Source organism: Streptococcus dentiloxodontae, assembly GCF_053206925.1.
This window is the reverse complement of record NZ_JBRUHR010000004.1, coordinates 57,672-103,653: the sequence shown is the minus strand read 5'-3', so window position 1 is coordinate 103,653 and position 45,982 is coordinate 57,672. Positions and strand designations below refer to the sequence as shown.

Below are 45,982 nucleotides of genomic sequence, written 5' to 3'. Positions count from 1 at the left end.
AACAAACAAGATTTTGATATTTTTGTCTTTCAATCCGATTAAATCTGTGGTATTCTTAAGGTGTTCCATATGAATCTTTCTAATGATGGTTTTGTCGCTTTTCATTATAAGTCATATGGGACTTTTTGTGTATACACTCAAAAAGCCCTATAATATCTGAATGAGATTTACCCACTACAGATATTATAGAGCCTAAAATATGTAAAAACTCTGCCGGAATGGGTGGGGTTTTTGTATGCTTTTTGCTATAATAAGAAAGAATGAGCAAAGCATCAGCTTATGAATTATTGAAAGGAATAAAACCGACTAGAAAAACAAAGAGATATTTACAGTCTCAGAATTTTAATATTTTATTGGCTCATCTAGTCGGAGTTGGTATTTTATTTATGCAACGTTCTATGTATGCTGGCCGTGTGCGCAGCGAGCACATTGGATCTGAAATTACCTTGAAAGGCTGGGTTAGCCGCCGTCGGGACTTGGGAGGTTTGATTTTTATTGATCTCCGCGACCGTGAAGGAATTATGCAGTTAGTTATTAATCCTGAAGAAGTTTCGGCGAGTGTGATGGAAACAGCAGAGAGTCTTCGTAATGAGTTTGTTATTGAAGTGACTGGAAAAGTCGTTGCGCGTGAGCAAGTCAACGATAACCTGCCCACAGGTGCTGTTGAACTTAAGGTAACAAGCCTAGCTGTATTAAATACGGCTAAGACAACCCCATTTGAAATTAAAGATGGTGTTGAAGTGAGTGACGAGACACGATTGCGTTATCGCTATCTTGACCTTCGCAGACCAGAATTATTCAAGAATTTTAAATTGCGTGCACAAGTGACACACGTTATTCGTAATTATTTAGACGAGTTAGAATTTATTGATGTTGAAACACCAATGCTGACTAGGTCAACACCTGAAGGGGCACGTGATTACTTAGTTCCAAGCCGTATTAGCCAAGGGCATTTTTATGCTTTGCCTCAAAGTCCGCAAATTACGAAACAGCTGCTGATGAATGCTGGTTTTGACCGCTATTACCAGATTGTTAAATGTTTTCGTGATGAGGACTTGCGTGGAGACCGTCAACCTGAGTTTACACAGGTTGACTTGGAGACGACTTTCCTATCGGATAGAGAGATCCAAGACATTACAGAAGGTATGATCGCCAAAGTTATGAGAGCAACCAAGGGGATTGAGCTTACTTTGCCGTTTCCGCGCATGACTTATGATGAGGCAATGAATTTGTACGGTTCTGATAAGCCTGACACACGTTTTGAGATGCTTTTACAAGACTTGACAGATATTGTAAAGTCCACTGACTTTAAAGTTTTTTCTGAAGCACCTGCTGTTAAAGCTATTGTTGTTAAAAACAGTGCTGATCGTTACTCACGAAAAAATCTTGATAAGTTGACAGATTATGTCAAGCAATTTGGAGCAAAAGGACTTGCATGGGTTAAATTTACAGAGGATTCTCTCACAGGACCTGTCGCTAAATTTCTTGCATCTATTGAGAGTGAGTTGACAGATTCTTTGCAGCTTGAAGACAATGATTTGGTCCTTTTTGTTGCTGACACACTCGATGTTGTTAATAATTCGTTAGGAGCTCTTCGTAGTCATATTGCTAAAGAACTTGACATCATTGACAAGGAAAAATTCAATTTCCTCTGGGTGATTGACTGGCCAATGTTTGAATGGTCTGAAGACGAAAATCGCTATATGTCAGCTCATCATCCGTTTACTTTGCCAACGAAAGAAAGTGCAGATGAATTAGAAGGGGACTTATCTAAGGTTCGTGCTGTTGCTTATGACATCGTTCTTAATGGCTATGAACTTGGAGGCGGCAGTCTCCGTATTAATCAAAAGAACATGCAAGAACGTATGTTAAGAGCGCTTGGTTTCTCTAATGAGGCAGCTTATGAACAGTTTGGTTTCCTACTTGAAGCTATGGACTATGGTTTTCCACCGCATGGTGGTCTTGCAATCGGTCTTGACCGTTTTGTTATGTTGCTTGCTGGAAAAGATAATATTCGTGAGGTTATTGCTTTTCCTAAAAATAACAAGGCAGCAGATCCAATGACTCAGGCGCCTAGTCCAGTTGCGGCTGCACAATTAGATGAGTTAGCCTTGAAGGTTGAAACGACTGAGACTAAAGAAATATAAGAATTATCAGGACTTTCGTATTAATAATGAACGGCAGCCTAAGATAGCTGCACATTTCTGAAAACGATATAATGAAAAAGAAAACATCACTTAGGAAAAAAGTTAAATTTCAGACAAAACGCTGGGCTCAGAAGCGAGGATTATGGGCTGCAGTACGCTCTATTTCCAAAGAGAAATATGCTGAAAAAATTTCTGCCTCTTTGGTTTATGGCTTTTTATCAGCTGTGGCTGTTAATTTTTTCTTCCAGCCAGGACATGTTTATTCCAGTGGGGCAACTGGTTTGGCACAGGTTATGTCCGCTCTGAGTGAGCGCTTCCTTGGTTTTGAAATTCCAATTTCACTGACTTTTTATGCTATCAATCTCCCTTTGTTGCTTTTGGCTTGGTACAAGATAGGCCATAAATTTACCATCTTTACTTTTATTACAGTAACGATGTCCTCTCTTTTTATTCAGATAGTGCCTCGTGTGACTTTGACAGAAGATCCGTTAGTTAATGCTATTTTTGGTGGTTTGATTATAGGTTCAGGAATTGGATATGGACTGCGTTCTCGAATTTCCAGCGGCGGAACTGATATTGTAAGTCTGACTATTCGTAAGAAAACTGGTCGGGATGTGGGAAGAATTTCTCTCATTGTAAATGGTATTATCATGATTTTTGCGGGGATGCTTTTTGGATGGCAATATGCTCTTTATTCTATGATAACCATATTTGTGTCCAGCCGTATGACAGATGCTATTTTTACGAAGCAAAAGAAACTGCAGGCAATGATTGTTACGGGAGAACCTGACCGTGTTATTGAGATGGTTCATCGAAAACTGCACCGAGGTGTTACTTGCATTCATGATGCAGAAGGTACTTATAATCATGAAAAAAAGGCAGTGCTGTTAACGATTATCACTCGTGAAGAGCTTAATGACTTCAAGCATTACATGCGCAGAGCCGATTCAGAAGCTTTTGTCTCTATTGCCGAGAATGTAACTATTCTAGGGCGTTTTGTGGACAGCGATGAGGCTTAAGAAATTTGGCTGTAATGGCTTTTACTTCTTAATAATCATACTATCCTACGATAGATTGATACGATAGTTTGTAAGTTTTGAAAAGTTATTGCGAAAAATTTTGCTTTCTTTTAAACTAGATGTGGGTAAAAAACATGGGTTGCCGTAACTGGCAACTTCTATTTAAGATTAAAATGTAAGCGTTTACCTTAAAGGGTGATTAAAAGGAGGTGTTAAAATGAAAAAAATCATTGGTGCTTTAGTAATGCTTACGGCGATTTTACTATTAGGAGGGTGTGCAGTGTCATCTACTTCGGGTACAAAAATTAGTAAAGTTTCTATTGATGTTGAGGGCTACGAGTTTGGCCCTGCAGTTCCTAAACTCATTATACAGTTAAATAATGATGTTTCTAAAGTGACAACAGATAACCTAAAAGTAAAGACAGCGGGAGTTGACCGAACCGTGACATCGGCTTATTTGTCAACCAAAAATGGAAAGAAGACCAGTAAGAAGTCTAAATACATCACGATAGAAACGCCTATTGGTTTTGACAGCACAGCTAATGCGGGAGTGGCTACACCTTTTAGTTATAACATGAGCACTTTCCAGAATAATTGGGTAGAAACTTATGATGTTTCTATTAAGGGCTTGGAAGTGTCCAGTGGTCAGAAATCCCTAACTCTGAAAACAGATAATAATGTGATAGCCAACCGTTATTCTGCAGATTTAAGTGCTTTCACTGTTCGTGATTCTTATTCAGGTACTTATCGAAATGATTTCACCAAGCAAGATGAAAATATTACTTTAAATTATGCGGCATATGAACCTAAAAAATTGGCAGATGGAGCTAAGAATCCTTTGATTATATGGCTTCATGGCCAAGGTGAAGGCGGAACAGACACCGATATTACTTTGCTTGGGAATGAAGTGACTGCCTTAGCTCGTGATGCTATTCAAAGTCATTTTACAGCAGGGGAACAAACTGGAGCTTATGTTTTGGCCGTTCAGGCAAAAACGTATTGGATGGACGAAGGAGACGGAACAAATGGAGCAGGTTCAGGTGTTTCACGTTATACACAAGCATTGATGGATGTTATTAAAGCGTATGTTAAGAGCAATCCTGATGTAGATACAAGCCGTATTTACCTTGCCGGCGGTTCTAACGGTGGTTATATGACCCTTAACATGGCTGTCAATTATCCCGATTACTTTGCTGCTTTAGTTCCACAGGCTGCTGCTTATGCTTATTACAACTATGAGCGTCAGGATGATGGCTCTTACATTCAGGTTGATGATAATACTAAATTATCTGGAAAATCACCTGTTCGCACAGATGATGTCTATTTTACCGAGGATAAAATTGCTGCTTTGAGTACTATACCTATTTGGTTTATTCATGCAGCTAATGATACAGTAGTTGATCCTAACAGCTATGCTTTGCCTGTTTATAAGGCTTTGATTGATAGCGGTGCCAGCAATAAATGGTTTTCTTATTATGAGAGTGTGGAAGGTTCTGATGTTCCTAGGACGTCTTATCTAGGACATTGGTCGTGGATTTATTTTTTCAATGACCAAGTTTCAGGAGTTCAGGACGTAGCAGCTATTCAAAACGTCAGTGACCTATCAGGTTTCAGTCCAAGCAATGCAACAAAAGGAGGAACAAGTATAGCCACAGTAGACGGTGTGAACTATAGCAATCTTTTTGATTGGCTTAATGCTCAGCAGAAAAAATAGGAGAAGTAAGAGATGAAATGGAAAACATTTATAAGTTTAAGCTTTATTGCAGTAGTAGTTTTAATAATGACTGCGTGTTCTAAACAAGGCAATCATAATACTAAAAATAAGCAAACATCTGATAAATACCGAACGGTCATTACCACAGACGGTGAGGTTGATGATATGAACTCCATGATTCGGACGCTTTACTATGCTAATGAGATGGATATTGAAGGGATTGTCCTGACCAGTTCAACCTATCATTATGCCGGTGATGAGAAAAAAGATATTGCTCCTTACCGTTGGACGGGTACAGACTGGATTTATAACATGTTAGATGCTTATGAAAAGGTTCAGCCCAATTTGACAAAACATGCAGAAGGTTTTCCGACTGCTGATGATTTGCGTAAGGTGACAAAAGTTGGCAATATCAGCAATGTCGGAGAAATGGATGAGGTAACGGAAGGTTCCGAGTTTTTGAAGAATCTTTTTTTGGACGATGATGACAGACCGCTCTATGTACAGACGTGGGGAGGCACCAATACAACAGCACGCGCACTTAAATCTATTGAAGAACAATATAAAGATACTGATGATTGGAAAAAAATTCAGCAGAAGATTTATGATAAACTAGTTCTTTATATCATTTTAGATCAAGATGACAGTTATGCTAATTATATTGCAACGAATTGGCCGAATATAACCGTCATTAATGACCAATCCAACTTTTGGTATTTCGCTTACATGTGGCAGAAAAATGATGAAGCACTGACAAAAACTCTTAAAGCTGATTGGCAGAAAGAAAATATTTTAGAGGGTCATGGACCGCTTCTGGATATGTATGCTTCAATGGGAGATGGTAATATCATTGATGGAGAATTAGCCGAAGAACAGCGTGGCTCGAGTGATTATCTGGCTAACAATCCTACGTATCAGCAGTATGACTTTATTTCTGAAGGGGATTCGCCATCTTATTTTTACCTTTTTCAAAATGGTTTAAATAATGTTGACCACCCTGAGTATGGAGGTTGGGGAGGCCGTTTTGGTCAAATTTCTGATAAACTATATCAAAACACCCAATTAGATTATAATCCCTATACGAAACAATTTGAGTCTCAATACACATTGACGCGCTGGATTGATGATATTAATAATGATTTTGCAGCGAGAGCTGACTGGGGAATTGCGAGTGATTACGATGATGCAAACCACAAACCTGAAGCTAGTGTGGTTGAAGGAACGACCCTTTCTGCTAAAGCAGGAGAAAAAGTTAGTTTAACGGCAAAAGGAGATGATCCTGATGGAGATAAACTGACTTATTCGTGGTGGCGCTATTTTGAAGCTGACTCTTATAAAGAATATAAGGGAACAAGTACGGCAACTGAGTCTATTGATCCAAAAGAGGGGTTAAGTTTGGGCTGGACCAGAAAACTTGATGATGGTGAAGTGGTGGATCCCGTCAGCTTGACTGGAGCTAATAGCAAGACTGTTAGCTTTACAATTCCAAAGGATGCCAAATCAGGCGATACTTTCCATATGATTTTAGAAGTAACTGATAATGGGGCACATCATCTCAAAGCCTATCAACGAGTGATTATTAGCGTGAAATAGACAAAAAAAGAATAAAGGCTTATAGGACATCTTTAGACTAAAGTCAAAAAATAATCAAGCTTGCCCCTACAGACTTTTAAGCGTTTGTCCAGCAGACCTGTTTCGCTTGACAATAAAAGGCTTTGTCCCGTAAAATAACATTATGTTAACCTTTTTAATTCCTTCGGCTAAAGAAATGAAAGTTTCAGATGAAACGTTTCCCCATTTTTTATCAGAGAAAAGCTCGGCTATTCTTCAGGAAATGCTGAATTTATCAACAAAAGAATTGGCTCAGGCTTATAAAATTAAGCCAGAATCTGCGAAGAAAGAAGCTAAGCGCTGGCAGGAGATGACCGACGGAGCGCCAGCTTATCCAGCAATCAGGCTTTTCAATGGTCTTATGTATCGTAATATCAAGCGGGATAATCTGTCAAAAGCGGAGCAACATTATCTAGCTAATCAGGTACTCATTGCATCATCTTTTTATGGTATCATTTCAGCTTTTGAAGCCATAGCAGAGCATCGTCATGATTTTCACACTCGGATTAAAGTTGATGGTCGATCACTTAAGTTTTATTGGCGGGATACTTATGATCAGGTTGTCAGTCATAAAGATAGTATTATTTCGCTGCTTTCTAATGAGTTTGAAGAGGTGTTTTCAAAATCTGTTCGTGATAGTTTTGTTCGGGTTAAATTTATGGAAAATAAAGCCGGCAAGCTCCAAACGCATTCGACTATATCTAAAAAAGCGCGTGGTCAGTTTTTAACAGTTGCGCTTGAAAATCAAATTGAAACGGTTGAAGCCTTAAAAGCGATTAGTTTTAATGGCTTTCATTATCAAAAAGATTTGTCAGCAGCACATCAGTTAGTATTTGTCAAAACTATTTAGAGCAGTAAAAAAGTCTGGGTTTTACCCAGACTTTTTTAAATCATACCCTTACGATCAATTTGTTCATAAGCAGCTTTTCCGTCATTAAGTTTATCCCAAATGTGCACGTGTCCTTCTGCTAGAGACTTTTTAACATCAATAATACGTTGATTAGAAGAACCGCGAAATTGGAGCATGAGATTTTTCTTGGTGATATCAAAACGGCCATCAACCAATATATCTACTAAATTGAGTAATTCTAGCTTATCATCGGTTTCCTGCATCATTTCTTCCCAAGTATAACCCGTCCAAGACCAAATATCTTTATCAGGAAGTTCACGCCGAATGCGCTTAATCAAAGGGATGAGAATACCAGTATTCAGAAAGGGCTCTCCGCCTAGCAGAGTCAGCCCCTGCACATAAGGCTGAGCTAAATCTGACATGATTTGCTCTTCCAGCTCTTGCGTATAGGGAATACCAGCTTTAAATGACCAAGTAGCAGCATTATAGCAGCCTTTACAATGAAATTTGCAGCCTGATACATAAAGTGAGTTGCGAACGCCCTCACCATCTACAAAGTTAAAGGCTTTATAGTCAATGATACGCCCTTGACTAAGTTCCTCAGATTTCCATTCCTCAGGCTTGGGAGTGTTCCAGTTTTCATTTTCCATCTTCATCTCCTTTCCAGTCAGTTAACTCTATCCAGTAACGTTCAACTCCTGCTCTTATATCTTCTAGCCTACCGCCGTTGGCTTTGATAACCGATCGGCTGGCAGCATTATCTGTGCGGCAGGTCAGGAGTGCTCTGTCAATATTTTTAAGTTTAGCCTCTTTAAGTCCATAGCAAAGCAACATTTTGGCATAGCCTTTACCACGTTCACTAGGTCTAATAGCATAACCAATATGTCCGCCAATTTCAAGTAGTTCCCCATTCAACCGAAGGCGCAGGTTAAGAAAACCAATAGCTCTGTCTCCTTCAAAAGCAACAAACTGGATGGATGGAACATGGCCTTCTGGAAGACTGATTCCTATTTCGTTTGCTAGATTTGCGCTGAGCCAATCATCATAATCAAAGCACCCGCTGTTCCAAAAACCGTCCTCACCATCGTGAGATGAGTTTGATGTTTCAAACTCATTTATCATATCAAGTATGGCAGCTTTGTCTTTTGCAGTTGGGCGGCGCAGCTCCATAGCCCTTCTCCTTCCATGATTGAAAAAGGAGCGTTTGACACTCCTTGGATATAAACTAGTTACTTTTAGATTGTGTTAATCTGAACTTGTTGGATTTATTCTTTTCTTTGCTGCTTTTTGTAACAGTGCTTGAGCCCGTGCTTTTTTATCATTTCCGCTGAGGACGCCTTTTGATTGTTTTTCATGGAATCGCTCAACTTGTTGCAGGCCTTTATAGTCTAGTTGGTACTTGCCCATAATAATGTTTAGAGAGGCAGCGTATTACTTTATTAAGGTTACTAATAGCTGCCTTAAGCCACTCTATTTCCCCTTTCTGCAATTTTATGATGCTTTATGTTTTAAATAAAATCGAACCAGCTCTTCTACGATATCATCAGGTTGGTGATGACGCATTTGGTTTCTGGCATTTTTATGTCTAGGAATATAGGCTGGATCCCCACTTAAGATGTAACCTACAATTTGATTAACGGGATTATAACCGATCTCACTAAGTGAGTCGGATACTTTTGTCAAATCCTGACTAAGTTCTTCTTTGTCTTCTAAATCGAAAAATACAGTATCTTGAGCCATAGCATCTCCTTTTCTTTCATAGTTGTTTGAGGAAACTGAACAGGCTGGTCAATTTACTGTCGTTCCCATTATGAAGGGGGATGGCAAAGAGAGTGGGACAAACCACGATGATTGCTGCGCAATCACCCACAGAAGAGTGTAATCGTGAAGATTACGTATAAAAAATTGGAAAATCGTCATGAAATGACAATTTCGATTTTGTTGTCCTACCTCCGCACAGTTTGTTAGGGATTGATATGAACTAACGTTCATGGGATTAGATAATCTCCAACAGTTCCCCAAACTGTTGGAGCTATCACTTGCGTAATTGAACACGAGCTACGAGCTGTGTCAAAAAGATAGTTTCTCCTAGAGTCTTGTGACTCTAGGAGAAACTCCTATTTTGCCTTTACTCGTAAACGCTCTTTGTATCTTGTCTAGCAAGGGATAAGGACTTCCAATAAGCAGTGGTTCATTGGTGCTAAAGCACCTAATGAACTGTGCAGGGGTAAGACTAAGTTGGCCTAGCCAACAAGTCTTTCTCCCAACCACTGCGTCAAACATTTGATGTTGCACAGATTGAAGGAGTTTGAGACTTTTGTCCCAAACTCTTGTTTTATTGTGAATTTGGCCGTCCTTCAAAAGCAATGGTTGAACCGTTCATATGTTTTACGCGAGCAGAAATTTCCTTGTGACGTCCATTGACCATTGGCCGAGCTTGCGGATTGCCAAGATAACCGCAGGTGCGTTTGACAACATCTACCGTTTTAGGATCGGTATTACCACAGTTTGGACACATAAAACCACGCTCTGTAGGAGTAAAGTCCCCTTCAAACTCACATTTATAACATTTATCAATTGGTGTATTAGTACCAAGATATCCGACACGGGTGTAGGCGTAATCCCAAACAGCTTCAAGAGCTTTTGGATTTTGCTGTAAAACAGGGTATTCACAGTAATGAATAAAGCCACCGCTGGCTCCCGCTTCTGGATAAACCTTTTCAAAATCTAGTTTTTCAAATGGTGTTGGATTTTTGCGGACATCATAGTGGAAAGAATTGGTATAGTATTCCTTGTCTGTAATATCTGAAACAAGGCCGAATTTCTCGGTATCCAAGCGGCAGAAGCGATCCGTTAAACTTTCAGATGGTGTTGAATAAACGGAAAAATGATAATCATATTCTTCTGCCCAATCTTCACAAGCTTTTTTCATTTGACTCACAATAGAAATTGTAAAATCCTTGGCTTCCTGATTGTGCTCCCACTCATTGCCATAAAAAACGGTAGCAACTTCATAGAGTCCAATGTAACCGAGCGATACAGTGGCTCTGCGATTTTTGAAAAGCTCGTCAACATTGTCATACTTACCTAAACGCTGTCCGAAAGCCCCGTATTGGTAAAGAATTGGCGCGTTAGCGGGTGTAGCTTCTTTACAGCGTTCTACCCGATAAACTAAGGCATCCTTAGCAATAGTCATTCGTTCGCCAAAGATTTCCCAGAATTTGTTAATATCCCCTTTAGATTCCATTGCAATGCGCGGAAGATTAACAGTGACCACACCAAGATTCATTCGACCGGAATTTACCTCAACACCGTTAGCATCTTTCCACCCTTGCAAGAAACTGCGGCAGCCCATAGGAGCCTTGAAAGAACCTGTCAAATCAATAATTTTATCGTAGGACAAAACATCAGGATACATGCGCTTGGTAGCACACTCAAGCGCTAGCTCTTTGATATCATAATTTGGAGTTCCCGGCTCAAGATTCAAGCCGCTCTTTAGCGTAAAGATAAGTTTTGGGAAAATAGCAGTGCGTTGTTCTGCACCAAGCCCTAGCAGGCGCACTTGGAGGATAGCTCTTTGAATTTCACGTTCAAACCAACTTGTACCAAGTCCAAAACCAAGTGACGTAAACGGAGTTTGGCCATTGGAAGTAAAAAGGGTATTGATTTCATACTCTAAACTTTGCATAGCATCATAGATGTCTTTTTGCGTTTTAGTACGAGCATAGGCTTCGTGTTTGTCTTCTGTTACCCATTCTCTGGCATCTTTTAGGTGTTTTTGATAATTAAGCTCCGCATATGGTGCCAAAAATTCATCAATACGATCTGCCGTACAGCCTCCGTACTGACTCGAAGCAACATTGGCAATAATTTGCGAGATTTGGGCTGTCGCTGTTTGAATGGATTTCGGACTTTCAACCTCAGCATTTCCAATTTTAAATCCGTTAGCAAGCATGCCTTTAAAGTCAATTAGGCAGCAGTTGGTCATTGGAGTGTATGGGCTGTAGTCGAGGTCATGATAATGAATATCCCCTTTTTGATGTGCATTGGCAACATGGGGCGGCAAAATTTTAAGACCGATAGACTTACCAACGATACCTGCTGTCAAGTCACGCTGAGTATTATAAAGATCACTGTCTTTGTTGGCATTCTCATGAACAACAGCTTGATCTTTATTAACTAATTTATTGATAGTGAAATTAATATCGGTAGCCTTTGAGCGTTCAAAATCACGCTGTGTACGGTAATTGATATACTGCTCTGCAATGGCATATTCTCCTGTTTGCAGCAGCTCATGTTCAACAATACTTTGAATTTCGTAAATTTTGATATTATCAGAAAAACGGTTGGAAATTTCAGCTACAATTTTGTTGGCAATTCCTTCCAGTTTAGCTTCTAATAATGGCGAAATTGTCGAAACATTCTCGCTTGCTTTTAGTAAAGCATCATAAATTTTATCTGTGTCAAAAGCAACTAAACGACCATCGCGTTTAATAACTTTGATAGCTGGCTGTGTTACAGTTTTTTCTTTTTCTAGTGTTATCATATCAAATCACCTCGGACTCCATTATAGCACTAGTCAGAAAAAAATCAATATCTTGTGGTATATTTTTTTTACAACCACAAGATATTGATTTTTGATTTATTTCAAATGGTAAATAATGAAATCAGACACACCATCTACAGATACAGCTTCATAATAGTTAGATAAATCAGCAGAGACTTGATCTGATATTTTTTTGTCTTTTCGGACAATGATATAATTAGCAGAATTTTGAAGAAGAGTATCTTCTAATTTTTTAGAATTTGAAGATTCAGCAGTATTGATATCAGGAAGAGCAAACTGAGATACAGGCAGCCGTCCGCTTTTTGCATAAATTTTTGCCGTAGAGTCAAAAACATAAATAGAGTCATTAGAGCTGGTATTTTCTGAAATGTAGTCCGCAACAACAGTTCGTTCATTGTTAGTCTTCAAATTATATAGATACATCACAATGGGTTCTGCGAAAGCAAGAGACAATACGACAATAGGAAGAAAAAGACTGCGGCTTAGATAGAAGCTAAAAACTTGAAAAGATGAATCACCAGATTTTCTGCGACGATGTGAGCGTCCGGAATTAACTTGTGTAACCACATCACTTAAATAAAGGGCTGTTAAAATCAAACCGTAAGGAAGCAAGTGCAGACTGGTAAAGACATTATAGCTTTGAGAAGCTATAATGTAAATAGCTGTCACCAGAAGACTTAGCATTAAAACCGTTTTTATAGCTTTATCCTGAGCATTGCTTCCAACCTGTTTAGCAAACCCAATTAGTCCAAGAAGAAGGCCTGAACCAAAAATAATAACCACTTGATAAAGAATTGTTAGAAGAAGATTCTGGTTGGATAAGGCAAAATGACCGAAGTAATAACCAAGAACTTGTTTGATATAGGTTGACGTAATTTCGAGATTAATAATGAAATAAACGGCAACATAAAGAATAAGAATATTTCCAAAGATAATACAAAGCACCTGATAAAAACCGCGAGCAAAATGACGGTTAATCAAGTTGTAAACAAAAACAGCGATTAAGGAAAGCACCCAAAAAATTAAGCTGCGTGCCTCAATTAAAGAGGCTACCGTCCCTGCAAGACCATAAAAGATAAACATTTCATCTCGAGTAACTCCCGCAAAGTAACGGGTTAAGAACCAGATTCCAGCCAGGATAAACGGGAAGGCAAATTGAACAGGGTAAAGTCCGCCAAAACCGAGCGTACCATTTAAAACAAAAAAGATTAAATTTATAGCAGCTGCAACTTCTTTTTTACCTGTTAGGTGTGTTACCGTTTTGTAAAGGTAAATACCAGAAACATAATAAGCTAAAAACTGCAAAGGTAAAAGCCACAGTGTACTGCCTAAATAATAAGCCAAGGCTATCAACACATAGTAGAGAAAGCCTCCCGTTGCAAAAATATTTGTGTAAGGTAGAGCTCCTTTAGAAAATATCAGCCCCGTATAAAGATTTTGAGACTGCAATCCATTTGCAAAGTCCGTAAAAAGGGGAACAGAAATGCTAAAAATAGTCAATATTAGACTAAAGAAAATAATAGACAAACGGTGTCTAAAATCAACCGAAATAGCTGTCTCTGGATTTCTATTTTGCTCTTTGAAATTAGATTGATTTTCTTTATCTGAGCGGCGATGGCGGGAACGACTGTATTTTTTACGATTGTCTTGATGTAAAATACTGTCCTCGTGTGTTTGACTCACAGTAAAACTCCTTTGTTTAGGAAGATTCATCTCTTCGGGAATAGCCCTTTAAAATGTCTTATTCCAGTATATCAGATATTATGATTTAGTCAATTTTTCACTGATTTTTGCATAAATAACTAACTCTCGAAAAGAGTGCAACTGTTTTTGATTAAATTGCTCAAGAAAATACCGCTCCTCTTTGGTTAGTGATAGGTTATCCATAAAAATTCTCCTTTTTTATGGATAATTCGAAAATAATAACATAAAAAATACGGGTTTCTTTTGAAAATCCGCATTTTCACCTCTTGAAAAATTCTAAACAATTATGTCAGCAAGGTAGACTGTTTGAATATTAAACTATCACTGGTCGTATTAACGACTGTATTTATTCTTCATCAAGGAAGCTATTAAAAACTTCTTCAATCATATTCCACTCTGCATCGGCATCTTCAGGAATTGGCTGTAAGTCGCCCTCAGTTCCTTCCTCATTTTCAGTAAAGGAATAGGCCTGAATTTCGATTTCACCATTGTCATCCTCTGTCGCTCCGGCAGGAACCAAAAGAACATAGTTTTTACCAAACTCTTCACGTCCATCAATAGTTAAAAGGATTTCAAAAAGTGTTTCATTTCCCTGTTCATCAACAAGTGTGATGACCTCATGTTCGTGATTGTGTGCCATTAGTTTCTCCTTAGAAATTTTTATCTAAATAATTTTGTAAAATCAGCTGTGCTGCTAACTTATCAATAACCTTTTTACGTTTACTGCGGCTGATATCAGCCTGTTCGACTAGCATACGCTCTGCTTGCACCGTTGTTAACCGTTCATCCTGATAATCTACAGGAATGTTAAAAAGCTCAGTGATTTTACTCCCGTAGGCCTTGCTGGCTTCTACGCGGGGACCTTCCGTGTTATTCATATTTTTAGGAAGACCGACGACGCATTTATCTACCTTATATTTTTTGATAAGCTCTTCTAGGCGTTCAAATCCAAACTCTCCAGCTTCTTCATTAATCGGAATGATTTCAACGCCTTGAGCAGTAAAACCTAGGGGATCGCTGATAGCAATGCCAACTGTTTTTGAGCCAACATCAAGTCCCATTATACGCATTAGAGATCAATCCCATTTCCTTGAAGATAGTAGCGAACGAGTTCCTCAACGATTTCGTCGCGTTCATACTTACGAATTTGATTGCGGGCATCGTTGTAACGAGGTACATAAGCAGGGTCACCACTTAAGACATAACCAACAATTTGATTAATTGGATTGTAGCCTTTTTATCCAATGAGCGATAGACATTTGTCAATGTATCACTGATTTCCTTTTTATTACTGTCATCAAGATTGAAACGAACAGTTTCTTCTGTAAATCCCATACTGGCACCTTCTTTCTGTAGATTTTTACCTATTGACTAACTATTATACCATATTTTTCAATAAAAGTACTCTTAAGCTTCTTATTCTTTGGGAAATAGCAGAGTTTGTCTAAGGAATGTAAAAAATTCGGGAGACGATAGTTTCAAATGCGATAATAAAAAGACCAGAAACAAGTTCCAGTCTAATTTCGTCATTAAACGCGTTCAACTTTGCCTGATTTCAGAGCACGAGCTGAAGCCCAAACTTTTTTGGGTTTACCATCAATCAAAACAGTAACTTTTTGAAGATTTGGTTTAACGGCACGTTTGGTTTTGTTCATCGCGTGTGAACGGTTGTTTCCAGAAACAGTCTTACGACCTGTAAAGTAACACACTTTAGCCATTTCGTATTTTCCTCCTGCATAGAATTTATTACGGATGTGCTAGCACCACATACCAAAGCATTCTATCACAAAAAAAGGGCTTTGACAAGAAGAACTTTTGAAGATTTCTGTTTTGATAAGAGACATAAATCTATTATAATAGACAGTAATTTAACTATCGGAGAAAATTATGCAAGATAATCTAGCTTTGCGCATGCGTCCTAAGACTATTGATCACGTTATCGGCCAGCAGCATTTGGTGGGAGAAGGGAAAATTATTCGGCGAATGGTTGAAGCTAATATGCTGTCATCTATGATTTTATTCGGTCCTCCAGGAATTGGAAAGACCTCAATAGCATCAGCAATTGCAGGAACAACCAAGTATGCTTTCCGTACGTTCAATGCTACTGTTGATACAAAAAAGCGATTGCAGGAAATCGCTGAGGAAGCCAAGTTTTCAGGTGGGTTGGTCCTGCTTTTAGATGAAATTCATCGTTTGGATAAGACAAAACAGGATTTTCTTTTGCCTTTGCTTGAAAATGGCAATATCATTATGATTGGAGCAACGACGGAAAATCCCTTTTTCTCAGTAACCCCAGCTATACGCAGCCGTGTTCAAATTTTTGAATTAGAGCCACTGACCAGAGAAGATATTAAATCTGCTATTTATCATGCCATCAAAGATAAGGAAAATGGTTTTGATTTTGATATTTCCTTGGAAGAAAAAGCAGCAGATTTTATTGCAGCAGCTACTAACGGGGATTTACGATCGGCTTATAATTCTTTAGAGTTAGCTATCATGTCAACTCCTGAAAATGAAAAAGGTCAGCGGCATATTACTTTGGATACTGTTGAAAATAGTTTGCAGCGCAGCTATATTACCATGGATAAGGATGGGGATGGTCATTATGATGTTTTATCAGCCCTCCAAAAATCAATACGCGGTTCGGATGTCAATGCTAGCCTGCATTATGCAGCACGTCTGATCGCAGCAGGAGACTTATCTAGTTTAGCACGGCGTTTAACAGTAATTGCTTATGAAGATATTGGCTTGGCCAATCCAGAAGCGCAGATTCATACGGTGACTGCTTTGGAAGCGGCGCAGCGTATAGGTTTTCCTGAGGCACGTATTTTAATTGCAAATGTTGTGATTGATTTAGCTCTTTCTCCCAAATCTAATTCTGCCATTATGGCAATAGATGAGGCTCTGTCTGATCTTAAACGGTCTGGTAATTTGCCAGTTCCGCGTCATCTGAGAGATGGCCACTATTCTGGCAGTAAGGAGTTGGGAAATGCCCAAGATTACAAATATCCGCATGCTTATCCGGAGAAATGGGTTAAACAGCAGTATCTGCCTGATAAATTACTTGGGAAGAACTATTTTGAAGCCAATGAAACTGGGAAATATGAGCGTGCTTTGGGTGCAAATAAAGATAAAATTGATAAACTCTCTCGTTAATGATATCCACTGACAAAAAGTGTTTTTCCCTCTTGCAATAATTTCCAAAAGTGGTATTATAGAAACATACATTTGCTGTGGTATACGAGTTCACATCTAAGTGTTGACCGACTAATTTTTGTATTTTCGGGAGACAAAAGAATTCCGACAGTATGCAAGCTGGCTCACCCAGAAGCAACTTCAGTTGGAATCGCGTCACCCACCTGCTCTTAGACGTCGCGGGTTCAATACAAAACGTGAATCACCGGTACCAATACAGCTTTCGCCTCCTTAGCTCAGCTGGCAGAGCAGCGGACTCTTAATCCGTGGGTCACAGGTTCGATCCCTGTAGGGGGCATACAGCTGAAAAAGAGTTTTTAAAATAATAAAAAGCCCTCGCGAAATAGGGCTTTTTGTGTGATAATTAAATTGCTTTACTAAGAAAATAAAAAGAAGAAAAATAGATAAGTAAGTAATGGAATAATATATTTTCTTGGATGTTTCCAGAGTTCTTTTTTAATATTCCAATGGTTAATTGTTATATATTTTTCTAAAAACAAATAGCTTGCAGCTTCCAGTATGGTGTAGGTCCACACCCATATTAAGATATAAAGATTATGTGTAGAGTATATATAGAGAGATGCTACTAGTGTATTTGTTATAAAGAAATAAGAGATTAAACACTGTAAGTACATATTATAAACAATGAAAGAATTTGGAAGTGACTGCAAATGTGTTTTCATTTGTGGTGTACCTGAAATGAGTGTCGTTAGTGGTGTATTCATCGAGGCTACGGTGAATAACATAGGAAATTTTAAAATTGTGGGTAGATCTTGGAAAAATAAAAGACCAATGAAAAAAATCGAGGCAACCGTATTAAAATAAAAATATCTTTCTTTTGCTACAGCAGTAAAGAAATAATTTCCAAAATTTACTTTGTGATTTTTAATTGAAAGATCATCTAAATAAAAACGACTATCATTTTTTAGAACTATAATCCATTCTAAAATGAGCAAAAATATCAGTAAGTAGAAGGATTTTGTGATTGGAATCGCAAATAAAAATATAAGAATTAGTAGTGTTACTAAGAACTTCTTTCTTTTTTTATTTGTTTCTGTCCAATGTCTGGTGAGTCTAAAACTACTGATGATGACTAAAAGTGAATACAGAATAAGTAATAGTATGTTTGTCCAATTTGTTTCTTTAAAAAGAATAACCACTAGCAATATTCTTTCCATTAGGTTTGAAAGGAATGCTACGGATAGAAATTGGGAATAAAAGACTTTAAGCGAAATTGGAAGCTGATAATATCCCTCAACCCTTGCAGGTTTAAAATAGGAGAAGAATAGTTGACATGAACTGATGAAAGTGATCAATAAAACTGAAAGTAGTGATATCGTCAAATTGTGACTATATGACAACGAATTTCGTATCATGAATACGACGAATAAGGAGATAACGAAAAGATATATTCTTTGTTTAGAAAATATATCCCTACAGATTGCTTGCCATACCATTTCTAATTCCTTTCAGATTTCACAGATTCTAACCATTCCGTCAGGTTCCCTTGAAATAGAGTTACATTTCCATTTTCTAATATATAAAGACTATCACATACACGTACTACGCTTTCGGCAAAATGAGTGCTCATAATGATGCTGCCGTATGATTTATAGGATGTAATTTTTTTATACAAATACTCAGTTGACTCAAAATCCAGTCCATCAAACGGCTCATCCAATATCAATAGGGGTCTTCTGAGATATAGTCCAGTTATCAAAAAAACTTTTTTCTTATTTCCAGTTGATAGTTCTCGAATCTCCTTTTTACGATATTCTTCAAATTTAAAACCCTTCACAAGTTCAGATAGCCTCGTATCATCTATAGAAAGTTTATAGAGCCTGCAGACCATTTGGATATACTTATCAAATGTCCAATTCAAAAAGCACTCGCTTTCGGTGAAAACTGTATATTTACTGAGTTGATAGGTTTTATTATTTAAATTAGAAGGTTTTCCTAAAAAACTAAAATGGTCCAAGCTATAATTATTTTTGTTAAACACACTACTAATCGTTTTTAGTAAAGTCGTTTTTCCTGAACCATTTTTCCCAACCAGTCCATAAATGGTGTTCTCGTTTATCTTTAAATCGATTCCTTTAATGACTGGTTGTCCTTTGGTATAGGAAACCTCTAAATCTTGGATAGTTAATAAGGAACCCATTTACTTCACCCCTTTATAGACATAAAATCCTCCAACAATTAAAAAAATGATTGCATAGGCGAACTCTTTTCTCAGACAGAAGACAATTGCACCGATTAAAAAACATAATCCAATTAATATTCTTACTTTATTGTTCATTTTGTATTCTCCTTTCAATAAATGAAGCCAAAATATACATACATAAGAGTAGGAAAGTACATATGATCAAAAATACATTTTTAATTGTTAAATAGTATAACACTATCAAAATAAAAAGCAATGTTACTAAAAGTTACTCTTTTCTCACTAATTCGTTTAGCAAGATAAACCATAATCAGTGTAATAAAAAGAGTGAGTCAATCTATTATTTTTGAGAGTAAGTATACCAAGACACAAATGAATACACTGAATGACTATATATGATAAGCCTAGGAACCTTTGTCCCAGCCTCTATCAATCATTTAGGGTAAAAACAGCTTTCGAAGCACTTATACATGAGTTTTAATAAAAGCTGTTTTGCCAGTTTATCATAAATTATCAGATTATTTTGTAAATTCTGCGATAGTGATTGAAAAAAGCTTGGCATTTTTGCTATAATAAATTGTAAGACAAACTTGCAGGTGAAACTCCTGCCCCTTGTTGTGTAAGAAAGGATGAGGGCTTTGCCGCTAAGCTTAGCCTATATCAAAATATGACATCAGTAGTAGTTGTTGGAACCCAATGGGGCGACGAAGGTAAGGGGAAAATTACGGATTTTCTCAGTCAAGATGCAGAAGTTATCGCACGTTACCAAGGCGGAGACAATGCAGGACACACTATTGTGATTGATGGAAAGAAATTTAAGCTGCATCTGATTCCGTCAGGTATTTTCTTCCCAGAAAAAATTTCGGTTATCGGTAATGGTGTGGTCATTAACCCTAAATCTTTGGTCAAGGAATTAGATTATCTTCACGCAGAAGGCATTGGTACGGATAGTCTGCGTATTTCGGATCGTGCTCATATTATATTGCCTTACCATATTAAACTTGATCAGCTGCAAGAAGCTGCCAAAGGCGATAATAAGATTGGAACGACCAATAAAGGAATTGGTCCGGCTTATATGGATAAAGCTGCGCGTGTTGGCATCCGCATTGCTGATCTCTTAGACAGAGATATTTTTGCAGAGCGTTTGAGAGCTAATTTGGCCGAAAAAAACCGTCTTTTTGAAAAAATGTATGAGTGTAATTCTCTCGTCTTTGAAGATATTTTTGAAGAATATTATGAATATGGTCAGCAAATCAAAGATTATGTAACAGACACCTCGGTTATTCTCAACGATGCTTTAGACAGCGGTAAGCGTGTTCTTTTTGAAGGGGCACAAGGTGTTATGCTGGATATCGACCAAGGAACATACCCATTTGTAACCTCATCAAATCCAGTTGCGGGTGGTGTGACCATTGGTTCGGGTGTTGGGCCAAGCAAGATTAACAAGGTTGTTGGTGTCTGTAAGGCTTATACTAGTCGTGTTGGTGATGGGCCATTTCCAACGGAACTCTTTGACGAAGTTGGTGATCGCATTCGTGAAGTTGGTCACGAATATGGGACAACGACAGGCCGTCCGCGTCGTGTCGGCTGGTTTGACTCAGTTGTTATGCGCCACAGCCGCCGTGTGTCAGGTATCACAAACCTGAGCCTCAATTCGATTGATGTTCTATCGGGGCTTGATACGGTTAAGATCTGTGTGGCTTATGATTTAGATGGCGAGCGTATTAATCACTACCCAGCTAGTCTTGAGCAGCTCAAGCGCTGCAAACCAATCTATGAAGAGCTTCCAGGATGGTCAGAAGACATTACTGGTGTTCGTAGCCTAGATGACCTCCCAGAAAATGCGCGTAACTATGTTCGTCGCGTTGGCGAGCTCGTGGGTGTTCGTATTTCAACCTTCTCAGTGGGTCCTGATCGTGATCAAACCAATATTTTGGAATCTGTTTGGGCGAATATCTAATTTAAGTTTATTGAAAGAAAAATTTTAGCTTAGATTAAGCTGGCTTGGCTATACTATAACCATTCCTAAATAACTTTTCTTTTTCATAAATCTCCTAAAAGGCACCTAACTCAGTGAGTTGGGTGTTTTGTTTTATCAGAACTTGTCCGCTTGACTTTCTATTTTGAAGCTTTTTCTGTATAATGGTTACGACCTATTTAGGAAAGGAACTTTTATGAAGAAAGTCTGCTTTGTTTGTCTCGGTAATATTTGCCGCAGTCCAATGGCTGAGTTTGTCATGAAGGATTTGCTTGATGAGCAGCCCGTTTTGGTTGAGAGCAGAGCGACCTCTTTCTGGGAGCATGGCAATCCTATCCATAGAGGAAGTCAGGCTGTCTTTAGGCGGCACAACATTCCTTACAATTATAAAAAATCATCACAGCAGTTAGTTTTAGCAGATTTTGATTATTTTGATTATATTATTGGAATGGATGAATCTAATGTTGATGATTTATTGGCTTTGTCAGCTGGACATTTCGATGATAAAATTAAACTCTTTATAGAGGGAGGTGTACCAGACCCTTGGTATACCGGTGATTTTGAAGAAACATACCGCTTGGTAACAGCAGGCTGTCAGCAGTGGTTGGATCGTATTTTGAAAGATGCCTAATAGTAAAAAATTATGAAAAATATAAAATTGGATCGTATCTTTTTTGAGAGAATAGCTTTATTAGTCATTGCACTTTGTGCTTTGTCCCTTATTATGGTTACTTTTAAAAGCAAAGAAACTTTGACTTATGATAATGGGAAAATCACCTATACCGGCTATGTTGTTAATCATCGGCTAAATGGTCAAGGAACTCTGACTTATGCTAATGGTGATACTTACAAAGGGGAGTTCAAAAATGGTGTTTTTCAAGGGCAGGGAACATTTACTTCAAATGAAGGCTGGACTTACACTGGTAATTTTAAATCCGGTCAGGCAGAAGGCCAAGGCAAGCTGACAACTCAAGATGGTGTTATTTATAAAGGAACATTTAAGCAAGGAATTTATCAGGGATGAAAATTAATTGGTTCTCCTACATTCGGGTGACAGGACTTTTTCTCGTCCTCTTTTATCACTTTTTTTCGGGAATTTTTTCCGGTGGCTTTATTGGGGTGGATATTTTTTTCACCTTCTCAGGTTACCTGATTACAGCGCTTCTTATTGATGAGGTTGCAAATAGACAAAGGATTGACTATAAAGGCTTTCTGTGGCGTCGATTTTATAGAATTATACCGCCATTGGTCATTATGGTTTTACTTTGTATGCCTCTTACTTTCTTTGTCCGCAATGATTTTGTGGCAGGAATTGGCCGTCAAATTGCTTCGGTTTTTGGCTTTATGACCAATTTCTATGAAATTTTAACGGGCGGAAGTTACGAGAGCCGGTTTAATCAGCATCTCTTCATACATACTTGGAGTTTGGCTATTGAGATGCAGTTTTACTTGCTTTGGGGAGCTCTGCTATGGTTCTTTGCTAAAAAGGTAAAACATCAAAATCAATTTCGCGGTCTAGTTTTTATCACGTCCTTGAGTCTCTTTGCGATAAGTTTTTTAGCTATGTTTATCGGGGCTTTTCTGACGGATGATTTCTCAACAATTTATTTTTCAACGGTAACGCATATCTTCCCTTTCTTTTTGGGAGCTCTTTTTGCAACAGTTACAGGTATTAGTGAAACCACTATTCGCTTCAAAAAAAATGTTCGGCTTTGGCCTTTGCGTAAGACTGTCCTTTATATGGCAGGAAGTGCTGCAGTTTTACTGTTATTAGGTTTTGTGCTTGATTTTGAAGGACGGCTCACTTATCTTTTCGGTTTTGCCTTGGCCAGTCTTTTTGCGGCCAGTATGATTTATGCGGCTCGTGTTCTGCATGAGCAGCTTCCGGAGAGAAAAGAGCCTCGTGTTATTGCTTATTTGGCAGATATCTCCTATAGTGTCTATCTCTTTCATTGGCCGCTTTATATTATTTTCAGTCAGCTGATGGGAAATTTTCCTGCAGTGTTAGTGACAACGGTTCTTTCACTTCTTTTTGCAACACTTTCCTACTATATTATTGAGCCTTTTGTTGCCGGTAAAAAGGTAGAATTGTTAGGAAGAGACTTAGTTGTTTATAAGAATTGGATTTGGGGAGGTCTTGGTCTTTTGGCAGCTTTGGCCTTGGTTATTTCTGTAACGGCACCAAGCGTAGGTGATTTTGAATATGATCTTCAAATTAATAGTTTTACTCAGGCACAGACTAAGATGAATTTGACACGTTCTAATGCAGAAAACAGCACAGCATCTGATTACAATGTCTCCGATGGAGTAACTATCTTGGGGGATTCTGTTGCTTTGCGTGCAACTGATCAGATTAATGCAACAATTGAAAGTGTCAATCTTGATGCAGCTGTCAGTAGAAATTTATCGGAAGTTAATACCCTCTTAGATACCTATATCAGCAGTAAAGCTCTTTCTAAATATGTAGTTGTTGCGGTTGGTGTTAATGAAGTAGGTGATTATAAAACGGAAATTGATAGTATTATTTCTAAGCTGCCCCAAGGGCGTCACCTTATTTTTGTTACACCTTATAATGGTGAGGAAGCTAACGATAGTACTTCGCAAACTGCGCAGGTTCGTGCATATGAAGAAAAAATGGCGAAAAAATATGATTACATCAGCATTGCAGACTGGTATCAAGCAGCTGTTGACAACCCATCCATTTGGGCAGGAACCGATGGTGTTCATTACGGTACAGACAGCGATACCGTTGTGAAGGGGGCGCAGCTTTATGCTGATACTATTCAAACAGCAGTGACTCGAGCAGCTAATGCTCCTGTCAAAGGTGCTGATTAAAAATTGGCGAGTGCAAGAAAAAATCTTTTGTACTCGTTTTATTTATGCTAAAATGAAATTATGAATCGAATGTTAGACAATGATTTAATAGGTGATGAAGCCTATGCAGAGCGTACGCTCCGTCCTCAATACTTTAAAGAATATATTGGACAAAACAAGGTTAAGGATCAGCTGAAGATATTCATAGAAGCAGCGAAACTGCGAGATGAAGCTTTGGATCACACTTTGTTGTTTGGTCCGCCAGGTTTAGGTAAAACCACTATGGCTTTTGTTATTGCCAATGAATTAGGGGTTGGTCTTAAGCAAACTTCTGGCCCTGCTATCGAAAAAGCTGGTGATTTAGTTGCGATTCTCAATGATTTAGAGCCCGGAGATGTCCTTTTTATTGACGAAATTCACCGTCTCCCTATGGCTGTTGAAGAAGTTCTCTATAGTGCTATGGAAGACTTTTATATTGATATTATTATTGGATCGGGTGAAACCAGTCGCAGTGTTCATTTGGATTTACCGCCTTTTACTTTGATTGGTGCTACTACTCGAGCGGGTATGCTGTCAAATCCTCTGCGAGCCCGCTTTGGAATTAGTGGTCATATGGAGTATTATCAAACAGAAGACCTAAGAGAGATTGTTGAACGCACAGCAGAGATTTTCAACATGGAAATAACAGCTGAAGCAGCTGTCGAATTGGCTCGCCGCAGCCGTGGCACTCCTCGTATTGCTAATCGGCTTCTCAAACGGGTGCGAGATTATGCACAAATTATGGGCAGTGGTCTTATTGATGGACAAATGGCTGATAAGGCTTTGACGATGCTTGATGTTGACCGAGAAGGTCTGGATTATGTTGATCAAAAAATTCTTAAAACCATGATTGAAGTTTACGGAGGCGGTCCTGTCGGATTAGGCACTTTGTCTGTTAATATCGCTGAAGAGCGAGAAACAGTAGAAGACATGTATGAACCTTATCTCATTCAGCAAGGGTTCATTATGCGAACGCGAACGGGGCGTATTGCAACAGCAAAGGCTTTTGAACATCTAGGCTATGATCCTGCAGATAAACTTTAAAGAGGTTGGTTCTTGAACCGCACCCTAAAAGCTAGACAGAAAAAATCTAACTTTTGGGGTGTTATTTTTGTTTATATAAAATAATAAGGCAGAGCTAAAAATGAAAAAGCTTTCAAGATAAAAAGTCAAAAAAAATGTTAAAACCCTTGCAATGGTTGGATTCTTCTGTTATTATATTATGGTGCTGTAAAAATACAGCTTTAGCTATGATACAAGAGGTTGCGACACGCTCGGTTGCATTGCCACGTAACCCCGTGTTGGTTTTCTTGAGGAGCTAGCCTATTATCTTAAATAGACGAAAAGGAGAAAAAGATGGCAAATAAAAAAATTCGTATCCGTTTGAAAGCATACGAACATCGTACACTTGACACGGCAGCAGAAAAAATTGTTGAAACTGCGACACGTACAGGTGCAACAGTTGCTGGACCAATTCCGCTCCCAACTGAACGTAATCTTTACACGGTTATTCGTGCGACTCATAAATATAAAGATTCTCGCGAACAATTTGAGATGCGTACACACAAACGTTTGATTGACATCATCAACCCTACTCAAAAGACAGTTGATGCTTTGATGAAACTTGATCTTCCAAGCGGTGTTAATGTAGAAATCAAACTTTAACCGTTTGAAACAAAAGTAAGAAGCGGGTTCGAATGTAATTGAACATAGGCTAAACTCTGTGTGAAAAAAGACAGTCCTTCCTAGAAACTGAGGTTTCTTCGTTGGGTCTCCTATTTTCACCTTGAGTTTGATGTCTTTAGTGTCTTGCTTTGAGCATAAAAAACGCTCGTTAAAAACTTTTTTGAGCATAAAAAACGCTCATAAAAAACTTTTTAAAAAATAAGTAAAGGAAATATTTTCTCATGACAAAAGGAATCTTAGGGAAAAAAGTGGGAATGACTCAAATCTTCACTGAATCTGGTGAATTTATCCCTGTAACTGTCATCGAAGCAACTCCAAATGTTGTACTTCAGGTAAAAACTGTTGAAACAGACGGTTATGAAGCAGTTCAAGTTGGTTTTGATGACAAGCGTGAAGTGTTGAGTAACAAACCTGCCAAAGGCCATGTGGCGAAAGCTAACACAGCTCCTAAGCGCTTCATTCGTGAATTCAAAAACATTGAAGGCTTGGAAGTTGGACAAGAAATTACAGTTGAACAATTCGAAGCTGGCGATGTTGTTGATGTTACTGGGACAACAAAAGGTAAAGGTTTCCAAGGTGCTATTAAGCGTCATGGACAATCGCGTGGACCTATGGCTCACGGTTCTCGTTATCACCGCCGTCCAGGTTCAATGGGACCTGTTGCGCCAAACCGTGTTTTCAAAAATAAACATTTGGCAGGACGCATGGGCGGTAACCGTGTGACAATTCAAAATCTTGAAATTGTCCAAGTTATCCCAGAGAAAAACGTTGTTCTTATCAAAGGTAACGTTCCGGGTGCTAAGAAATCTCTTATCACTATCAAATCAGCAGTTAAAGCTGCTAAATAATAAGAAAGGAGAAAACAGTTAAAATGGCAAATGTAAAACTATTTGACCAATCTGGTAAAGAAGTTAGCTCGGTTGAATTGAATGATGCAGTCTTCGGGATTGAACCAAACGAATCAGTAGTGTTTGATGTTGTTATCAGTCAACGTGCCAGTCTTCGCCAAGGTACTCATGCGGTTAAAAATCGTTCAGCAGTATCAGGCGGCGGGCGCAAGCCATGGCGTCAAAAAGGAACTGGGCGTGCTCGTCAAGGTTCTATCCGTTCACCGCAATGGCGTGGCGGTGGCGTTGTCTTCGGACCAACTCCACGTTCATACGGATACAAACTTCCGCAAAAGGTTCGTCGCCTTGCTTTGAAATCAGTTTACTCAGCTAAAGTAGCTGACGATAAATTTGTAGCTGTGGAAAACCTTTCATTTGCAGCTCCGAAAACTGCTGAATTTGCAAATGTACTTTCAGCGCTTAATGTTGATTCAAAAGTACTTGTAATCCTTGAAGAAGGAAATGAGTTTGCAGCGCTTTCTGCACGCAACCTTCCAAATGTAACAGTTGCAACCGCAGCTACTGCAAGTGTTCTTGATATCGTAAACGCAGACAAACTTCTTGTTACTAAAGAAGCGATCTCTACAATTGAGGAGGTTCTTGCATAATGAATTTGTACGACGTAATCAAAAAACCTGTTATCACAGAGAAATCAATGATTGATCTTGAAGCAGGTAAATACACTTTTGAGGTAGATACGCGCGCACATAAACTGTTGATCAAACAAGCGGTTGAAGCTGCTTTTGATGGAGTGAAAGTCGCAAACGTAAATACTGTAACTGTAAAGCCTAAACAAAAACGTGTTGGTCGTTATACTGGCTTTACTTCAAAAACCAAAAAAGCTATCATTACTCTCACAGCTGATTCTAAAGCAATTGAGCTGTTTGCAGCTGAAGCTGAATAATCAAAGGAGGAAGAAACGTGGGTATTAAAGTTTATAAACCAACGACAAATGGCCGTCGTAACATGACTTCTTTGGACTTCGCTGAAATCACTACAAGCACTCCTGAGAAATCATTGCTTGTTTCGCTTAAGAACAAAGCTGGTCGTAATAATAACGGCCGTATCACTGTTCGTCATCAAGGCGGCGGGCATAAACGCCACTACCGTTTGATTGATTTCAAACGTAACAAAGACGGTGTTGAAGCGGTTGTTAAAACTATCGAATATGATCCAAACCGTACTGCAAATATTGCTCTTGTTCATTACACTGATGGTGTGAAGGCATATATCATTGCACCAAAAGGCCTTGAAGTTGGTCAACGTATCGTTTCGGGTCCAGAAGCTGACATTAAAGTTGGTAATGCGCTTCCGCTTGCAAATATTCCAGTTGGTACAGTTGTTCATAATGTTGAACTTCAGCCAGGTAAGGGAGCTGAACTCATTCGTGCTGCGGGTGCCTCTGCACAAGTTTTGGGACAAGAGGGTAAATATGTTCTTGTTCGTCTTCAATCAGGCGAAGTTCGTATGATTCTTGGTACTTGCCGTGCGACAATCGGTACTGTCGGTAACGAACAGCAATCACTTGTTAATATTGGTAAAGCTGGACGTAACCGTTGGAAAGGGATTCGTCCAACAGTTCGTGGTTCTGTAATGAACCCTAACGATCACCCGCATGGTGGTGGTGAAGGTAAAGCACCAGTTGGACGTAAGGCGCCATCTACTCCTTGGGGTAAACCTGCGCTTGGTCTTAAAACACGTAACAAGAAAGCTAAATCAGACAAACTTATTGTTCGCCGTCGTAACGAAAAATAGGCGGCCGAGCAGAAGTTTGTTAAAACTTCGTAGCGAGACCCCCGCACAGTTGACGAGGAAAATAGCAAGTTGAAAAACGCCGCTATTTGACCGTCAACCACTGCGCCGGTCGGTTATGATAAATCCGCCAGCTCGGTAGGGTAAGTAGGACACAGTCCTGCCCCAAGCCGCTGTGGTACATATTTAAAGGAGAAAACTAAAAAATGGGACGCAGTCTTAAAAAAGGACCTTTCGTCGATGAGCATTTGATGAAGAAAGTTGAAGCTCAGGCAAATGACGAAAAGAAAAAAGTCATCAAAACTTGGTCACGTCGTTCAACGATTTTCCCAAGTTTCATCGGATACACTATCGCAGTTTATGATGGACGTAAACATGTTCCTGTTTACATCCAAGAAGACATGGTAGGTCACAAACTTGGTGAATTTGCACCAACACGTACTTACAAAGGTCACGCAGCTGACGATAAGAAAACACGTCGTTAATAGGAGGAAGACACAATGGCAGAAATTACTTCAGCTAAAGCAATGGCTCGTACAGTGCGTGTTTCACCTCGTAAAACACGTCTTGTGCTTGATCTTATCCGTGGTAAGAATGTTGCTGATGCAATCGCAATCTTGAAATTTACTCCAAACAAAGCAGCGCGCATTGTTGAGAAAACACTTAACTCTGCAATTGCAAACGCTGAGAATAACTTCGGTTTGGAAAAAGCTAACTTGGTAGTGTCTGAAACATTCGCTAACGAAGGACCAACCATGAAACGGTTCCGTCCGCGTGCGAAAGGATCAGCCTCACCAATCAATAAACGCACAACTCATGTTACAGTAGTTGTGGCGGAACAATAATAAGGAGGTAAACTCGTGGGTCAAAAAGTACATCCAATTGGTATGCGTGTCGGAATCATCCGTGACTGGGATGCGAAATGGTATGCTGAAAAAGAATACGCAGATTACCTTCATGAAGATTTGGCAATCCGCAAATTCATCCAAAAAGAATTAGCAGATGCTTCAGTTTCACAAATCGAAATTGAGCGTGCTGTAAATAAAGTCATCGTTTCACTTCACACTGCAAAACCAGGAATGGTTATCGGTAAAGGTGGAGCAAATGTTGATGCCCTTCGTGCTCAACTCAACAAATTAACTGGAAAACAAGTTCACATTAACATTGTTGAAATCAAATCACCAGATTTGGATGCTCATCTTGTTGGTGAAAATATCGCTCGTCAGCTTGAACAGCGTGTTGCTTTCCGTCGTGCTCAAAAACAAGCAATCCAACGGACAATGCGTGCAGGTGCTAAGGGAATTAAGACCCAAGTATCTGGTCGTTTGAACGGTGCAGATATCGCACGTGCCGAGGGGTATTCAGAAGGAACTGTTCCACTTCATACGCTTCGTGCCGATATTGATTACGCTTGGGAAGAAGCTGATACTACTTACGGTAAACTTGGTGTTAAAGTTTGGATTTACCGTGGTGAAATTCTTCCAGCTCGTAAAAACACTAAAGGAGGCAAATAACAAATGTTAGTACCTAAACGTGTTAAACACCGTCGCGAATTCCGTGGAAAAATGCGCGGTGAAGCTAAAGGTGGTAAGGAAGTCGCATTCGGTGAATATGGCCTTCAAGCTACTACTAGCCACTGGATAACAAACCGCCAAATCGAAGCTGCCCGTATTGCTATGACACGTTATATGAAACGTGGTGGTAAGGTTTGGATCAAAATCTTCCCACACAAATCATACACCGCTAAAGCTATCGGGGTACGTATGGGATCTGGTAAAGGGGCACCTGAAGGCTGGGTGGCACCAGTTAAACGTGGTAAAGTCATGTTTGAAATTGCTGGTGTTCCCGAAGAAGTTGCTCGTGAAGCACTTCGTCTCGCTAGTCATAAATTGCCAGTTAAGACTAAATTCGTAAAACGTGAAGCAGAATAAGGAGAAAACATGAAACTTCAAGAAATTAAAGATTTTGTTAAAGAGCTTCGTGGACTTTCTCAAGAGGAACTTGCTAAGAAAGAAAGCGAACTTAAGAAAGAACTTTTCGACCTTCGTTTCCAAGCTGCAGCAGGTCAACTTGATCAAACTGCCCGTTTGAACGAAGTGAAAAAGCAAATTGCACGTGTTAAAACTGTGCAATCTGAAATTAAATAGATTGGGAAAGGAGTTTTCTAAATAATGGAACGTAATCAACGTAAAACCCTTCTTGGACGTGTCGTATCTGACAAGATGGATAAAACAATCACTGTTGTAGTTGAAACAAAGCGTAACCACCCAGTCTATGGTAAACGTATCAACTATTCTAAAAAATATAAGGCACATGATGAAAACAATACTGCTAAAGAAGGCGATATCGTACGCATCATGGAAACTCGCCCACTATCTGCTACAAAACGTTTCCGTCTTGTAGAAATTGTGGAAGAAGCTGTTATTATCTAATCAAACTAAAAGGAGAAAATTGGAATGATTCAACAAGAGACTCGCTTGAAAGTTGCTGATAATAGCGGTGCCCGTGAAATTTTGGCCATCAAAGTTCTTGGTGGTTCAGGACGTAAATTCGCTAACATCGGTGACGTGATCGTTGCGACTGTTAAACAAGCCACTCCTGGTGGAGCGGTTAAAAAAGGTGATGTTGTCAAGGCAGTTATTGTTCGCACAAAAACTGGGGCTCGCCGTCCAGATGGTTCATACATCAAGTTTGACGATAACGCAGCTGTTATTATTCGTGATGACAAAACACCTCGCGGAACTCGTATTTTTGGGCCTGTTGCACGTGAATTGCGTGAAGGCGGCTATATGCGTATTGTATCTTTGGCACCAGAAGTACTTTAATTTAAAACAAACTTAGTCCCCTAATTGTCATTAGGGTGCCCTTAGGGCGTAAGAAATAATAGGAGAAAAAACTCATGTTTGTAAAAAAAGGCGACAAAGTTCGCGTAATTGCTGGCAAGGACAAAGGTGTAGAAGCTGTTGTTCTTAAAGCTCTTCCGAAAGTAAACAAAGTTGTGGTTGAAGGTGTAGCTATTATTAAAAAACATCAAAAACCAAACAACGAAAATCCTCAAGGTGCTATCGTGGAAAAAGAAGCGCCAATCCATGCCTCAAATGTTCAAGTTCTTGATAAAAATGGTGTGGCTGGACGTGTAGGTTATAAAGTTGTTGACGGCAAGAAAGTTCGTTACAATAAAAAATCAGGCGAAGTGCTTGATTAATCACGAAGGAAAGGAGAAAGTATTAAATGGCTAATCGTCTTAAAGAAAAATACACTAACGAAGTAATTCCTGCTTTAACTGAAAAATTTAACTATTCTTCAGTTATGGCTGTGCCAAAGGTTGAGAAAATTGTTCTTAACATGGGTGTTGGTGAAGCTGTGAATAACGCTAAAACTCTTGAAAAAGCTGCTGCTGAGCTGGCGCTTATTTCAGGTCAAAAACCATTGATTACTAAAGCTAAGAAATCAATCGCTGGCTTCCGTCTTCGTGAGGGTGTGGCGATCGGTGCAAAAGTTACCCTTCGTGGTCAACGTATGTACGAATTTTTAGATAAATTGGTTTCTGTATCACTTCCGCGTGTGCGTGACTTCCATGGTGTTCCAACAAAATCATTTGATGGACGTGGTAACTACACACTCGGTGTGAAAGAACAATTGATTTTCCCAGAAATCAACTTTGATGATGTTGATAAAGTGCGTGGTCTTGATATTGTTATCGTAACGACTGCTAACACTGATGAAGAATCACGTGAATTACTTGCAGGCCTTGGAATGCCTTTTGCAAAATAATCTAGGAGGGAAATAAATTGGCTAAAAAATCTATGATTGCTAAGAACAAACGCCCAGCGAAGTTTTCTACGCAAGCTTACACTCGTTGTGAAAAATGCGGCCGTCCGCATTCTGTTTACCGCAAGTTTAAACTTTGCCGTGTTTGCTTCCGTGAATTGGCATATAAAGGTCAAATCCCTGGTGTTACCAAAGCTTCTTGGTAAATTAAAATGTAAGAGCATTAAGCAACCACAGTAAAGATGAGAGAGCCTATTTTCTTTACCAAGGTTACAAGCTCGAACTCAGTTAAAAATATGACGCAAGGACGTTTAGTCCGTGCTCAAAATTAATTAACATTATATATATCATATCGATACAAAGTTTGTTTATTGATTTGGACATAGGATGAAGATGAAATCTGTGCGGGAAAGAGAATCTATCGCAGAGACCAGAGTTTCTTCATCAAGCTTCCTATTTTTTGCGTTGGCTTTTAGCGCTCTTTGTATCATGAATTAACTAGCAAGTGAAATGTTCAAACTACTAGTAAGAGGAGAAATTTAAAAATGGTTATGACTGACCCGATTGCAGACTTTTTGACACGTATTCGTAATGCTAACCAAGCAAAACACGAAGTGCTTGAAGTTCCTGCATCAAACATTAAAAAGGGGATTGCTGAAATCCTTAAACGTGAAGGTTTTGTAAAAAACGTTGAAGTTATTGAAGACAACAAACAAGGTATCGTCCGTGTTTTCCTTAAATATGGACAAAATGGTGAACGTGTCATTACCAATTTAAAACGTATTTCAAAACCGGGTCTTCGTGTTTATGCAAAACGTGAAGATGTTCCCAAAGTACTTAATGGTCTTGGGATTGCGATTATTTCTACATCAGAAGGCCTTTTGACAGATAAAGAAGCTCGTCAAAAGAATGTTGGTGGAGAAGTTATTGCTTACGTTTGGTAAAATCATGATACAAAAGGCGTCATGAACAGTCTAAAATTAGGAAACTTTTGCGGTTTGCTAGCAAACAAGAAAATTTATTTATTTTAGACGGTCGTTCATAGTCTGTGTTCAAATCACTTCGTCTGATTTGAAAAGTATCGTGCTAATTATCAAAAATGCTCATTTGAACACGGGCTAAAGTCTGTGTAAAAAAGATAATCCTTCCTTGAAGCTTTGGCTTCTTCGTCAGGATTCCTATTTTTACTTTGACTTCTTAACGCCCTTTGTATCATGAGTGCCCCGTGAAAACTCGTCGCTTAAGCGGCCTGATAATTTAACAGGAGAAAACAAATACTATGTCACGTATTGGTAATAAAGTAATTACATTGCCTGCAGGTGTTGAAGTAACTAACAATAATAATGTGGTCACTGTCAAAGGACCTAAGGGCGAACTCACTCGTGAGTTTAATCAAAACATTGAAATTAAAATTGATGGTGCTGAAGTAACACTTCATCGTCCAAATGATTCAAAGGAAAACAAAACAATCCATGGCACTTCACGTGCTAACCTGAACAACATGGTTGTCGGTGTTTCTGAAGGGTTTAAGAAAGAACTTGAAATGCGTGGGGTTGGATACCGTGCACAGCTTCAAGGGAAAAAACTTGTACTTTCTGTTGGTAAGTCTCACCAAGATGAAGTAGATGCTCCAGAAGGCATTACTTTTGAAGTACCATCTGCAACTTCAATTATCGTTAGCGGTATCAATAAAGAGGTTGTTGGTCAGACAGCTGCTTATATCCGTGGACTTCGTTCGCCAGAACCGTATAAAGGTAAAGGTATCCGTTACGTTGGTGAATACGTACGTCGTAAAGAAGGTAAAACAGGTAAATAATATTTTGACTTTCTTTTTAGAGAGCTTCAATTTAAATTTATCATTTGCTCCTAGAGCAATTATTCTAAATAAGAGGTGAAAATTGTGATTTCGAAACCAGATAAAAATAAACTCCGCCAAAAACGCCATCGTCGTGTTCGCGGAAAACTCTCTGGAACTGCTGATCGCCCACGTTTGAACATTTTCCGTTCTAATACAGGCATCTACGCTCAAGTGATTGATGACGTAGCGGGTGTAACGCTCGCAAGTGCTTCAACTCTTGACAAGGAAGTTTCAAAGGGAACTAAAACAGAACAAGCCGTTGTTGTTGGTAAACTTGTTGCAGAACGCGCAGTAGCTAAAGGTATTTCTGAAGTGGTGTTTGACCGCGGTGGATATCTCTATCATGGGCGTGTGAAAGCTTTGGCTGATTCAGCTCGTGAAAACGGATTGAAATTCTAATAGGGAGGACACTTAATAATGGCATTTAAAGATAATGCAGTAGAACTTGAAGAACGCGTTGTTGCTATCAACCGTGTTACAAAAGTTGTTAAAGGTGGACGTCGTCTTCGTTTTGCAGCTCTTGTTGTTGTTGGTGACCGTAATGGCCGTGTCGGATTCGGTACTGGTAAAGCTCAAGAAGTACCAGAAGCTATTCGTAAAGCAGTCGAAGACGCTAAGAAAAATCTTATTGAAGTTCCTATGGTTGGAACAACAATTCCTCACGAAGTTCGCTCAGAATTTGGCGGCGCTCGTGTCTTGTTGAAACCAGCTGTTGAAGGGGCTGGAGTTGCTGCTGGCGGTGCTGTTCGTGCGGTTGTAGAATTGGCCGGTGTTGCAGATATTACATCTAAATCACTTGGTTCAAATACCCCGATCAATATTGTTCGTGCAACAGTCGAAGGTTTGAAACAGCTTAAACGTGCAGAAGAAGTTGCTGCTTTGCGTGGCATTTCAATTTCTGACTTGGCATAAGAAAGGAGAACATCATGGCTCAAATTAAAATTACTTTGACTAAGTCTCCAATCGGCCGTAAGCCAGAACAGCGTAAAACGGTTGTTGCCCTTGGACTTGGTAAATTAAACTCTTCAGTTATTAAAGAAGACAATGCTGCTATTCGTGGAATGGTTAATGCAATCACACATTTGGTAACTGTTGAAGATGTTAAATAAATCATTTAGGTCGTAAGGAAACTTGCGGCTTAAGTGTAGTATTAATTGCATAGGCGAGTTTTTAACTGGAGTCCTTTTCCCTAGTTAAAGGCGTGAGCATTTTGCAAAATAAAGGAGAAAAAATAATGAAACTTCATGAATTGAAACCTGCAGAGGGTTCACGTAAGGTTCGCAACCGTGTGGGACGTGGAACTTCGTCTGGTAATGGTAAGACGGCTGGCCGTGGTCAAAAAGGTCAAAAAGCACGCAGTGGCGGCGGTGTCCGTCTGGGATTTGAAGGTGGACAAACTCCACTTTTCCGTCGTCTTCCAAAACGTGGCTTCACGAATATCAATGCTAAAGAATACGCACTTGTTAATCTTGAACAATTAAATGTCTTTGAAGATGGAACTGAAGTAACTCCAGTTGTCCTCAAAGAAGCTGGGATTGTACGTGCAGAAAAATCAGGTGTTAAAATTCTTGGTAACGGCGAATTGACTAAAAAATTGACTGTTAAAGCAGCTAAATTCTCAAAATCTGCTGAGGCGGCAATTACTGCAAAAGGTGGCTCAATCGAGGTCATTTAACGAGGGGTAACCCATATGTTTTTTAAACTATTAAAAGACGCATTAAAAGTCAAAAACGTTCGCAATAAGATTTTCTTTACAATCTTTATTATTTTCGTTTTTCGAGTAGGGACACATATCACGGTTCCCGGAATTAATGCTGAAAGTCTGGAACAATTAAGTGACTTACCTTTCCTCAATATGCTTAACTTGGTTTCTGGTAATGCTATGAGTAACTTTTCAATCTTTTCGATGGGGGTTAGTCCATATATTACAGCATCCATTATTGTTCAGCTTTTGCAGATGGATATTTATCCTAGGTTTGTAGAGTGGAGCAAGCAAGGGGAAGTAGGCCGTCGTAAATTGAATCAGGCGACACGTTATATTACTCTTGTTTTAGCGTTTGGTCAATCCATGGGGATTACAGGCACCTTTAATACACTTTCAGCGGTATCATTGGTTAAAACACCCAATATATCAACCTATATTTTGATTGGTTCTATCTTAACCGCTGGAAGTATGATTGTGACTTGGTTAGGTGAACAAATTACTGATAAAGGATTTGGTAATGGGGTATCAATGATTATCTTTTCAGGTATTATTGCCTCGATTCCTAATATGTTTTCAACGATCTATGAAGACTTCTTTGTTAATATTCGTTCTGAAGATATGATTCGTTCGGGGGTTATTGTTGCTCTAGTAGCATTTGCTGCCCTTGTTATTGTCTTTTTTACGACATTTGTTCAGCAAGCAGAGTACAAGATTCCAATTCAGTATACTAAGTTGGTTCAAGGTGCTCCAACAAGTTCTTATCTTCCTTTGAAGGTGAATCCTGCTGGAGTTATTCCTGTTATCTTTGCTAGCTCGATTACAACCATTCCAAGTACAGTTTTACCATTCTTTCAAAATGTACCTTGGCTGTCTCGGTTACAGGAACTCTTTTCTTATACAACTCCTAGTGGAATGATGATCTATGCTTTATTGATTATTGTATTCTCATTCTTCTATACTTTTGTTCAAGTGAATCCTGAAAAGACGGCTGAAAATCTTCAGAAAAATGGTTCTTATATTCCAAGTGTGCGTCCGGGACGTGAAACAGAGCAGTTTATGTCATCTTTGCTAAAAAAATTAGCAACAATCGGAGCAGTCTTCCTTGCATTTATTTCTTTAACTCCAATTATTGCGCAGCAGGCTATGAACTTATCAAGCTCTATTGCGCTTGGAGGAACCTCTTTGTTGATTTTGATTTCAACGGGAATTGAAGGGATGAAACAGCTTGAAGGATATCTCTTAAAACGGCAATATGTTGGCTTCATGAATCTCGAAGATTAAGTAATGCTATCAAACAAAATATGATGGGACGGAAAATCATCCTCCCTTCTATTTTGTTTTGGAATAAGTTTGTCAGTTGATTTGACAGATTTATTTGAAAACAATATAAGGAGTTTGTAAGATGAACCTTTTAATTATGGGACTTCCTGGTGCTGGTAAAGGGACACAGGCAGCAAAAATTGTCGAAACTTTTGGAGTTGTACATATTTCAACAGGAGATATGTTTCGCGCAGCTATTGCCAATCAAACCGAAATGGGAACTTTAGCAAAATCGTATATTGATAAAGGAGAACTAGTTCCTGATGAAGTGACTAACGGTATTGTGAAAGACCGTTTAGCTGAATCGGATATCGCTGAAAAAGGTTTTTTGCTTGATGGTTATCCACGTACCATTGAACAAGCTCATGCTTTGGATGATACGTTGAAGGAGTTAAATATCAAGCTTGATGGCGTTATTAATATTGATGTGAATCCAGAAAGTCTTGTGGAACGTTTAAGCGGTCGAATTATTAATCGCAAAACAGGTGAAACATATCATAAGGTTTTTAATCCACCAACAGACTATAATGAAGAGGATTATTATCAACGCGAAGATGATAAACCAGAGACAGTAAAACGCCGTTTGGATGTTAATATTGCCCAAGGAGAGCCTATTTTAGATCATTACCGTAAACTTGGTCTAGTTTCAGATATTCAGGGCAATCAAGAAATTTCAGATGTTTTTGCAGATGTAAAAAAAGCGATTTCATCGCTTTAATAATTAATAAAACTTACTTGCATAGCGACCTAAAGCGTGATATAATACTTTAGTCTGACTTATAATTGTTACCCTTGTGCACTCAAGGGACATCAAATCGAAATTTAGGGGGTACTTTTGCGTGGCAAAAGAAGACGTGATTGAAATTGAAGGTAAAGTCGTTGAGACAATGCCTAATGCAATGTTTACAGTTGAATTAGAAAATGGACACCAGATTTTGGCAACCGTTTCTGGGAAAATCCGCAAGAACTACATTCGTATCTTGGTCGGAGACCGTGTGACAGTTGAGATGAGTCCTTACGATTTAACACGTGGACGTATCACATACCGCTTTAAATAATCGAAATAATTGGAGGGATTAAAACATGAAGGTAAGACCATCGGTTAAACCGATTTGCGAATACTGTAAGGTTATTCGCCGTAACGGCCGTGTTATGGTAATTTGTCCGACAAATCCAAAACACAAACAACGTCAAGGATAATAATATAGAAAGGAGAAATCATGGCTCGTATTGCTGGAGTTGACATTCCAAACGATAAACGTGTAGTAATCTCATTAACATACGTGTATGGCATTGGTCTCACTACATCTAAAAAAATCTTAGCGGCAGCTGGTGTTTCAGAGGATATCCGTGTTAAAGATTTGACGACAGATCAAGAAGACGCTATTCGTCGTGAAGTTGATGGTATTAAAGTTGAAGGTGATCTCCGTCGTGAAGTAAACCTTAACATCAAACGTTTGATGGAAATTGGTTCATATCGTGGAATTCGTCACCGTCGTGGACTTCCTGTCCGCGGACAAAACACTAAAAATAATGCTCGCACTCGTAAAGGTAAAGCTGTTGCGATTGCAGGTAAGAAAAAATAAAATAGGAGGTAAAAACATTGGCTAAACCAACACGTAAACGTCGTGTGAAAAAGAATATCGAATCTGGTATTGCTCATATTCACGCTACATTTAATAACACTATTGTTATGATTACAGATGTGCATGGTAATGCTGTGGCATGGTCATCAGCTGGCGCTCTTGGTTTTAAAGGTTCACGTAAATCAACACCGTTTGCTGCTCAAATGGCCTCAGAAGCTGCTGCTAAATCTGCACAAGAACACGGTCTTAAGACAGTTGAAGTGACTGTTAAGGGTCCAGGTTCAGGTCGTGAGTCTGCTATCCGTGCTCTTGCTGCTGCTGGTCTTGAAGTAACAGCAATTCGTGATGTAACTCCTGTGCCGCATAATGGTGCTCGTCCTCCAAAACGTCGTCGTGTGTAATCATTATCCACAATAGTACACAAGATTCGTTTCGAGGAGTATAAAAATGATTGAGTTTGAAAAACCAATAATAACAAAAATTGATGAAAATAAAGATTATGGCAAATTTGTCATTGAACCGCTAGAACGTGGTTATGGTACAACTTTGGGTAACTCTCTTCGTCGTGTACTCTTGTCATCACTTCCAGGTGCTGCAGTAACATCAATTAAAATTGATGGGGTACTCCACGAGTTTGATACTGTACCAGGCGTCCGCGAAGATGTGATGCAGATTATCCTTAATATTAAAGGACTTGCTGTAAAATCTTATGTCGAAGACGAAAAACAAATTGAGCTGGATGTTCAAGGACCTGCAGAAGTAACTGCCGGTGATATTTTGACAGATAGCGATATTGAAATTGTAAATCCTGATCATTATCTCTTTACAATCTCTGAAGGTGCTTCTTTAAAAGCGACCATGACAGTGGCAACTAACCGCGGTTATGTTCCTGCAGAAGAAAATAAACGAGATGATGCACCAGTAGGAACACTGGCTGTAGATTCTATCTATACGCCTGTAAAAAAAGTGAACTATCAAGTTGAGCCTGCCCGTGTTGGTAGCAACGATGGCTTTGATAAGTTGACTATTGAAATCATGACAAATGGCACAATTATTCCAGAAGATGCTCTTGGGCTGTCAGCTCGTGTTTTGATTGAACACTTAAATCTCTTTACTGATCTTACTGATGTTGCCAAAGCGACAGATGTCATGAAAGAAACAGAAAAAGTAAATGATGAAAAAGTTCTTGACCGTACAATTGAAGAACTTGATTTATCTGTACGATCATACAACTGTCTGAAACGTGCTGGAATTAATACTGTTCATGATTTGACAGAAAAAACTGAGCCTGAAATGATGAAAGTCCGTAACCTTGGCCGTAAATCTCTTGAAGAAGTTAAGGTGAAATTGGCTGATCTTGGTCTTGGGCTAAAAAATGATAAATAATAAAATAGGAGGATAACATGGCTTACCGTAAACTTGGACGCACAAGCTCACAGCGTAAAGCGATGCTTCGTGATTTGACTACTGATCTTATCATCAATGAATCAATCGTAACGACTGAAGCGCGTGCCAAAGAAATCCGTAAAACAGTTGAAAAAATGATTACTCTTGGTAAACGTGGTGACTTGCATGCACGCCGTCAAGCAGCTGCATTTGTTCGTAATGAAATTGCATCTGAAAGTTATGATGAAGAAACAGATGAGTATACTTCAACAACAGCTCTTCAAAAACTTTTCTCAGATATTGCGCCTCGTTATGCAGAACGTAAAGGCGGGTACACTCGTATTCTGAAAACTGAACCACGTCGTGGCGATGCTGCCCCAATGGCAATCATCGAACTTGTTTAATTTTTATCAATTTTGTTGAGTGTTATGATGATGGAAAGACTTTGTCTTTCTTAGTCTAGCTCTGGTCTACCGCTGGGAAATTCTTCTCAGCGGGAACACTCATCATAAAAATGGGAATAAATAAGCATGTGACGCTTGTTTACGAAAATATTTTCAAATGAGAATACTTTCGTAAGCAGGCGTTTTTCATTTTTTGCAAATAGTCATGATTTTGTTATAATAGAAAAAATAAATGAGAGGATTACTATGTCAAGAGCAATTCAATTACTAAAGGAACGCTATTTAGAGCCTATAAAAAAAGAACCAAAGCTATATATTGGTATTGAACTTGAGTTCCCTGTGGTTAATTTGCAAGGAGAAAAAACGGATACTAATTTAACCAAAGCTCTTTTAGTTTACCTTTCAGATAGACTAGGTTTTAATATAGATAAGTGTGATGACAATGGCAATCCTATCCAGATTGCTGACCCCGTTACAGAAGATTTGATTCTCTTTGAAGTCTCTTATAACACTATTGAGTTTGCTTTTGGAAAAGCTGAGCAAATTAGTGAGGTGGAAGAACGATTTAATAACTACCTTAAGCTGACTCAGGGTTATTTAAGACAATTTCAGCATGAATTGCAGGGGTGGGGGGTCAATCCCAGTTGGGCACTAAATGATAATTCAGGGGTTAAGTCACCGCGTTATCAAATGCTAATGGATTATTTGGCTCTGTCTAAGAAGAAAAAGGATTCTTTTTTTCATGCTTATCCGGAATATGGTGCTTTTATCTGTGGGAGCCAAGTACAATTGGACGTTTCACAGAATAATTTCATCCGTGTCATCAATGCGTTTAATAAAATTGAACCAATAAAAGCTCTTCTCTTTGCGAATTCGGAATTTTGGGGCTCGGATTGGAATTTGACTATTTCAAGAGATGTCTTTTGGGAAAATTCTATGCATGGTGTTTTTCCTGAAAATGCAGGTGTTTTTCCTCGAGATTTTAAAAATGAAGAGGACTATTTTTCCTATTTGTCCAAGACTGCAATTTTTACAGCTGATCGGGAGGGCAGTACTTATTATTTTGAGCCTATAAGAGCTTGTGATTACCTAGAATATGGAAAAATAAAGTCTTGGTCTATTGATGGACGAGAAGCTTTTCTAGCGCCCTGTGAAAAAGATTTCAAGGAACATCGGTCTTATCAGTATCAGGATCTAACTAAAAGAGGGACAGTGGAATTCCGTAGCGTCTGTACTCAGCCATTTGATCGAACTTTTGCACCAGCAGCTTTTCATCTTGGCTTGTTGGTCAATCTGTCTAAATTTGAAAAAGTTCTGGCAAAAACAGATTTTTTTGCAAGATATGATTATAATTATCCTGCTATGCGCCGTCTTTTTTCTGAAAAAAGCCTTGCAGCTGATCAGATAAAGCCTGCTCTGCCAGTAGCTAAAGAACTACTAGTGTGTGCTAGAGAAGGTTTACAGCTTCGCCAGAAGGGTGAAGAGGTGTATTTGGAACCTTTGGAAGCAAGGCTTGCTCTTTTGTAATTTTTTTAGTAAAAAAGTATTGACATAGACAGGTTTAAACTGATATAATTATGTCTGTTGTTAGCGGAAATGGCGGAATTGGCAGACGCGCAGGACTAAGGATCCTGTGACCGCTTTAGGTCGTGAGGGTTCAAGTCCCTCTTTCCGCAGAGTGAGGCAGGGTGCTTATCCCTGCTTTTTTATATAATTTAAGAGGAATATTCGGGCAAGGGTAAATAAAACTCTTCATCTTCTGTTGCATAAGTAATGCAATCATCGTAGGCCGGACAATAAAATTGCTCTCTGAAAACTTTTCTGCTATATGAGTTCTTTTCAATTATCCGAAAAACAAAGCGTTTTCAACTATAGGCAGGGCTGGTATTTTATGGGTAATTGTGATAGAATAAACTTGTAAACGGGTTCAAACCCAAAAAATAAGAGGAGGCCTTTAAAATGGCAATCGTTTCAGCAGAAAAATTCGTTCAAGCAGCTCGTGACAATGGTTATGCTGTTGGTGGATTTAACACAAACAACCTTGAGTGGACACAAGCAATCTTGCGTGCGGCAGAGGCTAAACAAGCTCCAGTACTTATCCAGACTTCTATGGGTGCTGCCAAATATATGGGTGGCTACAAGCTTTGTAAAGTACTTATCGAAACTCTTGTAGAATCAATGGGTATCACTGTACCAGTTGCTATTCACCTTGACCATGGTCATTATGAAGATGCTCTTGAATGTATCGAAGTTGGTTACACTTCAATCATGTTTGATGGTTCACATCTTCCAGTTGAAGAAAATCTTGAAAAAGCTAAGGATGTTGTTGCAAAAGCACATGCTAAAGGTATTTCAGTAGAAGCTGAAGTTGGTACTATCGGTGGTGAAGAAGACGGTATCGTTGGACGTGGTGAATTGGCACCAATCGAAGACGCTAAAGCAATGGTTGCTACTGGTATTGACTTCTTGGCAGCTGGTATTGGTAATATTCATGGTCCATATCCAGCAAACTGGGAAGGTCTTGATCTTGATCACTTGAAGAAGTTGACAGAAGCTGTTCCAGGTTTCCCAATCGTTCTTCACGGTGGTTCAGGTATTCCTGATGATCAAATCCGTGCTGCAATCAAACTCGGTGTTGCTAAAGTTAACGTTAATACTGAATGTCAAATTGCTTTCTCTAATGCTACTCGTAAATTTGCAGCTGCTTATGAAGCAAACGAAGCTGAATACGATAAGAAAAAACTCTTCGACCCACGTAAATTCTTGGCTGATGGTGTCAAAGCTATTCAAGATGCTGTTGAAGAACGTATTGATGTATTTGGTTCAGAAGGCAAAGCATAAGCGGAAGAAGAATCAATTAATAATTATCAAAGCAATCCATTTGGATTGCTTTTTTCTGTCTGTGTTTAAGAGTTATTGAATCTAAAAAAAACAGAAGCTGTAAAGAATTGCTCCTGTGAACTAAATTTATTCATTACTTTCCTAATGTAGGTTTAGATACAGTTGGGCTGGAAGCAGATGGCAGCAGTGTTGGGAGAGTTATACCATGCGATAGGATAGCTGTTTGATAAAGACGGAAAAAAATAGAATAAATTTTATCCTGCTGGCTATTTTGTGTAAAGATATCAATACGGAAAACAAGCTGTCCAGACGGATTCGTCTTAAGTCCAAGAATGTTTGGACTACCAATGATTTCTGGATAGTTGGGGACATTTTCTTCGTTAACGTCTTTTATGATTTGATTGAGCTCTTCAATATTAGTGTGGGCGAATATGGGAATATTAATCTGAGCACGCATATCACCACGGGATTTATTTGAAACAATAGTAATATTGCGGTTAGGGATAAAGTGCAGTGTTCCATCAAATCCACGGACTTGGGTTGTTCGGATGCCAACACTGGACACATTCCCAGAAACGGCTCCGATTTCAACGGAATCACCCACCTCAAATTGATTTTCCAAAAGAATAAAGATACCATTAACAACGTCGGACAAAAATCCTTGGGCTCCTAAACCAAGAGCCAGCCCAGCTAGCCCAGCTCCTGCTATGAGGCTTGAGATGGGGACACCGATAATGCTAAGTAACCAATACATTAAGAAGAAATAAAGAGCATAACTCAAAATATTGTGAATTAATCGACTGATGGTTTTTTGGCGTGCAGGGCTTTGTCTTGTCCAAGCTAGGGATTTTTCAATTGTATACTTACAAATCAGATCAATGAGCTTTTTACTGAGAAGAAAAACAAACAGTAATAGCAGCAGGCTGATTCCCTTGGATACAAGGTCCATAAGAATTTGTTCGGGATTAAACTGATTAATATATTTTTCTATAAATGTCATGATTATAGTCTAACAAAAAAAGCTTAAAAGAAAAATAGGAAGTTATTGTTTGCTCGTTAATTTTGAAAAAAGTAAAGACTTTACCATGAGATAAAATATAGAAAAAACTTTCAAAAGCCCATAAATTATGGTAAACTAAACTGTATCTATATTTTAAGGAGAATTCAACAAATGACTGCATCATTTGAAAACAAAGCCACTAATCGTGGTGTTATTACATTTACAATTACACAAGATAAGATTACACCTGCCCTTGATAAAGCTTTCAATAAAGTTAAAAAAGAATTAAATGCTCCAGGATTTCGTAAAGGCCATATACCACGTGCTGTCTTCAATCAAAAATTTGGTGAAGAAGCACTTTATGAAGATGCTTTAAACAGCATCTTGCCAGAGGCTTATGAAGCAGCTGTTGCTGAGCTTGAACTTGATGTTGTTGCCCAGCCTAAGATTGATGTTGCTTCAATGGAAAAAGGTCAGGACTGGACGATTACTGCTGAGGTCGTTACCAAACCAGAGGTGAAACTCGGCGACTATAAAAACCTTGAAGTCTCAGTAGATGCTACTAAAGAAGTTACAGACGCAGAAGTTGATGAAAAAGTCGAACGCGAACGTAACAATCTTGCGGAACTTGCTGTTAAAGATAGTGCAGCTGAAAATGGCGACACAGTTGTGATTGACTTTGTTGGTTCAATTGATGGTGTAGAATTTGACGGCGGTAAAGGTGAAAACCATTCTCTTGAGCTTGGTTCAGGTCAATTTATTCCAGGTTTTGAAGAACAGTTAGTTGGAAGTAAAGCTGGTGACAAAGTTGAAGTTAACGTAACTTTCCCAGAAGATTACCAAGCAGCTGATCTTGCAGGTAAAGAAGCTAAATTTGAAACAACTGTTCATGAAGTTAAAGCCAAAGAAGTTCCTGAACTTGATGATGAATTAGCCAAAGATATTGATGAAGAAGTAGAAACACTTGAAGAGCTTAAAGCTAAGTATCGTAAAGAGCTTGAAGCAGCTAAAGAGATTGCTTATGATGACGCCGTTGAAGGTGCTGCGCTTGAGTTAGCCGTTGAAAATGCTGAAATTGTTGAGTTGCCAGAAGAAATGATACACGATGAGGTGCATCGTGCTATGAACGAATTTATGGGCAATATGCAGCGTCAAGGTATTTCTCCGGAAATGTACTATCAACTGACTGGTACTACAGAAGAAGACCTCCATAAACAGTATGAAGCCGATGCAGATCGTCGTGTAAAAACAAATCTTGTCATTGAAGCAATCGCTAAGGTAGAAGATTTTGATGCTACAGACGAAGAAATCGAAAAAGAAATTACAGATCTTGCAGCTGAATACAATATGGATGCTGCACAAGTTCGTACGCTTCTCTCAGCTGATATGTTAAAACATGATATCACTATGAAAAAGGCTGTGGAAGCTATTACAAGCTCAGCAAAAGTTAAATAATTATTGACATGAAAAATCAGGTGGTTTAGCCAGCTGGTTTTTTCAGTAAGGCTTGGTCAGTTCTATCTGATATTTCTTTTGACGAAAGCAGCTTTTTAGCGTAAAATAGAAGACAGTGAAAAAATGATTACAAGGCTGTTTGACAGCTGAGGTGACAATAAAGGAGACCCACTTTGGAACTAGACGTATTTGCTGGACAAGAAAAAAGTGAACTATCAATGATTGAAGTGGCTCGCGCTATCCTTGAAACGCGCGGTCGTGATAATGAAATGTATTTTAGTGACTTGGTCAATGAAATTCAAAACTATTTGGAAAAATCAGATGCCTCTATTCGTGAAGCTCTGCCATTCTTTTATTCTGACTTGAATACTGATGGCAGCTTTATCCCGCTTGGTGATAACAAGTGGGGCTTACGCTCTTGGTACGCCATTGATGAAATTGATGAAGAAATTATTACTCTTGAAGAAGAGGAAGAAGGTGCGCCTAAACGTAAGAATAAGAAAGTCAATGCCTTTATGGACGGCGATGA

Annotated in this window: 57 protein-coding genes, 2 tRNA genes, 1 other RNA gene and 1 pseudogene (1 of these 61 running past the window's edge); 47 read left to right on the top strand and 14 right to left on the bottom strand. The window is 38.9% G+C overall.

Translation table 11 applies throughout. From position 1 onward, the window contains the following. Positions 1 to 386: 386 nt before the first annotated feature. The 5 genes from aspS (at position 387) to yaaA (ending at position 7,341) form a co-directional block, all read left to right on the top strand. Positions 387 to 2,147 (top strand): aspartate--tRNA ligase, encoded by a 1,761-nt coding sequence (gene aspS, locus ACVRZ8_RS04110; protein ID WP_447448049.1) that lies wholly within the window; start codon positions 387 to 389, stop codon positions 2,145 to 2,147. Between the two features lie 71 nt (positions 2,148 to 2,218). After that, entirely contained in the window at positions 2,219 to 3,166 is a 948-nt protein-coding gene (locus ACVRZ8_RS04105) for a YitT family protein (protein ID WP_447448044.1), read from the top strand. Positions 3,167 to 3,383: 217 nt separating this feature from the next. After that, positions 3,384 to 4,880: a prolyl oligopeptidase family serine peptidase gene (locus ACVRZ8_RS04100; protein ID WP_447448043.1), complete on the top strand. Its 1,497-nt coding sequence runs from the start codon at positions 3,384 to 3,386 to the stop codon at positions 4,878 to 4,880. Between the two features lie 12 nt (positions 4,881 to 4,892). Continuing rightward, a complete protein-coding gene (locus ACVRZ8_RS04095) occupies positions 4,893 to 6,473 on the top strand; it encodes a DUF1593 domain-containing protein (RefSeq protein WP_447448041.1) in 1,581 nt (526 codons plus the stop codon). Positions 6,474 to 6,615: 142 nt separating this feature from the next. Next, a complete protein-coding gene (yaaA, locus tag ACVRZ8_RS04090) occupies positions 6,616 to 7,341 on the top strand; it encodes a peroxide stress protein YaaA (protein ID WP_447448040.1) in 726 nt (241 codons plus the stop codon). A 35-nt stretch (positions 7,342 to 7,376) separates the two neighbouring features. On the opposite strand, the gene nrdG is transcribed toward yaaA, so the two are convergent. From nrdG to rpmB, 11 genes and pseudogenes are all read right to left on the bottom strand, one after another. Then, positions 7,377 to 7,991, bottom strand: coding sequence for an anaerobic ribonucleoside-triphosphate reductase activating protein (gene nrdG, locus ACVRZ8_RS04085; RefSeq protein WP_447448039.1), 615 nt, complete (start codon positions 7,989 to 7,991; stop codon positions 7,377 to 7,379). Further along, positions 7,981 to 8,511: a GNAT family N-acetyltransferase gene (locus ACVRZ8_RS04080; RefSeq protein WP_447448038.1), complete on the bottom strand. Its 531-nt coding sequence runs from the start codon at positions 8,509 to 8,511 to the stop codon at positions 7,981 to 7,983. Before ACVRZ8_RS04080 ends, nrdG begins: the two co-directional genes overlap by 11 nt. 75 nt (positions 8,512 to 8,586) lie before the next feature. Beyond that, a complete protein-coding gene (locus ACVRZ8_RS04075) occupies positions 8,587 to 8,748 on the bottom strand; it encodes a hypothetical protein (protein WP_447448037.1) in 162 nt (53 codons plus the stop codon). A gap of 84 nt (positions 8,749 to 8,832) precedes the next feature. Beyond that, positions 8,833 to 9,081 carry an IreB family regulatory phosphoprotein gene (locus tag ACVRZ8_RS04070; protein ID WP_447448036.1) on the bottom strand — a complete coding sequence of 83 codons (249 nt, stop codon included), beginning with the start codon at positions 9,079 to 9,081 and terminating at the stop codon, positions 8,833 to 8,835. Between the two features lie 595 nt (positions 9,082 to 9,676). Then, positions 9,677 to 11,887, bottom strand: coding sequence for an anaerobic ribonucleoside-triphosphate reductase (gene nrdD / locus ACVRZ8_RS04065; RefSeq protein WP_447448035.1), 2,211 nt, complete (start codon positions 11,885 to 11,887; stop codon positions 9,677 to 9,679). Between the two features lie 96 nt (positions 11,888 to 11,983). Continuing rightward, entirely contained in the window at positions 11,984 to 13,591 is a 1,608-nt protein-coding gene (locus ACVRZ8_RS04060) for a glycosyltransferase family protein (RefSeq protein WP_447448034.1), read from the bottom strand. A 78-nt stretch (positions 13,592 to 13,669) separates the two neighbouring features. After that, entirely contained in the window at positions 13,670 to 13,795 is a 126-nt protein-coding gene (locus ACVRZ8_RS04055; protein ID WP_447448033.1) for a hypothetical protein, read from the bottom strand. Between the two features lie 163 nt (positions 13,796 to 13,958). Then, positions 13,959 to 14,252, bottom strand: coding sequence for a DUF1292 domain-containing protein (locus ACVRZ8_RS04050; protein WP_447448032.1), 294 nt, complete (start codon positions 14,250 to 14,252; stop codon positions 13,959 to 13,961). 10 nt (positions 14,253 to 14,262) lie between these two features. Further along, on the bottom strand, positions 14,263 to 14,682 hold the full coding sequence (gene ruvX / locus ACVRZ8_RS04045) for a Holliday junction resolvase RuvX (RefSeq protein WP_447448030.1): 420 nt from the start codon (positions 14,680 to 14,682) through the stop codon (positions 14,263 to 14,265). After that, positions 14,682 to 14,947: pseudogene (locus ACVRZ8_RS04040) on the bottom strand (IreB family regulatory phosphoprotein). Before ACVRZ8_RS04040 ends, ruvX begins: the two are co-directional and overlap by 1 nt. Before the next feature lie 194 nt (positions 14,948 to 15,141). Continuing rightward, positions 15,142 to 15,330, bottom strand: coding sequence for a 50S ribosomal protein L28 (gene rpmB, locus ACVRZ8_RS04035; protein ID WP_006146171.1), 189 nt, complete (start codon positions 15,328 to 15,330; stop codon positions 15,142 to 15,144). Between the two features lie 169 nt (positions 15,331 to 15,499). Here rpmB and ACVRZ8_RS04030 point away from each other — a divergent pair, with 169 nt between their 5' ends. From ACVRZ8_RS04030 to ACVRZ8_RS04020, 3 genes are all read left to right on the top strand, one after another. Next, positions 15,500 to 16,768: a replication-associated recombination protein A gene (locus ACVRZ8_RS04030; protein WP_447448029.1), complete on the top strand. Its 1,269-nt coding sequence runs from the start codon at positions 15,500 to 15,502 to the stop codon at positions 16,766 to 16,768. A 69-nt stretch (positions 16,769 to 16,837) separates the two neighbouring features. After that, positions 16,838 to 17,034, top strand: a non-coding RNA gene (gene ssrS / locus ACVRZ8_RS04025) — 6S RNA. Next, positions 17,033 to 17,105, top strand: a tRNA-Lys gene (locus ACVRZ8_RS04020). The genes ssrS and ACVRZ8_RS04020 overlap by 2 nt, the downstream gene beginning before the upstream one ends. Positions 17,106 to 17,184: 79 nt before the next feature. Here ACVRZ8_RS04020 and ACVRZ8_RS04015 read toward each other — a convergent pair. Both ACVRZ8_RS04015 and ACVRZ8_RS04010 read right to left on the bottom strand, forming a co-directional pair. Beyond that, positions 17,185 to 17,985 (bottom strand): hypothetical protein, encoded by an 801-nt coding sequence (locus ACVRZ8_RS04015; RefSeq protein WP_447448028.1) that lies wholly within the window; start codon positions 17,983 to 17,985, stop codon positions 17,185 to 17,187. A gap of 281 nt (positions 17,986 to 18,266) precedes the next feature. Further along, the gene (locus ACVRZ8_RS04010; RefSeq protein WP_447448027.1) at positions 18,267 to 18,968 is read right to left on the bottom strand and encodes an ATP-binding cassette domain-containing protein; all 702 of its coding nucleotides are present in this window, start codon (positions 18,966 to 18,968) and stop codon (positions 18,267 to 18,269) included. 670 nt (positions 18,969 to 19,638) lie between these two features. Between ACVRZ8_RS04010 and ACVRZ8_RS04005 the strand changes: the two genes are divergently transcribed. From ACVRZ8_RS04005 to ACVRZ8_RS03825, 37 genes are all read left to right on the top strand, one after another. After that, positions 19,639 to 20,931: an adenylosuccinate synthase gene (locus tag ACVRZ8_RS04005; protein WP_447448026.1), complete on the top strand. Its 1,293-nt coding sequence runs from the start codon at positions 19,639 to 19,641 to the stop codon at positions 20,929 to 20,931. A 214-nt stretch (positions 20,932 to 21,145) separates the two neighbouring features. Next, positions 21,146 to 21,580: a low molecular weight protein-tyrosine-phosphatase gene (locus tag ACVRZ8_RS04000; protein WP_447448025.1), complete on the top strand. Its 435-nt coding sequence runs from the start codon at positions 21,146 to 21,148 to the stop codon at positions 21,578 to 21,580. A gap of 12 nt (positions 21,581 to 21,592) precedes the next feature. Then, positions 21,593 to 21,973 carry an MORN repeat-containing protein gene (locus ACVRZ8_RS03995; RefSeq protein WP_447448024.1) on the top strand — a complete coding sequence of 127 codons (381 nt, stop codon included), beginning with the start codon at positions 21,593 to 21,595 and terminating at the stop codon, positions 21,971 to 21,973. Further along, positions 21,970 to 23,784, top strand: coding sequence for an acyltransferase family protein (locus tag ACVRZ8_RS03990; RefSeq protein ID WP_447448023.1), 1,815 nt, complete (start codon positions 21,970 to 21,972; stop codon positions 23,782 to 23,784). Before ACVRZ8_RS03995 ends, ACVRZ8_RS03990 begins: the two co-directional genes overlap by 4 nt. 60 nt (positions 23,785 to 23,844) lie before the next feature. After that, positions 23,845 to 24,846 carry a Holliday junction branch migration DNA helicase RuvB gene (gene ruvB / locus ACVRZ8_RS03985; RefSeq protein ID WP_447448022.1) on the top strand — a complete coding sequence of 334 codons (1,002 nt, stop codon included), beginning with the start codon at positions 23,845 to 23,847 and terminating at the stop codon, positions 24,844 to 24,846. Positions 24,847 to 25,158: 312 nt separating this feature from the next. Beyond that, a complete protein-coding gene (rpsJ, locus tag ACVRZ8_RS03980) occupies positions 25,159 to 25,467 on the top strand; it encodes a 30S ribosomal protein S10 (protein ID WP_447448021.1) in 309 nt (102 codons plus the stop codon). Positions 25,468 to 25,709: 242 nt separating this feature from the next. Next, complete coding sequence (rplC, locus tag ACVRZ8_RS03975; RefSeq protein ID WP_447448020.1) at positions 25,710 to 26,336, top strand: 50S ribosomal protein L3; 627 nt, start codon at positions 25,710 to 25,712, stop codon at positions 26,334 to 26,336. A gap of 23 nt (positions 26,337 to 26,359) precedes the next feature. Then, positions 26,360 to 26,983: a 50S ribosomal protein L4 gene (gene rplD / locus ACVRZ8_RS03970; RefSeq protein ID WP_447448018.1), complete on the top strand. Its 624-nt coding sequence runs from the start codon at positions 26,360 to 26,362 to the stop codon at positions 26,981 to 26,983. Beyond that, positions 26,983 to 27,279, top strand: coding sequence for a 50S ribosomal protein L23 (locus ACVRZ8_RS03965; RefSeq protein ID WP_447448016.1), 297 nt, complete (start codon positions 26,983 to 26,985; stop codon positions 27,277 to 27,279). Before rplD ends, ACVRZ8_RS03965 begins: the two co-directional genes overlap by 1 nt. Positions 27,280 to 27,296: 17 nt before the next feature. Next, on the top strand, positions 27,297 to 28,130 hold the full coding sequence (rplB, locus tag ACVRZ8_RS03960) for a 50S ribosomal protein L2 (RefSeq protein ID WP_447448015.1): 834 nt from the start codon (positions 27,297 to 27,299) through the stop codon (positions 28,128 to 28,130). Positions 28,131 to 28,333: 203 nt separating this feature from the next. Beyond that, complete coding sequence (rpsS, locus tag ACVRZ8_RS03955; RefSeq protein WP_000533765.1) at positions 28,334 to 28,612, top strand: 30S ribosomal protein S19; 279 nt, start codon at positions 28,334 to 28,336, stop codon at positions 28,610 to 28,612. A gap of 15 nt (positions 28,613 to 28,627) precedes the next feature. Next, on the top strand, positions 28,628 to 28,972 hold the full coding sequence (gene rplV / locus ACVRZ8_RS03950) for a 50S ribosomal protein L22 (RefSeq protein ID WP_447448014.1): 345 nt from the start codon (positions 28,628 to 28,630) through the stop codon (positions 28,970 to 28,972). A gap of 15 nt (positions 28,973 to 28,987) precedes the next feature. Continuing rightward, complete coding sequence (gene rpsC / locus ACVRZ8_RS03945) at positions 28,988 to 29,641, top strand: 30S ribosomal protein S3 (protein ID WP_447448013.1); 654 nt, start codon at positions 28,988 to 28,990, stop codon at positions 29,639 to 29,641. A 3-nt stretch (positions 29,642 to 29,644) separates the two neighbouring features. Further along, positions 29,645 to 30,058, top strand: coding sequence for a 50S ribosomal protein L16 (rplP, locus tag ACVRZ8_RS03940; protein ID WP_003029477.1), 414 nt, complete (start codon positions 29,645 to 29,647; stop codon positions 30,056 to 30,058). Positions 30,059 to 30,067: 9 nt separating this feature from the next. Then, positions 30,068 to 30,274, top strand: coding sequence for a 50S ribosomal protein L29 (rpmC, locus tag ACVRZ8_RS03935; protein ID WP_447448012.1), 207 nt, complete (start codon positions 30,068 to 30,070; stop codon positions 30,272 to 30,274). 21 nt (positions 30,275 to 30,295) lie between these two features. Continuing rightward, on the top strand, positions 30,296 to 30,559 hold the full coding sequence (rpsQ, locus tag ACVRZ8_RS03930; RefSeq protein ID WP_447448048.1) for a 30S ribosomal protein S17: 264 nt from the start codon (positions 30,296 to 30,298) through the stop codon (positions 30,557 to 30,559). Between the two features lie 24 nt (positions 30,560 to 30,583). Further along, complete coding sequence (gene rplN, locus ACVRZ8_RS03925; protein ID WP_447448011.1) at positions 30,584 to 30,952, top strand: 50S ribosomal protein L14; 369 nt, start codon at positions 30,584 to 30,586, stop codon at positions 30,950 to 30,952. A 74-nt stretch (positions 30,953 to 31,026) separates the two neighbouring features. Beyond that, positions 31,027 to 31,332 (top strand): 50S ribosomal protein L24, encoded by a 306-nt coding sequence (gene rplX, locus ACVRZ8_RS03920; protein ID WP_447448010.1) that lies wholly within the window; start codon positions 31,027 to 31,029, stop codon positions 31,330 to 31,332. Positions 31,333 to 31,358: 26 nt separating this feature from the next. Further along, positions 31,359 to 31,901, top strand: a complete 543-nt coding sequence (gene rplE / locus ACVRZ8_RS03915) for a 50S ribosomal protein L5 (RefSeq protein ID WP_447448009.1) — start codon at positions 31,359 to 31,361, stop codon at positions 31,899 to 31,901. A gap of 17 nt (positions 31,902 to 31,918) precedes the next feature. Beyond that, a complete protein-coding gene (locus tag ACVRZ8_RS03910; RefSeq protein ID WP_001085697.1) occupies positions 31,919 to 32,104 on the top strand; it encodes a type Z 30S ribosomal protein S14 in 186 nt (61 codons plus the stop codon). 339 nt (positions 32,105 to 32,443) lie between these two features. Then, on the top strand, positions 32,444 to 32,842 hold the full coding sequence (gene rpsH / locus ACVRZ8_RS03905) for a 30S ribosomal protein S8 (RefSeq protein ID WP_447448008.1): 399 nt from the start codon (positions 32,444 to 32,446) through the stop codon (positions 32,840 to 32,842). 335 nt (positions 32,843 to 33,177) lie between these two features. After that, positions 33,178 to 33,714 (top strand): 50S ribosomal protein L6, encoded by a 537-nt coding sequence (gene rplF / locus ACVRZ8_RS03900; RefSeq protein WP_447448007.1) that lies wholly within the window; start codon positions 33,178 to 33,180, stop codon positions 33,712 to 33,714. An 84-nt stretch (positions 33,715 to 33,798) separates the two neighbouring features. Then, a complete protein-coding gene (rplR, locus tag ACVRZ8_RS03895) occupies positions 33,799 to 34,155 on the top strand; it encodes a 50S ribosomal protein L18 (protein WP_002885810.1) in 357 nt (118 codons plus the stop codon). Between the two features lie 18 nt (positions 34,156 to 34,173). After that, positions 34,174 to 34,668: a 30S ribosomal protein S5 gene (gene rpsE / locus ACVRZ8_RS03890; RefSeq protein ID WP_447448006.1), complete on the top strand. Its 495-nt coding sequence runs from the start codon at positions 34,174 to 34,176 to the stop codon at positions 34,666 to 34,668. A 14-nt stretch (positions 34,669 to 34,682) separates the two neighbouring features. Further along, positions 34,683 to 34,865, top strand: coding sequence for a 50S ribosomal protein L30 (gene rpmD / locus ACVRZ8_RS03885; protein WP_447448005.1), 183 nt, complete (start codon positions 34,683 to 34,685; stop codon positions 34,863 to 34,865). 125 nt (positions 34,866 to 34,990) lie between these two features. Continuing rightward, entirely contained in the window at positions 34,991 to 35,431 is a 441-nt protein-coding gene (gene rplO / locus ACVRZ8_RS03880) for a 50S ribosomal protein L15 (RefSeq protein WP_447448004.1), read from the top strand. Positions 35,432 to 35,446: 15 nt separating this feature from the next. Beyond that, positions 35,447 to 36,742, top strand: a complete 1,296-nt coding sequence (gene secY / locus ACVRZ8_RS03875; RefSeq protein ID WP_447448003.1) for a preprotein translocase subunit SecY — start codon at positions 35,447 to 35,449, stop codon at positions 36,740 to 36,742. A 121-nt stretch (positions 36,743 to 36,863) separates the two neighbouring features. Further along, entirely contained in the window at positions 36,864 to 37,499 is a 636-nt protein-coding gene (locus ACVRZ8_RS03870; RefSeq protein WP_447448002.1) for an adenylate kinase, read from the top strand. A 121-nt stretch (positions 37,500 to 37,620) separates the two neighbouring features. Further along, positions 37,621 to 37,839 (top strand): translation initiation factor IF-1, encoded by a 219-nt coding sequence (infA, locus tag ACVRZ8_RS03865; protein ID WP_001040189.1) that lies wholly within the window; start codon positions 37,621 to 37,623, stop codon positions 37,837 to 37,839. Positions 37,840 to 37,864: 25 nt separating this feature from the next. Next, entirely contained in the window at positions 37,865 to 37,981 is a 117-nt protein-coding gene (rpmJ, locus tag ACVRZ8_RS03860) for a 50S ribosomal protein L36 (protein WP_000868345.1), read from the top strand. Between the two features lie 20 nt (positions 37,982 to 38,001). Then, positions 38,002 to 38,367 carry a 30S ribosomal protein S13 gene (gene rpsM, locus ACVRZ8_RS03855; protein ID WP_447448001.1) on the top strand — a complete coding sequence of 122 codons (366 nt, stop codon included), beginning with the start codon at positions 38,002 to 38,004 and terminating at the stop codon, positions 38,365 to 38,367. 17 nt (positions 38,368 to 38,384) lie between these two features. Beyond that, a complete protein-coding gene (rpsK, locus tag ACVRZ8_RS03850; RefSeq protein WP_002887520.1) occupies positions 38,385 to 38,768 on the top strand; it encodes a 30S ribosomal protein S11 in 384 nt (127 codons plus the stop codon). 46 nt (positions 38,769 to 38,814) lie between these two features. Next, positions 38,815 to 39,753 (top strand): DNA-directed RNA polymerase subunit alpha, encoded by a 939-nt coding sequence (locus ACVRZ8_RS03845; protein WP_447447999.1) that lies wholly within the window; start codon positions 38,815 to 38,817, stop codon positions 39,751 to 39,753. Positions 39,754 to 39,770: 17 nt separating this feature from the next. Then, positions 39,771 to 40,157 carry a 50S ribosomal protein L17 gene (gene rplQ, locus ACVRZ8_RS03840; protein WP_447447998.1) on the top strand — a complete coding sequence of 129 codons (387 nt, stop codon included), beginning with the start codon at positions 39,771 to 39,773 and terminating at the stop codon, positions 40,155 to 40,157. 246 nt (positions 40,158 to 40,403) lie between these two features. Then, on the top strand, positions 40,404 to 41,684 hold the full coding sequence (locus ACVRZ8_RS03835; protein WP_447447997.1) for a glutamate-cysteine ligase family protein: 1,281 nt from the start codon (positions 40,404 to 40,406) through the stop codon (positions 41,682 to 41,684). 63 nt (positions 41,685 to 41,747) lie between these two features. Continuing rightward, positions 41,748 to 41,833, top strand: a tRNA-Leu gene (locus ACVRZ8_RS03830). 283 nt (positions 41,834 to 42,116) lie between these two features. Next, the gene (locus tag ACVRZ8_RS03825; RefSeq protein ID WP_447447996.1) at positions 42,117 to 42,998 is read left to right on the top strand and encodes a class II fructose-bisphosphate aldolase; all 882 of its coding nucleotides are present in this window, start codon (positions 42,117 to 42,119) and stop codon (positions 42,996 to 42,998) included. Positions 42,999 to 43,131: 133 nt separating this feature from the next. On the opposite strand, the gene ACVRZ8_RS03820 is transcribed toward ACVRZ8_RS03825, so the two are convergent. After that, entirely contained in the window at positions 43,132 to 43,998 is an 867-nt protein-coding gene (locus ACVRZ8_RS03820) for a mechanosensitive ion channel family protein (RefSeq protein ID WP_447447995.1), read from the bottom strand. 171 nt (positions 43,999 to 44,169) lie between these two features. Between ACVRZ8_RS03820 and tig the strand changes: the two genes are divergently transcribed. Together tig and rpoE are read left to right on the top strand one after the other, a co-directional pair. After that, a complete protein-coding gene (gene tig, locus ACVRZ8_RS03815) occupies positions 44,170 to 45,453 on the top strand; it encodes a trigger factor (protein ID WP_447447994.1) in 1,284 nt (427 codons plus the stop codon). A gap of 173 nt (positions 45,454 to 45,626) precedes the next feature. Then, positions 45,627 to 45,982, top strand: the 5' portion of a protein-coding gene (rpoE, locus tag ACVRZ8_RS03810; protein WP_447447993.1) for a DNA-directed RNA polymerase subunit delta. Its footprint extends 235 nt past the window's final position; only the first 356 of its 591 coding nucleotides appear in the window; it begins with the start codon at positions 45,627 to 45,629; its stop codon lies beyond the right edge, outside the window.

Excerpts from the sequence above, each read along its gene's own strand:
- aspS (WP_447448049.1), top strand. The coding sequence starts at position 387 with ATGCAACGTTCTATGTATGCTGGCCGTGTGCGCAGCGAGCACATTGGA.
- ACVRZ8_RS04105 (WP_447448044.1), top strand. The coding sequence starts at position 2,219 with ATGAAAAAGAAAACATCACTTAGGAAAAAAGTTAAATTTCAGACAAAA.
- ACVRZ8_RS04100 (WP_447448043.1), top strand. The coding sequence starts at position 3,384 with ATGAAAAAAATCATTGGTGCTTTAGTAATGCTTACGGCGATTTTACTA.
- ACVRZ8_RS04095 (WP_447448041.1), top strand. The coding sequence starts at position 4,893 with ATGAAATGGAAAACATTTATAAGTTTAAGCTTTATTGCAGTAGTAGTT.
- yaaA (WP_447448040.1), top strand. The coding sequence starts at position 6,616 with ATGTTAACCTTTTTAATTCCTTCGGCTAAAGAAATGAAAGTTTCAGAT.
- nrdG (WP_447448039.1), bottom strand. The coding sequence starts at position 7,991 with ATGGAAAATGAAAACTGGAACACTCCCAAGCCTGAGGAATGGAAATCT.
- ACVRZ8_RS04080 (WP_447448038.1), bottom strand. The coding sequence starts at position 8,511 with ATGGAGCTGCGCCGCCCAACTGCAAAAGACAAAGCTGCCATACTTGAT.
- ACVRZ8_RS04075 (WP_447448037.1), bottom strand. The coding sequence starts at position 8,748 with ATGGGCAAGTACCAACTAGACTATAAAGGCCTGCAACAAGTTGAGCGA.
- ACVRZ8_RS04070 (WP_447448036.1), bottom strand. The coding sequence starts at position 9,081 with ATGGCTCAAGATACTGTATTTTTCGATTTAGAAGACAAAGAAGAACTT.
- nrdD (WP_447448035.1), bottom strand. The coding sequence starts at position 11,887 with ATGATAACACTAGAAAAAGAAAAAACTGTAACACAGCCAGCTATCAAA.
- ACVRZ8_RS04055 (WP_447448033.1), bottom strand. The coding sequence starts at position 13,795 with ATGGATAACCTATCACTAACCAAAGAGGAGCGGTATTTTCTTGAGCAA.
- ACVRZ8_RS04050 (WP_447448032.1), bottom strand. The coding sequence starts at position 14,252 with ATGGCACACAATCACGAACATGAGGTCATCACACTTGTTGATGAACAG.
- ruvX (WP_447448030.1), bottom strand. The coding sequence starts at position 14,682 with ATGCGTATAATGGGACTTGATGTTGGCTCAAAAACAGTTGGCATTGCT.
- rpmB (WP_006146171.1), bottom strand. The coding sequence starts at position 15,330 with ATGGCTAAAGTGTGTTACTTTACAGGTCGTAAGACTGTTTCTGGAAAC.
- ACVRZ8_RS04030 (WP_447448029.1), top strand. The coding sequence starts at position 15,500 with ATGCAAGATAATCTAGCTTTGCGCATGCGTCCTAAGACTATTGATCAC.
- ACVRZ8_RS04015 (WP_447448028.1), bottom strand. The coding sequence starts at position 17,985 with ATGGAAAGAATATTGCTAGTGGTTATTCTTTTTAAAGAAACAAATTGG.
- ACVRZ8_RS04010 (WP_447448027.1), bottom strand. The coding sequence starts at position 18,968 with ATGGGTTCCTTATTAACTATCCAAGATTTAGAGGTTTCCTATACCAAA.
- ACVRZ8_RS04005 (WP_447448026.1), top strand. The coding sequence starts at position 19,639 with ATGACATCAGTAGTAGTTGTTGGAACCCAATGGGGCGACGAAGGTAAG.
- ACVRZ8_RS04000 (WP_447448025.1), top strand. The coding sequence starts at position 21,146 with ATGAAGAAAGTCTGCTTTGTTTGTCTCGGTAATATTTGCCGCAGTCCA.
- ACVRZ8_RS03995 (WP_447448024.1), top strand. The coding sequence starts at position 21,593 with ATGAAAAATATAAAATTGGATCGTATCTTTTTTGAGAGAATAGCTTTA.
- ACVRZ8_RS03990 (WP_447448023.1), top strand. The coding sequence starts at position 21,970 with ATGAAAATTAATTGGTTCTCCTACATTCGGGTGACAGGACTTTTTCTC.
- ruvB (WP_447448022.1), top strand. The coding sequence starts at position 23,845 with ATGAATCGAATGTTAGACAATGATTTAATAGGTGATGAAGCCTATGCA.
- rpsJ (WP_447448021.1), top strand. The coding sequence starts at position 25,159 with ATGGCAAATAAAAAAATTCGTATCCGTTTGAAAGCATACGAACATCGT.
- rplC (WP_447448020.1), top strand. The coding sequence starts at position 25,710 with ATGACAAAAGGAATCTTAGGGAAAAAAGTGGGAATGACTCAAATCTTC.
- rplD (WP_447448018.1), top strand. The coding sequence starts at position 26,360 with ATGGCAAATGTAAAACTATTTGACCAATCTGGTAAAGAAGTTAGCTCG.
- ACVRZ8_RS03965 (WP_447448016.1), top strand. The coding sequence starts at position 26,983 with ATGAATTTGTACGACGTAATCAAAAAACCTGTTATCACAGAGAAATCA.
- rpsS (WP_000533765.1), top strand. The coding sequence starts at position 28,334 with ATGGGACGCAGTCTTAAAAAAGGACCTTTCGTCGATGAGCATTTGATG.
- rplV (WP_447448014.1), top strand. The coding sequence starts at position 28,628 with ATGGCAGAAATTACTTCAGCTAAAGCAATGGCTCGTACAGTGCGTGTT.
- rplP (WP_003029477.1), top strand. The coding sequence starts at position 29,645 with ATGTTAGTACCTAAACGTGTTAAACACCGTCGCGAATTCCGTGGAAAA.
- rpmC (WP_447448012.1), top strand. The coding sequence starts at position 30,068 with ATGAAACTTCAAGAAATTAAAGATTTTGTTAAAGAGCTTCGTGGACTT.
- rplN (WP_447448011.1), top strand. The coding sequence starts at position 30,584 with ATGATTCAACAAGAGACTCGCTTGAAAGTTGCTGATAATAGCGGTGCC.
- rplX (WP_447448010.1), top strand. The coding sequence starts at position 31,027 with ATGTTTGTAAAAAAAGGCGACAAAGTTCGCGTAATTGCTGGCAAGGAC.
- rplE (WP_447448009.1), top strand. The coding sequence starts at position 31,359 with ATGGCTAATCGTCTTAAAGAAAAATACACTAACGAAGTAATTCCTGCT.
- rpsH (WP_447448008.1), top strand. The coding sequence starts at position 32,444 with ATGGTTATGACTGACCCGATTGCAGACTTTTTGACACGTATTCGTAAT.
- rplF (WP_447448007.1), top strand. The coding sequence starts at position 33,178 with ATGTCACGTATTGGTAATAAAGTAATTACATTGCCTGCAGGTGTTGAA.
- rpsE (WP_447448006.1), top strand. The coding sequence starts at position 34,174 with ATGGCATTTAAAGATAATGCAGTAGAACTTGAAGAACGCGTTGTTGCT.
- rpmD (WP_447448005.1), top strand. The coding sequence starts at position 34,683 with ATGGCTCAAATTAAAATTACTTTGACTAAGTCTCCAATCGGCCGTAAG.
- rplO (WP_447448004.1), top strand. The coding sequence starts at position 34,991 with ATGAAACTTCATGAATTGAAACCTGCAGAGGGTTCACGTAAGGTTCGC.
- secY (WP_447448003.1), top strand. The coding sequence starts at position 35,447 with ATGTTTTTTAAACTATTAAAAGACGCATTAAAAGTCAAAAACGTTCGC.
- ACVRZ8_RS03870 (WP_447448002.1), top strand. The coding sequence starts at position 36,864 with ATGAACCTTTTAATTATGGGACTTCCTGGTGCTGGTAAAGGGACACAG.
- rpmJ (WP_000868345.1), top strand. The coding sequence starts at position 37,865 with ATGAAGGTAAGACCATCGGTTAAACCGATTTGCGAATACTGTAAGGTT.
- rpsM (WP_447448001.1), top strand. The coding sequence starts at position 38,002 with ATGGCTCGTATTGCTGGAGTTGACATTCCAAACGATAAACGTGTAGTA.
- ACVRZ8_RS03845 (WP_447447999.1), top strand. The coding sequence starts at position 38,815 with ATGATTGAGTTTGAAAAACCAATAATAACAAAAATTGATGAAAATAAA.
- rplQ (WP_447447998.1), top strand. The coding sequence starts at position 39,771 with ATGGCTTACCGTAAACTTGGACGCACAAGCTCACAGCGTAAAGCGATG.
- ACVRZ8_RS03835 (WP_447447997.1), top strand. The coding sequence starts at position 40,404 with ATGTCAAGAGCAATTCAATTACTAAAGGAACGCTATTTAGAGCCTATA.
- ACVRZ8_RS03825 (WP_447447996.1), top strand. The coding sequence starts at position 42,117 with ATGGCAATCGTTTCAGCAGAAAAATTCGTTCAAGCAGCTCGTGACAAT.
- ACVRZ8_RS03820 (WP_447447995.1), bottom strand. The coding sequence starts at position 43,998 with ATGACATTTATAGAAAAATATATTAATCAGTTTAATCCCGAACAAATT.
- tig (WP_447447994.1), top strand. The coding sequence starts at position 44,170 with ATGACTGCATCATTTGAAAACAAAGCCACTAATCGTGGTGTTATTACA.